Source organism: Melioribacteraceae bacterium (assembly GCA_030584085.1).
Lineage (GTDB): Bacteria > Bacteroidota > Ignavibacteria > Ignavibacteriales > Melioribacteraceae > SURF-28.
In genome coordinates this window covers 1,326,445-1,384,115 of record CP129490.1, presented here as the reverse complement: position 1 = coordinate 1,384,115, position 57,671 = coordinate 1,326,445, and the positions used below count along the sequence as shown (strand labels likewise).

Sequence of the window (57,671 nt, the reverse complement as noted above, 5' to 3'; positions counted from 1 at the left end):
AAGAATTTTTATACTTCTTAAGTTATCCTTAATATTTTTGAAGAACTGAATTCTGCCTAACCAAAATCCGAGTATTGACATTCCGATTATTGTCGATAGTCGTCCGCTCTCAAACATGAATGACCATTTTGCTAATTGAGAATTCCACAAAGTTGTTTTGAGCAAATCCGTAAAACTACCTTCCGCGTATGTTTGAAGTACGGGACCAAACAAAGCCCAGTGTACCGGAGGTTCTGAAATATTGAAAAATACTATATGAAGGATTGCCGGAATTTGAAACAGAAACACAGCAGCTAAAGTTAATAAGAAATAATTCTTTGCTTTGAAAATGGGAAGGAGTAAAAATCCGGTTAAAGCTAATAACTGTAAAATATCTCCGCCGTAAATCAATCCGTGCAGAAATCCTAAGAAGAGCAGCAAGAGTAATCTCCACGCAAATCTCTTTCGAAAATCGATTCCCCTTTCGGATTGATTATCAAGTATGATAAAAAAGCTTAATCCAAAAAGAAGCGCGAAGACGGCAAACGCTTTTCCGCCGAAGAGGAAAAACGAGATATCATTGAAAATACTTTCTTCCGGTTTGTACCAATACAACTCGAAGTACTCCACCATATGGACCATGAACAATCCCATCAAAGCAAATCCACGCAATGAATCGACTAAAATAATTCTATTTGTTGAAGTGTAAATCGAAGAGTTCATAATAATTCTATAAAAAAAGGGATTGAGGGAAAAAACCCATCAATCCCAATATCAATATTTCAGTAACACATAACGAAATCTGCTATTCGTCTTTATTATAAACACGAACGTAATCAACAACCATCTCTTTTGGGAAAAGTGTCTGAGGTGTTGGATTACCCGGCCAATCTCCACCTACCGCAACATTTAATAACAAGTGAAATCTTTTATCAAATGGCCAAGTTTTATAATCACCTTTTTTATCATTGTTGAAAGTGAAATAAACTTGTCCGTCAACCATAAAATCGATTTTATCTTCCGACCATTCAATTGCGTAGACGTGGAAATTATCATCGGCATCTGGGATAGTTATTTGTCCGGTTTTTTGAGTACCGATTCTATGGTTATAAGCTTCGGTATGAACGGAACCATGAATTTCCGAACCGGAATTAACATGTTCCATAATATCAATTTCACCGCTTGAAGGCCAACCGCCATAACTCCAATCCGTTGGAAGCATCCATATTGCAGGCCACATGCCTTGTCCGTATGGAATTTTAGCTTTTACTTCAATTCTTGCATAAGTCCAATCACCTTTGTTCATCGTTCTCATTCTAGCAGAAGTATAATAGCGAGTTCCTTCATCGCCTGTATATTCTTCTTGATGAGCTACAATGTGCAAGTAACCGTCTTGAACAAAAGAGTTTTCCGGTCTATCTGTATAATATTGCAGTTCATTATTTCCACCACCCCTAGCGTTGACTTCATGTCCCCATTTATTATTATCGATAGCTGAACCTTCAAATTCATCATTCCATACTAAAGTATAACCGGGAAGATCATTGTCGTCCTTTGGTGTTTCGGTTGGATTTGATTCATCTTTTGAACAACCCAAGGTGGTTAAGGAAATAATTAAAAGGAAAATTATATTTGTTATTTTTTTCATTCTATCACCAAAATATTGTGTAAAGAACCGCTAGAATTATAACTACTAAGTAAGCTCCAATGTTGAAAGCTTTATCTGTGGTAAACATTTTTGAAGTAAGAGTAATACCGTTTGAATCATCATCAACTTCTGAAGTTGTTAAACTGATCATTGCTGTAATTACGATACTAATTATGAATGTGTATAGCATTTGATCTAAGAATGGAAGCTGAACAAAACTTAACTTTAAGAATAATGCAACCGGTATTGATAGAATTGCTCCCCAAATAGCTCCGCGAGTTGTCGTCTTTTTCCAGAAAAGACCAAGCATTGCAACTGCAAGAATTCCGGGACTAACCAAACCGGTATATTCTTGAATATACTGAAACGCTTGAGGAACACTTTCTAATAAAGGAGCAACTAAACATGCAATCACCAATGCAACTGCTGCACTAATTCTACCAACTTTAACAAGTCGTTTTTCCGATTTATCTGTACCGATATAAGGTTTATAAATATCCATAGTGAAAATTGTCGAAGTTGAATTAAGCATTGACGCCAATGATGATACTATGGCTGCAGTTAATGCGGCAACAACAACACCTTTTAATCCGACCGGTACAAAGTGACTAATTAACCATGGGTACGCTTTATCATAGTTTATACCGCCGCCGGATTTATCGAAAGAATCTCTTACACCATCAATAATCGCTGTGCCTTCGGGTTGAGCATAAAGTACATATGCAATAATTCCAGGGATAACAACAATTAATGGAATAATTAATTTTAAGAAAGCGGCAAACACAATTCCTTTTTGAGCTTCACGTAATGATTTAGCCGCGAGAGTTCTTTGAATGATATACTGATTGAATCCCCAATAATACAGATTAGCAATCCACATACCGCCAATTAAAACAGCTATACCGGGAAGATTATCGAACTCGGGATGACCTTTTTCCAGAATCATGTGAAATTTATCACCGGCGGAATCATATAAATGCGAAAGACCAGCTAAGACACCACCTTCAGGCGTTACATAGTTTAATGCAATAACTGTTGCAATAATTCCACCAAGAACTAAAAGAATTACTTGAATAACATCTGTCCACGCAACAGCAGAGAGTCCACCGTATAATGAATACGCGGCAGCAATTGAAGCAAGCAGAATAATAAAAAATATAATCATAGAACCGTCACCGACACCCATAATTGTATCGAGTGCTTTAGCTCCAAGGAATATAACTGTTGTAAGATTTACAAAGATGAAGAGAAACATCCAGAAGATTGCGAGAATTGTTTTAAGCGTTGTATTATATCTCTGTTCTATGTATTCGGGGATTGTATATATTTTCTTTTCAATAAAGATCGGAAGAAAATATTTACCAACAATGATAAGGGTAATTGCTGCCATCCACTCATAAGAAGCAATTGCCAAACCAACGGCAAATCCTGAGCCGGACATACCGATAATTTGTTCGGCAGAAATATTAGCTGCGATCAGTGATGCACCGATTGCCCACCATGTTAAAGACTTGCCTGCTAAAAAGTAATCTTGAGAATCCTTTTCATGTCCTTTTTTATTGCGGGATACATAAAGTCCAAGACTAACAATCCCAATGATATAGACAATGAAAACAATATAATCAACAGTTGCAAAGTTCATAATAATACCTTACTAAAATGTGTAATTAATTTAGAGTAAATGATTTTATTAAATTACCGATTTTCACATTAAAGTCACCCGGTTCAACTACTTTTTTATTTTCTCTGTTATGAAACGATAAATGGTCCGAAGTAAGTGTAAAGTTTATAACTTTAGATTCACCCGGTTCAAGGTAAACTTTTTCAAAACCTTTTAATTGCTTTACCGGGCGAGTGACACTTCCGTATAAATCTGTTACATATAGTTCTACGGTTTCTTTACCGGCAACTTTTCCGGTGTTTGTCACCTTAACAGATACTTCAATACTTTCTCCAATTTTAGCACTTTCGGATACACTTAAATCAGCATACTCATATGAAGTATAGCTTAAACCAAATCCGAAAGGCCATTGTGGATCGTAATCATTCACATCAAATTTTTCTAATGGTTTATAGTCGTAAGTCGTAAATCCCATTGGTGTTTTTGGATAACTAAACGGAAGTTTACCGGATGGATTAACTTCACCATAAATAATATCTACTGTCGCATCGGCACCTTCCATTCCAGGGAGATAACCCATTAAAATTGCGTCAACTTTATCTACTATTTTATTTATGCCTCTTGGTCTTCCTTCGTAGAGAACTAACACAATTGGTTTGCCGGTTTTTGATAATTCATCAACTAATTTTAATTGTATTTCATTGAGAGTCAAATCGGTGATATTACCCGGTGTTTCACAATAAGGATCTTCACCAAGACAAGCAAAAATAACATCGACATTTTCTGCTGCTTTAACAGCTTCTTCAATGTTGATTTCCGAATTGATTGTTACTCCTTGAACAAAGCTTACATTATCATCTCCAATTTCGGCTTGAACAGCTTCAAGAAATGTATTTTTTTCTTTTGGGTAAAGTGATTCAACATTCCCTTGCCATGTAATAGTCCAACCACCGTTTAAGTTCATCATTTGATTTGATGTAGGTCCGGTAACTAAAACTTTTTTATCCTTTGAAAGAGGTAGAATTGAGTTTTCATTTTTCAATAACGTAATTGCTTCTTGAGCGGCTTTTAGATTTACTTTTCTGAATTCGTCAGATGCAAATCCGTTTATTAATTCTTTATTTGGATAAGGATTATCAAATAAACCGAGTTTATGTTTAACGTATAAAATTCTTTTCACTGCATCATCAATTCTTGACAGTGGAACTTCGCCTTCGTTTACTAATTCTATTAATAATGTTGCAAAGCTAAAATCAAATGGAACCATACTCATATCCAAACCTGCCATAACAGCCATCTTGACCGCTTCTTTTGGAGTAGCCGCAACTCTATCTCTTGTATGAAGACGTTTAATATCTTCCCAATCGGAAACGACAAATCCTTTAAACTGAAGTTCACCCTTGAGTATCTCAGTAATTAGAAATTGATCCGAATGAGCAGGGATTCCATTATTTTCGCCTGAGTTTACCATAACAGTTAAAGCACCGGCTTTAACACCAGCAGCGTAAGGAGGTAATAATATATCTCTGATAACTCTTTCGGGAATCCATGCCGGTGTTCTGTCACGACCATTATTCGGCATACTATCGCCTAAGTAATGCTTGATACATGCAGCAGCTTTAACCGGATTTGATGGATCATCGCCTTGAATACCCATAACATAATTTTCTGCTAATTGAGCTGCTAAATATGAATCTTCACCGAATGTCTCCCAAAATCGCGGCCAGTAAGGTTGACGACCCAATCCAAGAACCGGATTAAAATTCCATGGTATTCCAGAAGCTCTTATTTCGTATGAAGTAATTGCGGCTGACTCTTTCACCAAATCTAGATTGCGTGAAGCTGCCATTGTAATATTTTGAGGGAATAATGTCGATCCTAATGTATAACTTGCGCCATGGATCGCATCAATTCCATAAAGAATAGGAATCTTAAGATTAGTTTCTTTGGTCGCTACATCCTGAATTGTTGTAATAATCTCCTGCCATGCTTCAACTGTATTAGCCGCACCACCGGTATTTATTATCGATCCAATTTTATAATCAACCAGCGCATTGCGTAGTTTATCGATATCCATTGTAAGAGGTTTACTCGGATCGCGACCTTCACCTTCTTTAGTTACTACTTCTAAAGTGATTTGTGTCATTTGTCCGACTTTCTCTTCCAAGGTCATTTTGGCGAGAAGGTCCTCAATAAATTTGTCTTCTTCATTTACGTCGTTTGCTTTTGAGCTGAACGCTAAGAAGATAACGCTAATTACTATTAATACTAATGGGATAAAAAATTTCTTCATCTTCACCTCAGAGAGAATTGAATAATTTATTTCAGAAATACCATTTTTTTGACAGAAGTTATTTCACCGTCAACGGATAACCGATAAAGGTAAACTCCACTTGCTAAATTTTCCGGATTATATTGAAATTTATGAGAACCCATATCATTAAATTCATTTATTAATGTATCAACTTCGCGACCAAGCATATCATAAATTTTTAATGATACAAATGCATTCGTGGGAAGATGATATTCAATTGTTGTTGAAGGATTAAATGGGTTGGGATAATTTTGATTCAATCGTATCGACTTCTGTAATTCGTCCGAGTCACTAATACCGGTGGTTATTTGTTCAAGCTCAATTGCATTTATCAAAGCATAGTCGATTTCATTTGTGAAGTAAATATCAATGCGATCATCATCAATAAATATTTCATGCTCAATTACATATGCGGTGTTCTTCCCAGCAATTGAGAAGATATCTAAATCATCAGCTATTTTTTCATTCTCAATAGTTATATCAAAAACTCTTTTAGAACTTTCGTCAAAATAATTCTCAGCAAAATGGAGTTTAATATTATAGATACCTCTTGGTGCATCTATTCTGTAAGTAACTAGTCGATGTCTTTCTGAACGATATACTTCCGGAATGTCAGTATCAGCTATTTGCAAGTTGCCCGGATACAATGTGGGTGAACCATCCATAAAACCATAGTCTAAACTAGGCGTCCATTCTTGATCAGCCAAGAAATCATTTACAGCATTACCGCCGACATTAATTTTTACCGGAAATGTTAACGTACCTAATTGTTTAATTGTCTTTGCCGTTGCTGATAGAGTATTCGCTTCAGGTTTATCATCTTTAATGTTTTGAACGATAACGTTGTAGGTTATATCCGGATTATAATTTTGCGTGCTCAATGTTACGAAGGTTCTATCGGATGATAACTCAGCACCTGTTATAGTAACACCTGGAATAATATAATTCGTTATAGTTTCTGCAGAATTTTTATCAACCTCTTCACCAAATTGAACAATAACTTGGTTAAAAGAATTTTCTTTAGCCCACATAACAACCGGTGGTTGGTTATCAACAAGTCCGGTCTCACCTTCTCTGGTTAAACAAAGTATCATGACCCCGTTTTCGAACTGAACATTTTCAGTTACAAAATCGGATTCGTTACCAACCCAAGTATGAGTTCCTCTTCCCCATCTGCTGGAATCATAAAAATCAAAGTCATCACGCCATTGAAATGTGAAATTATTATCAGTTCCGGAACTACCTTCACCAGGTGTGTAGGAAGAATAACTTACCCAATCATAATAAGCACGAGCCGGCAAATTTTTTGAATCAATTTTACCAACCCAATCAATATAGTTTGGTGGCCAAATATTCATCATGATTTTTTGAGCGCGATTAATTTGTGCTATGTGATCTTCTGTTTGTCTGTATATTTCAATTCCGTCAACAAACCACGCTATATAATCAGGTGTCCACTCAAACGCATAAGTATGAAATTCTGCATATGGATTAAATTCAAGCGGAATACTTGCCTCGTGATTTCTTTGACCGGGTGAAATTACGTTACACTGAATTTGATTTTCGTATCGCCCGATAAACTCGAAATCAATCTCATTCCAATTATTTACATTGCTTATTTCATGATATGTAAAAAACGAAGATACAACACCTTCCCTTTTAGCGGGGATATAGCTCACTTCAAATCTACCGTAAGTAAAGGTCTCATGTGTTCTAAGTTCGGCACCTTTGTATTGTTTTGCATGAATAGTAACATTAAATAGAATGACAACGATTGCCAAGATTGTATAATTGATTTCTTTCTCTTTCATCATGAAATTAGAAATTTACTCCAATAGAAAATTTTTGAACTTCACTCAATCTTCCGAAATCAGAATACGAGTAATTAAAATTGATGTTGATATTACCGACTAAGTTCTGTCTAAAACCAGCACCGATAGTGAAGGATTCTTCGCTGTCTTGCAGTAATAGAGATTTATAACCACCTCTAATTGCAAAGATTCCGTTAAAAACATATTCACCGCCGATATTTAAACTCTCATAATCATTATTCGGGTGTGAAGCATCTATACCCAAAACTAATTTGTGATCTTCATTATCTATCGCATGGTAAGCAATACCAACCTTAAATCCCATAGGAAGATCCCAACTATCGGTTTGAAGTTCCGCTGGTATTCTGCCGTTATTACCTGTTGTCGTTTCATCAGGATCATATAATACAACTCCGGTATTTCCCATGAGATTCATTTTTGAACCAAAGTTTGTTATTGACATACCGAGTGTGATTCCCTTAAAAGGCGTGTCGTAAAGAACACCCATATCAATAGCGAATGCATAATCACTCATGTTCCAAATACTTTGGTAAACAACTTTGGGATTAAAACCGATTGAGAAGTCTTCAGTTAAATTAATTGCCCATGCTATACTAAAAGCTATATCACGAACCGAGAAGGTTTCTCCTGTTCCGTTTGGTTCTTCGATTGTTGTTACATTCATTTCGCCGTAATCAGAAGTAATGAAACTTACACCAAGTGTTCCAAAACTTCCTGCCTTAATTACACCCGCACCAAAGTTATACTTTAGATCAGCAATCCATTCCGTATGATCAAAGACAATTCCATTTTGATCTAGCCTGGCAATACCAGCGGGGTTCCAATAAACTGCTGAAGGATCATCGGCGATTGCAACGAATGCACTTCCCATCGCTGTAGCTCTTGCACCTTGACTAATTGTGAGGAAAGGTGCCGCAACGGTTCCGCGTTTCGAAACATTTGTTTCAAAATTATTTTGAGCAAAACCTATCGAGGTCAGCAATAGTAAAATTGACAATTTTATTGTTATTAGTCTTGCTTTCATAATTATTCAATTCCTATTTGATTATTGCAAATCGACCAATGTGTGTTCCAACTTCCGGTGCATCAATGTGATAAAGATAAAGTCCATAAGAAATATCCATACCATCATCAGAAACTAAATTCCAAGAAATTGTACCGTCAGTCGGAGAATTATCTTTATACAATGTTTTAACAAGCTGACCGGCAACAGTATAAATTCTTATGGTGCATGTTGATGGAAGATTAATAAAATCAATTCTTCTTTCGCCACGACCGGTTTGGTTCAGATTTCGTTTCTCCCAACTTGCAGTAGCTACATATGGATTTGGAACAACCGAGACTTTATCCAACGCAGATTTTGCTTTCTCAATATCTACACTAGAAGATTTTGTATTAAATGAAAAATAATCGCCCGAAGAAAATTGTTTGCTTGTTGAAATCTGATAAATATCACCCGGTTGAGGATATTGAGGCTGATAGCCGATTCCTGCCGGTTGACGATATGTAATTCTCCAGGTTAATCGATATTGTGTTCCCTCATATTCAATAATCACAATATCATCACCAAGCGATAAATCTTTGCTTGCATCATTATCGAAAATTTCAGCTTGAACGGTGTCGTTTGTTGTCATGTTGAAAACAAGAAAATTGACCGGAATATTAAAAAACGGCGTAGTTGCTTGCTGACTTTCGTAAAATTTAATTTGATAATCCGATGGCCATCGAATATTCCTTGCCGGGGCACTCGCATCGGGTGCCACGTTGATCGAAAGATTACTATTCCCAACAATCCAGCCAGTAGAAGAATCAACAACATTTACAGTAGTTTGATTGATAACTTCTAAAGTCATTCCATCAAATGGTGGACTGAATCTTCCGCTACCGATCGCGGTTGTATCCAACACATCAAGAGTATCAACAACGGATTCAAATGATCTTAAAATTCTGTACTTAGAAGTCGAATAGCGTGGGAAATTTCCATCTGATTCAAATACCACTTGGTAATTTGCGCCTTCTTTGATTTCAGCAGGATTCAATACCGATACATTTAGATTACCGGTACCAATTCCCGATGAAACAGAATTTAAATTCCCATCAATCTGTGGGGGTTGATAACCGGCTGCAGGCGCATTTGGAGTAACAACCGCACAATTTATATCAACAAATTTCAATACACCCGAAAAATCTTCACTTATAATTTTTGTACATTCTGAAGGAGTTAATCCGGTAGTACCGAATGAAGGATCACCTTGGTCATAAGAAACAATCGCATAATAGTATTTAACACCGTTTCTAACGTTTTCATCAACAAAGGAATGTTGTAAGCCGGTATTGTTTCCTCGCCAGAAGCTCGCACCGTTTATTCCAACCGGGTCCGGTCCGGAGATATCATTTTTTAAATCAAATTGAGCAATTGGTTTCCAATATTTCGGTTCACCTTTTGAGTCTGTTATAACTTTGATGTCATTAAACTCCGGTTCTTCACTTCTATAAATAAGATATCCTTCAAAATCCTTTTTAAATCCTTTTGTAGGATCGTTATCCTCAAAACCTAAGAACGGATCGCGAGATTCTTCGGCAATTGAATCCCAGTAAAGAAATACTTTCTTATCCCCGGGAACCGCAGTAACAGTAGGTTTAAGCGGAGGACGTGAGAAATTATAATTAGCGTTATAAATCTGCTGAACTGTTTCTTTGTTAAAAACTAAGTCATCCAAATCACTTCCAAACAATAATGCCATAGAAAATCTTTCGCGTAAGTTTTGTTTGAGCGGAAAAGTACCTGAGGCAAAGACCATACTAATATTTGAGCGTTGCAAAGAAGTATCAAAATTATTAGCCTGCATTCTCAGCCACATTTGCTCATCATCTTTAGGCCAACCACCGCCAGTTCCACCATCACCTAATCTATAAATTGATAAACTTGTTAAACCAATTTGATCTGACTCATCTTTATCTGTTCGATCAAAATTTGGTTCACCATCTGTTGGAATACCATCACCTTCACCAATATCGGGACCTGGATAATTTAGATCGAATGGACCTAGCCCATCTTGACCAACGTCATTATTCAATGGTTCATTTTCATCAGCATCCCATTCACCATTTCCGTTTAGATCGGAATAACCAACCCAATCACCATCGTTATCAATACCATCATCACGTCTTTCGTCAATCATTCCGTCATCATCGTTATCGATACCATCAAATCCATTACCGGGACTTTCTAGGTATGCATATCCATAATATCCTGTTGCCCATCCACCCGGAGCACCTTTACCATCGTCGTCATATGCATAAGCTAAATCAAGTATTTTATCATAAGAGGCATTGTCATCGGCATTATCAGCTGAACCACCAACACCGGTATCTGTGTAGAAACCGAAATAAGTTGTCGGATGATCTTGATCTGAGATGTTTACGATATCATAATGCCAGAAAATTATATCTTCGGCCAGTACATGGGACCACTGAAACCCGCGAACTTCAACACGGAGTCCAATTCCTTTTCTATTTTGATCTTCGGCTATCGGGAAGTAATTATATGGTGCTCTAGCCCACTCACCATCTTTGGAATCATCCATCACAAAGAAGGTTTCAAAATCGGAATTTGTAACACCCTTCCCAAAATATCCGAACCATAATCCATCCCAAGATGCATCAACATTAGGTAACGACTTAGGCCAAAACTCAGGCCAAGATGTCGGGTCGGTGCTAATAGCGGGTTTTTCCGAGGAAGCGTTAACATAACCCGGCACCGGTTCGAGTCCCCATATTGTACCTGTTATCGGATCTCTATCCATCCATTCACGATAAGAGGATTGTAAGGGGTGAACAATTCCACCGGCTGTTTGGACTTCAGTGGCAATTAGAACAGCAACTCCATCAAGATAGTTGTGTCCGCTGCCTTTAGGCCATTCGCCGGAAGGAGAAAAAGGCCACTGACCAACTTCGCCGTTATTATAAAATAATGTTCTGACTAAGTTGCCATCCATTGTTCCTTCTTTTCTGTATTGGATATCGCCGTAAGGTTCGGCTCTGTATGCTTGGGTTTGCGGTGTTACCTGTGCAAACGAAACAGAGATCAATATGAAAAGAAGATTTAGTATGAAAAATTTTCGAAACATTAATTTCCTCCATTAGAGAATATTACTACTTAAAATCCAAAACTCAATCCGAGTCTCACTTGTCTTGGTGCAGAATACATACTTGGGTTATTCACAAATTGATCGATAGTATTCAATCCGTTTATGTCTCCGGCATACTTTGTATTTAAGTCAGAATTCGCACGACCGGTTGTTGCATAAACGCCATATTCGTTACGTGTATCGAATAAGTTGAATACAAGTAAATAAGCATGCATCTTTACTCCGAAAATATCGAAGAATTTATCCGCTTTTAAGTCCACATTAATTGTTGCCGGTTTACGACCACCGTTTTCAAATCTAACCCCGTTGGAAATTTGTATGTCTTCGGTATAAGGCATTCCGGAACCGTATTGCACAATAAAACCGACTGTCCAATCACCGGGTTGTCCAATAGTTGCTTGAATGTTCAAAGTTGAATTTTGATCCCAATTTAGTGGTACAACTTTTTTCTCGGGTTCAACAGGCGGATCTGATTGGTTATTATTATAAACAGTAAACGGATCGGATGAGTTGCCTTCTGCTATTTGATACGTGTAGTCAATTGTTAAACTGAAGAAATCGGCAAATCTTCTATCAAGTGTTAAAATTAATCCTTTTACGTTGCCGTAATCTTTATTAATAAAACGCGCATACTTAAATCCTTCATAGGTATTAACGATTTCCATTCCCAATAAATTTCTGATATCACTATAATAAGCAGTAACATCAAGAGAAACATTCGGGAAAACAACTTGCTGCAATCCTAATTCATATTTAACTGTCTTTTGCGCGTCAAGATCAGGATTGCCGGTAATTGTGTTGAGCGATTGTCCTTGGTCAATTATATATTCGTCATTTCTGTAAAGATTTTCGAAATTTGGTATTTGGAAGAAGTGACCATATGAAAAATAAATTGCACCTTGATCAGAGATAGGAAATGAAACACCGATACGCGGGCTAACTTGATATTTTGCTTCAACTTCTCTTGTTAGTCCGGCACCCGGAAAATTCGGATTTGGATTAATTCTCGATGGATTTCTAAAATCCGCCGGCATTGTTGTATTAGGGTTGAAATAATCGAATCGAATACCGGCATTGATAATCATTATATCGTATTCCATCTTATCTTGTATAAATCCAGCTATTTGATATGGCTCTTTGTAATAAGATTGATTACCGGGTGTACCTGGATCACGATAACCCAATGTAAATATCGGATCACCGTTTTCATCAACTTGTCCTTCAGTTAAATTATAAATTGTTGACCAGTGATTGTAAATCTCATGTCTTTGTGCTTCAACACCAATTTTTACTTTATGCTCTTTAGAGACTTGAGATTCTAAATGCCATTGACCGATCATAGTTTTTGTTGATCTATTATATCTATCGGATTCTTGTCCACCGTGTCTAAAGGTATAACCTGAAGTAGGGGTACCTTGATAAGGATCAACATAGCGAGGATCATAAGGATCTTCGTAAAGATACCCGTTAAATCTATATATGTTGTTTGATAATTTTAAAGTCGAAAAAGTGCTTTGAGATGGATAGAAAGAAATTTGGAGATTATGAATTATATCTTCACCGTAATGTGTTTTAATACCATCGGGCGTCCATTTGTATTCATGAGAGTAATATTTATTTTCCGAATCATCCCAGAATAAACCATAACTAAATTTCCACTGCGGCAACGAATAAGTTAATTTACCGTTAAATGAAGTTCGGTATTCATAATTCATTTTAACGTATGAATTATCTCCGGTAGGTTGAAATGGATTTGAATCGCTAGTATTATAAACTCTTCTACCATAAAAATAACCATCATTTCTGAAGTATCTTCCAGTAACAAAAAAGGATAGATTGCTCAATGGAGTTGGGCCGCTTAGTGAAAGATTAAGATCTTTAACGCCATCGATCTTTAGATTATCCAAATTTTCATAAACGCCATCATCAGCCGCAAGATAAGTTCCTGCATAGGCAGTTACATTGCCTTCATATTTGGAACTTCCTTCTTTGGTAACAATATTTACGACACCGGAAAGTGCTTGTCCGTATTCAGCATTAAATGTTCCGCTAATTACTTCAAGTTCTCGAATGGATGAATTTTCGATCTGAACCGAATTCGATCCGCTGAATACATCAGTAATTGGAATACCGTCGACAAGGTAAGCAACCTCGTTAGATCGTCCTCCTCTAAAGTGACCGTCAACAACACCTGCTTGTAAATTGATAACTTGGCTAACATTATCAACAGGCAACAGTGCAATTTCACTTGAAGAGACAGTAGCTTTAGTAGAGGTAAGATCTTTTGTAATTAAAGGTCTTTCTGCAGTTACAATAATATCTTCACCCAATTGAATTGATTCGGGGACCAAATTGACATCAAGACTTGTGGTAAGGTCAATTCTTACAACAACTTCATTGATGATCGTTTTACCGTAACCGATTGCACTCACAATAACAGTATATTTACCGGGAGGGATATTATTGATATAATAGTAACCTTCAAAATCGGCAGCCGCACCAAAGTATGTTCCTTCTAAAACAATGTTTGCCCCAATTATCGGTTCACCTGTTTCGCTGTCTTTAACATTACCGGCCACTTTGCCAGTTTGTCCGGCATAAAATGTTGTGGCGATAAATAACAAAGCAAAAATAAATTGCACGAAAATTCTATTCTTTTGTTTCAATTTCAACCTCATTGAATTGAGTCATAATTTCATTCAAGAAAAGGCGGGGCATATTTTGGGAGGTACCAAAAGCCCCGCCGAACTGCATATCTTATTTAATTAACATCATCTTTTTAGTATTTACAAAATTACCGGATGATAATCTGTAAATATATACACCACTTGCTAATGTGCTAGCATCAAATGATACTGTGTGATGACCTGCATTTTGTACTTTGTTTACTAATGTTTTTACTTCTTGACCCAATATGTTGAACACTTTCAATGTAACTAATTCATTAGTAGGAACAGTATAGTTAATTGTAGTTGTTGGGTTAAATGGGTTTGGATAATTTTGAGATAATTCAAATGATAAAGCTAGTTCATCATCTTCAACATCGGAAATCATTGAATTACCAATCCAAGTATAAGTCCAACGGCTAACATTATTCCAAGATTGATCTTCATTGTTTGGAGATAATGTCATGATACCTTCTCGTTGGCCGGTTGCATCGGCATCATTTAACGAATAGTCAATTTTAATTCTATGACCTAAATCAGGAGTGTATAAAATATCATCCGGGTTAGCTAGTTGACTAATTTCTTCAAATGACATTCTACCTTCAATAAAGTAACCTGATGGGAATCTTTCCATAAATACATAGTCTTCACCGGGACGTTTAATCACAGCATCGCCAATGTTAGCTGCTATGATAGCATTTGATACAAATCTGAATTGATAATCAGGCTCAATACCGCGTTGATGGGCAACGTGTGAAAGTCCATGCCAATTGTATAAACCGATAAATAGATCTGCACCATCAGTCAAATAAGTTGCAATTGTTGTATCAATAGAGTTTACATCGTCGGTAATATCGAATGCAAAATAAAGGTATTCAGCGTCTGCAGCTAAATAAGCATTAACTGAAAGATCTTCATCGCCGTCAATCACTTGATTTGTTACAACTGTACCACTTCCATCCGATGGGAACATTCTGAAAGGCATGATATTAGCCCACTCACCAAGATTACCGTCAGCTACAAAATTAGCCGGGGCACCATTATTAATTACTGCAACACCTTTTGCTGTATTGGTTAGAGTAGCAGGATCGGATGCTGCAATTACGCTTTCATTTCCTGAAGCATCTACACAAGTAACGGCATAATAAAATGTTACATCTTGATCTGTAAGTGGAGCTCTCAACACGTGAGTAGCTAATTGTTCATTTTCTCCAACTCCAATAGCAACAACTTCTACATCAAGCTTTGTTAAATCTGTGATTGGATTAAAACTATAAAAGATATTGTAAGATTCATTTGATTCACCGGGAACATCTGTCCATGTAATTAAGTTAACATAATCACCGGCAGCAACGTTAACAAGACCTGGAGCATCAGGAGCAATTACGTCAAATTCTGGATCACCTGTCCAAACATCATCAAGATAAACAGTGTACCCTGCGCCAGCTGCACTAGCCATTAATAATTTAACTTGCTTAACTCTTGAAGAATCCATTTCACCAGGAGTTGTTCCGCTTCCATTCCAGCCACCGTCAAATCTGCTGAAATCTCTAAGAGGAATTGATACTACCTTCCAAGTGCCATCATAATTAAGCATTGATTCTTCGATCATATATCCAGCTTCAAACATTAAATCCGGACCGTCACCGTCTGTATCGTCATCAAGAATAACAAGTTTAAGAGGACCAATACCGGCATCAGTTTTAATTTTAAATTTCAGAGAATCGACACCCCATCTAAAAGCTAAGTTTTTAATTTTACTTAAAGTCCAGTTTACGCCATCCCAAACTGACCAATCACTTCCAAGCGTCCATTTGATTGATTTAGTACCGGGGGTATAAGCTTCTTCGCTAGTAACTTCTACTCCGTGATCACTCCAACCACCTGTTCCTAAAGTAACACCTCCAGGAACTGCTGCGCCGTTGAATAAAACTAATGGATTTGCAGAAGGGCTCTTTAATGTCATCTTATCGAAAACGATCTGTCCGTTTACAGCATCACCGTCGCCGGAACCATTAATAGAGATTTCAAAAGAGAAGCCTTTTATTTTATCTAAATCTAATGTAGCGTTACCTGCAATACCAGACCAGCCGGTCAAGTGAAATTTGTCGTCACCGGATTGATCTGTATCTTGAACACCTGCAAGTACGAATTTTAATTCGTGCCAGCCCGGTGCATCATCCAAGATGAAATTGAACGAATACCAGTATTCTACATCACCTACATCATAGGTTTTGTTACCGGTAGTTGCATCGCTGACATCGTGAAGATTTAGTCTAAAATGGACTCTACCTGACTCAGAAGCCGGTATAGTGTTATTATACCATATTGATAGAGTATCATACGCTGACCAGTCATATGTACCGTTTGAGTCAGCATAATACCAGTGTTCAAGTTTCACGAAACCGCCCCAGGTTTCGGCATTGTGAGCACTGTATGTTACTTGCATTGCAGCCGCACCATCATGAACATTATCGTTCACGAATTCAAAATTCATGTAGCTGACGTTTGAATCGGCATTATCGTTTTGATAGAATGCCCAATAATTTGAATCAGGAGCTTCATCAAAATCATTGATGATCTCCTCTTGTGCAAAGATTGCCCCAGTAAAAAGAATAAGGCAAATAAGTAAGAATCGCTTCATAAGGAATTCCTCCCTTTATTGATGTTTGTTTTGAATATGAAGTACATTAAATCATTTACTCCAGTTTAATTTTTTATTTTTGCTCTTGTCCAACTTGTTGCTAAATCATTTTTACGAAAAACAAATTCACCTGTTTTTATTCCTTCTTGAATGCTTTGTGTTTTTACCAGACTAGCTATAACAAGCACAACCGAGGTAACAACAAAAAGCATAGTTGCAAAATGAAGGTAGTTTATTTCGGAATATGCAGTCAATAAACCTAAATCCCCTATTAAGCTTGGATTTACTATACTCAATAAGATTTTAATGAATCCAAGAAATCCACCAGTTATTAAAGCAATTATTGCGGCAGATGCGGTAACCTTTCGCCAGAAAATTCCGATCAAGAATACACTTGCAATAGGCGGACTTATGTATGCCTGTAAAGTTTGAAGATAAAGATAAATGTCCGTGCTCATCATCTTAAGAAGCGGAATTAAACAGATAGTTAGAATTACTATTATCGTTGTTGCTAGCCTTCCAACCAAGACAAACTCTTCGTCTTTCATCTCAGGTTTACGTGGTTTATAAAAATCATTTGCTATCAATGTGGCTGAGCTGTTAAATGCGCTCGAAAGAGATGACATCAACGCTGCGAATAAACCTGAAATTACTATTCCTTTAATTCCAACCGGTAGAAGATTTCCGGTCAACAAATAAGTGTAGGCTTCATTACCGGAGATACCGGGAAATAAGACTACAGCTATCATACCTGGAAGAATGAAAAGAAAAATTGGGAAAATTTTTAAAAAACCTGCTAATAATGTTCCCTTACGTGCGTGTTCAATTCCTTTTGCACTTAGGATTCTTTGAACAATGTACTGGTCGGTACACCAATACCAAATAGCAAGAATCGGTGCGCCAAAAATAATACCTGTCCAAGGGAAATCCGGATCATCAATGGGTTTAAAGAGTGTAAAATAATCATTGGGGAGCTGCTCGGTCAATGCTGAAAAACCACCTATTTGAGAAATACCATAGTAAACAAGTAGAAATGCGCCGAAGATTAAAAGCCCGGCTTGGAATAACTGTGTTTTGATAACACTGTGCAAACCGCCGACAATAGTATAGAGACCAGTGAGCAGAACAATTAAAACCGTGGATGCAAACATATCCCAACCTAGCACCAATTTAAGTAAATAGCTTGCCGCGAGTAATGTAACCGCAATTTTTGTGAAGAAATAAGCAGTGACAGAAATTGCAGCTAAATATGTTCTGCTTCGCTGGTCAAATCTTTGTCCGAAAAATTCCGGAACGGTAAAAACTTTTGAACGTAAAAATATAGGGGCAAAAACATAGCCGAGAATTATTAAAATAAAAACAGCCAGCCACTCAAACTGACCGACCGAAAGTCCGCGTGTAGATCCGGTACCGGCTAAACCAATCAAATGTTCTGATGAAATGTTTGTGGCAAAGAGAGATGTCCCAACTGCTATCCACCCCATTTTCCTTCCGGCAAGAAAGTAATCTTCGGAATTTTTGATCTTAGATCGTTGATGATAGATACCGATCAGAAGAACAATTCCGAAGTAAATAATGATTACAATATTGTCTATAAAACTGATGTTTTCAATCAATTATAATACCATGGGGTTTGGTTATTAATTATAATACATAAACGGTGCCAAAGGTATTTTGATTGATTTGCTGTAATTTGGAGGATTTTAATTGAAGGAATTTAATCTGATTATCAATTTGATAAGAACGAAGTTATTATTTTAATAAGAAATTAGACCACTAATCTCTTTTTATACTAGTTACTTTTTTTCATTTTGATTAATCTATTGTGAATTTCTTCTGCACCTTTGTAATCAGGATTAAGTAATAAACATTTCTCAATAGCACTTACGGCGCTCTCCAAATCATTCATGAAAAAATATGACCTAGATAAATGAAAATAAGCTTCAGCATCTCTATTATTGAATTTTACTGCCTCATTTAACAAAGCATTTGCGAGATTATTATTACCTTCATTAAGATTTATTACACCAAGATTTTTTGATGTGAATCCATCCGGATATCGTTTGTGATTTCTTACTAAAATATGTTTTGCGTCTCTCACATAACCGGCTTTAATAATTTTGGGAATTGCATACTGCAATGCTGATTTATAAAATGGTCTATCTTCCATTAAAGAAAATATTTCTTTTATCGCCTTTTCATATTGGTCTTCTTCAAAATAAAAATCAAAAAGTTTTAGATGAGCAGCAGCCCATCCAAGTTCTCCTTGAATTGTTAACATTGCTGTTGAATCAGCAAAATTATTCAACTTGTAACTACTTAACTTATATTCAGCATTCGTAAAAGGAAAACTGTTAAGTAACAATTGAATTTTTATATCAGCAAGTGTTGAATCATATCTTGTAAATGGGAAATTATCCTCTAAATATTTATTGACAGCATCCGGATTAACTTTCAACTCTTTCCTGAATTTTTTTTTCAATTGTTCATCAACTTCTGCATAGAATATATCCGCCATTAAATTATATCCGGTTAGATTCGGATGAAGATGATCAATCATTAACTCATAACCAATAATTGAATTGCTGCTTTTCTTGTAAAATCCATTTTGCAAATTAACCACTTTAAAATTTAACTCGTCGGATAAGTCATCTATTATAAGATTAAAATCCTCGGTTGCTCTGAATTTAATCAGATCATTATCTTTTGCTTTAATAAATTCTTCTCTAGCTAGTATAGAATCACCATCTAACAAATATTTTTCAGCCGTTTCGTAATATTGATATGCCAGGCTAGATTTTCTACCTAACGGTTTTTGTTTAAGATTAGATACAAGATTTCCAATTATAACCGGCACATTATTATCAATACATTTATTCAATATCTCGGATAAATTATTTCTGTATTGCTCAATTCCCTTTTTATAAATTTCAGAATCAAGAGATACTTCTTGCTCATTTATCATTGATTCCATTAAAGTATTCCGAGAAATATTCTTTTCGGAAATAATTGATACGCTTACTGAACTGATTATATTCCTTAGTAGCTGATAAATTTTTGTTTCTCTAAAGGTGAGTGTGAGATTAATTATAAAAGTATTCCCGGAAATATATTCAGTTGAAGCCGGACCAAGTGCACCGTAAAATTCATTGTGACCAGAATAGAACAGCAGCAAATCGGGTTTATGCGATAAAACATCCGGTAAAATATCTTTTATAAAATATGTGTTGACCGCTGAGACACCAAGATTTATAACCTCAATCTTATGTGTAGGATAAAACATTTCTAACTTATTTTTTATGATCCGCGGGAATGATGCATTAGGTGAATAAGGATAACCTGCTGTTGTACTTCCTCCAAATGCAAATATCCGAATTGTGTTTTCTGCCTTTTCTTTATCAAAAGGATCAGGGATTACTGAAGGAATTGTTTCAGAATTCGTAAAATATTTTTCCGGAAATTTTGGGTTGAAAAAATATTGATTCGATGATATTTCTTCGATAACAACAAAAGTGGAATAATCTTCACCGTATTCAAAAATTCTCAAAAATAATTCAAGAAGAATAAAAAATATAATAGGTATAGCGATTAATACGAGATAGAACCATTTCTTAGTTTTAGTATTCTTCGACATATAGTTTACAATCTACTTTAGATAAACCGCTTTGCGAGTTTCATTATAACCGGCAGATGTATTTAAAGTATAAAAATATATTCCGCTCGATAAAGAATTGTGTTCCCAATTTATTTCATAATCCCCAGCAACAGAATATTGATGAACTAATGTTTTTACATGTTGTCCGGTAGAATCATAAACATTCAATTCAACATCAGTTGCTGATGGAAGTGAATATTTAATTGTGGTACCACCGTTAAATGGATTTGGATAATTTTGTTCTAAATTAAAATTAAGAAGTTTTTCTTCATCATCGCCGGTTGAGCTTACTTGCTCCAATTCAAAAAAGTTTACATTAAATCCGCCGAAATAAAATCTGACTGTGATCTTATGGACGCCTTGTGGTAACTCAACATTACCATAATTCAGAGTATTCCAGTTTTGCCAGCCGCCTGTACTCGGTACGTCAATCATCGAGGTCATTGCGTTATCATTTAGGTAAAAAAGAATTTTCCCGCCAGTGTTATTTGCAGAAATTCTCAAACTAAGTTTATATGCCCCGGAATTACTCACATTTACTGTAAAGGTTAGATATTCGCCTGAATCAATCCAACCAACATTGTAACCATTTGTAACCGCATCCGTACATTTTTCTATATCAACACCGTCATTTCTAAATTGATAACCTGAATTATAAGTTGACTGCTCTTCAGTCCCAATATTATGATAATCTTTATCAAAATATGCGACACTTAATGGTCCCATATCATATTCAGTGAAAAAGATTTTCCCCGGGATAGAATGTTCCTTAAAAGGTTTTGCAATTTCATTTTCCGGAAGTTCGATCAATGCATTAATTACATCCGGACGATAAACACAATTTTCTAATTTGAGTTTATCAAGTTGCGCGATGAGCGAATTATATGCATCTGTTGGATTTGGTTTACTTCCGCTGCCTTGCCAATAATTTAATAACTGCTGATACCCCGCAACAATCTCGGCTGAAAGCGGACCGGCAATTGCATCAATTTTTTTGAGAGGCCACCATGCCCAGCCAATATTATTTTGTTTCATCAGCTTAACACAATCCGTAAACCATACATTTGAGTTCTCCCCGGTTTCACCAAGCCAAAGTGGTTTATTTGTCTGCGATCTTAGAGTCAGGTAACTATTAATAGCTGATTGCGTGTTTTCATTCCAATATTTATGAAAACTCCACACTAAGTTTTCATCCCATGCAGGAGCTAATCCCGTAAAATTAGTTGCAAACCAATTGCCCTCGATATAGACAATATGATTAGTATCAACTTCTCGAATAGCATCGGTAATTCTAATCATCAGTTCTCGAAGCGGTGCATTATTGTTCCCGAGATCCCACTTTGTTTCATTTATTAAGTCATATCCACCGATCCATTCTTCATTTGCATAACGTTCGGCAATAACCCTCCAAAGGTCAACGGTTCTTTGCTTGTTTTCTTCACTCTCCCATAACGATGGTTTAGTTGGATCATAATCACTAATTGGTTCGTCACTTTGTCCACCGGGTGCGGCATGAAGATCTAATATCAAGTAGAGTTCATTCTTTTCACACCAATCAAGTAAATTATCGATGTATTGAAATCCTTTTTCAAGATAGACTCCCGGTTGATCTTCAGGTGTAAGTTTATTGTAATGCATGGGTAAACGAATTGAATTAAATCCCCATTCGGCAATTCTATCAATATCCGCTTCGGTTACAAAATTCTGATGTAAATAATCGAAAAATTCTTCAGCTTTTTGATCACCAACCACATCAACAATTTTGGCTTTAATCTGATGTTCGGCATTCGCAAATGCTGATGTTTTGAACATATATCCTTCCATCAACATCCAACCGCCCAAACCAATTCCTTTTAGATATACTTCACCTTCATCGTTTACAATCTTTTGTCCGTCAACTTTGAGAAAACCACCGGCGGAGATTTCAACAATTAATAAACAAAGTATAAGAAGTGCTTTAGTTTTCATTAATCTCTCAAGTTTTTTAAAAACTAATACAAAAATTAGACCACAAGATATATTGGTATTTTTTGGATTAGTGAGAATTCAATTATTAATCTTGACATACAAAGTTATCATTTTGATAAGCTATTATTTTAATCCGAGATCTTTACAGAGACGATGGAAATTTGATGGTGCAATTCCAAGTTTGTGTGCAGCTTCGGCATCTGAATCAGAATTATCGCGGACAAATTCCACAAATTCTTTTTTGAAATCTTTTTCTAATGTTTTGAGATTTGGTATTTCTTCTAGAATGCCAAAGTTGAATAATTTTTGCTGACTTGATTTTGAATTACCGGAATCAATTAGAGTATATTGATAGTCGTCGATTGTAATTTTTTCATTCGCATTAAAAATTAATCTTTGAATAACATTTCTCAATTCACGTACATTTCCCGGCCAATTATATTCTTGTAATCTTCTAACAAGTTCAGGATCAATATGAATTACCGGTTTCCCGATTTCCAGACTATAAATTTCTAAAAAATGCTGAACCAAAATCGGAATGTCTTCGGGTTTATCTTTTAATTGTGTGATGTGGAGCGGAACTACATTTAGTCTGTAGTATAAGTCTTCTCTGAACAAACCATTTTCAACAGCTAATTTGAGGTCTTTATTTGTAGCTGCAATAATTCTTACATCAACTTTAATTTTTTGTGTTCGACCAATTTTTTCAATTTCACCTTCTTGAATAACACGAAGTAATTTAACTTGTGCGTTCATGGGAAGTTCTGCAATCTCATCCAAAAATATAGTCCCACGGTCGGCTACTTCAAATAGTCCGGCTTTACTGATTGCTGCACCGGTAAATGCCCCTTTTTCATAACCAAAAAGTTCACTTTCTATCAGATCATGTGGAATACTGCCGCAGTTTATCGGGACAAAATTTTCATACTTTCTTTTACTTTTATAGTGGATATTATTTGCAACAAGTTCCTTACCGGTTCCGGAAGCTCCGGTGATTAAAATACTTACATCACTTTCTGCGAGCTTTTCAATTTTCGATTTTAATTTTATTGTTGATTCCGATTCACCAATGATTTTTTTCCGCTCAAGTATATCTTCGATATTTTTTGCAAGTTTTTTCTTTGAAGAATAAGTCTGCATTTCCAATTTTTTCTTTTCAAATGCATTAAATACCGACATTAGGAAATCTGTAGGTTGATAGATAAATTCTTCTATATCACCCGGGTATTTTGTACAGTACCAGAAAGCACCGGCATCAACTAACTTTTTAGCAAAATCAAAATCCGTTATGTTAATAGTAAGTTTTGTAATAACAATTATCTGAAGTGTTTGATTTATCTTTTTTATTTTCTTGATGAGTTCTTCACCTCTAATTGCACCGGCAATTTGGTAATCCATAATAATTACATCAAAACCATTCGGATCGCCTTCAAGAATCTTTAATGCATCCGCACCATTACTGACAATTTGTTTAATGCTTAGACTTTCATGAAATATTTGAATTGTATTCTCGACACGCCTTACATCAAATTCTTCATCTTCAATTAAAAGTAAATTTATTTTATTACTGTTTCTCATTTACTGCCCTATCATGAATTTTAATTATAAACGCTGCACCGCCATCATTTTTATTAGAAGCATCAAGTTCCCAACCACATCGTTTTACTCCTATTTGATATGCAATATAACAACCATAACCACTATTTTGGTTATCATAAATTTTTGTGGACACATTTTCCGAGAATAATAATTTTTGTCCTTCGGAATTTTTTTCAAGCAGTTTGGGATTGAATCCTTTGCCGTTATCGGATATAGTGATTATGCTTAATTTTTTATCCGCATCAAACTTTGTTGTGATGTATATTTCTATTTTTTCAACATTGGCGTGATCGATACAATTTTGAATAAGCGGCTCAAATATTTCCCAAACTACAAATTGGTTGATTTGCACATTAGGAAGTTTTTCATCCAGTTCCAATTTGAAAGTAAATGATTCAGTTTTAGAAGATATTCTTAGAAAGAGTTGATCTACTAAAAATTTTATGACTTCATTTATATTGGTATCAAACATTTGTCCGCGTACAGTGTGAACCGGAGGATCGTACCATTTCATATCATAAATAACACGAGAAATAAAATTTGAATACTTTGTAACTCTATCAATAATTTCTTGTGAATTTTCTTCGGATAGTTTTCTTAAATCCTCCTTAATAAATCCCATTACCTTTTCGGCTTTATGATGTGTATGATAAATTCGTTTTGTAAAAAGTGATTCTTTTTCATGAATAATTTGCTCTTTAAGATGTCTTTCATATTCTTCGTACAATTTCTTTTGTGCTTCGTTTCTTTCTTTTAATGTATATGAAGAGATATAATACATTGCAAGTAATCCAAATAAAATTAATGATGAATATATAATTGCTGTTTCTTCATAACTAGAAATGATTTCCCCGGTTATATTATGGAGATCGGGCTGTTTACGTACATAAAGCACACCTTGGTATTCTCCATTCGGGACAAATGGAACGAATGTATGGAAAGTTTGTTCGCCTTCAATAATACTGTAAATTCGCTCGTCTAATTTTATAGATTCTTTAATTTTTTTATATGCTGACAAAGCCGGCTGGTGTCTTGTTGCTGCAGTGATTTCTAATTTATTTGGATCATGTAAAAAATTGAATAAAGTAGTCCCGTCGTCAATTGCAACTTCTTGGTTTTCAATATTTACAATAAGACAGATATCTTCGATATTCTTTTCAAGTAATTGTTGACTAAATATTATGTTAAACGATTGAATGATCTTCCTTTGTTCATAGTCTGAATCAATATTTCTTATATCGACGTTTTCTAACAACAATTCCATTGAAGTTGTTGCAAGATGTGCAATTTTTTCAGCTGAATCTTGTTGATACCATTGCTGTGTATTTTCTAAAAAATTTTGCAGCGATTGCTTTTGGATTATTGAAAGAATTATTTGAAAAAACACCAATACAATAAAAAGCACAGTTATGTGGCGTAATTCAAAACGATATCGTTTTAAATGTTCTATAAACTTTTGTCTTGTCATCGGCTATTTAAATATTACCTCATTTGAGTTTACCATGCGTGTAGCTTCAAATAATGCTTCTTCTACACCAATCTCTTGCAAAAGTGCTTTGTGAACGTAATAAGAAATAATATCACTAATTCTCGAATAATCTTCTAATAAAGGTCTGTGAACACCAAACTCAATTTGCTTTTTGTAATAGTTAAGAACTTCCGCATCTTCAACATCGGAATTTTCATAAACAGATTTCAAAACTGGTAAAGAACCGTTTCCTTCAAATAATTCTTGTTGAGATTCTGGACTTAATAGGAAACGAATAAATTCTAAAACTTCAGGTTTATGTTCAGAAAATTTGGAGACTACCAAATTCCATCCGCCATACACCACGGCAGGTTTTGTACCTCTAAAATGTGGCGTTGGAATTCTTTTTATATCATCTCTAATAGCCGTATCGATTGTACTATAATTTTCAGAAAAAAATGTGGGCCATGATCTTACAAAATATCCATTGTTATCAATATAAAATCGATGACATGGATGTTCGGTAAAAGCAGTAACTGCTTTTGGAGTAAGATTATATTTATTAATCAGATCGGTTAGTGTTGTAAGAGCTCTTACCGACTCGGGTCTTGTTAAATCAATTTTCCCATTATCAAAAAAGTTTCGATCTTGATTTAATATCATTTCTGTAAATCCGCAGATCAAACCTTCATAATCCGAAGCAGGAAATGAAAAGAAAGGTTTTTGACTATCATTTAACTTCAGTCCGAGTTGAATAAAATCTTCCCATGTTATTGAGTTTTCAAGTTTGTGTTTAATTTCTGAATAATTAGGAAGATTTTGTAATAAATCATCTCTATAGTACATTGTTGCAATATCAATCGTAAAAGGAAATGCAAAAAGAGAATCATTGTAATAACATGTAGGCAAAATCGGTTCAATCATAGTTCCCAACATTTCTTTACTAAAATAAGATGTGAGATTTTCTGCCCACTTAGCAAACCTGTATCCCCAAACAATATCAACTGCGAATAAGTCAATTTTTTCGCTTTTACTTCTTAAAGCTCTTGCCAGAAGTTCTTTTCGTTCATTCGTACTAAATTTGTTGAACGGAAGATCGATCGGGACAACTTCAATTCTACCATTATATTTTTTATTAAACTTTTCAATCAATTGTAAATGAGTTGGTGTAATTCCATCGGCATAATGTATTTTTGTGATATGGCTGGAGGTTGAATCTAAACTTATATCTTTGTCACTGTAAATAAAAATAATTGCAAAAATTATGACTGCGATTAACCAAAACAAATTCATCGGTTTAAGTATAGTTTTCATATCAACCTAAAAAATGAAAAATAAGCAAACATTTATTCTCCATAAATTTATGAAAAATTAATCTTGTGCAGCAATTTAATATTTCGAATTTCTTATTTTGCATACAAATTATCAGAGAGTATGTTAGAAAGATGAAATATATTTTTACTGTAATATTGTTTTTTTCTCTTTTTCAAGCACAGATCAGCTCACAAGAAAATGTGATTGCCGAAATAGCAGACGAATTTTTAACTGTTGATGAATTTGTAAAAAGATTTGAACTCACACCGAGAATACACTCTTCATTCGATGTTGATTCTCAAAAAGTTCATTTTCTCCATACGCTAATTGCGGAAAAACTTTGGGCAAAAGAAGCTCACAATTTGCAACTTGATACAAACTACTCTTTCAATCAGTACGTAAAAAATTTGGAGAAACAACTTGTTCGTGATGCATTATTTAAGAGGGAGATTGAAGAAAAATCAACCATCTCTAATCAAGAATTCAATGCAGCTTTGCAGAAATGCAGATATGAATTACGATTCAATTTTTTATTCAGCAAATCCAAAACGGAAATTGATTCTCTTTATTCCTTACTTGCTTTTACCTCAATAGATTCACTGTTAATTAATCGTCCAGAAAGAGTTGAACAACCCGAACCTATTCCACTATTATTTGGTCAGATGCAAGAGTCGATTGAAGATTCACTCTTTAGATTGAATATCGGAGAATATTCAGAACCGATTTATTCCGAAATTGGTTGGGTGATTTATTATCTGAAAGATAAAATTGAGTTAACCGCTGAAAGGTTAGGTACTAAAGAGAAACTAGATTCATCGATTAATAAAATTTTGGAAGAGCGAAAAAAGAAAGAATTATTATCTAATTATCTGCGTGAATTGTTAAGTGACAAAAATGTAAATACCGATCGTGATTTGTTTGAATTATTATCGCAAAAATTGTCAGATAGATTAACCGAAAAATTCGTCGATCAAATAAATGACTTCTATATACTTTATGAATCCGATATTAACAAAATTATTAAAGATATTTCGTCTCAAGAAAAGAGTAAGGATATTATAAAGTTTACAATGAATCCAATTTCGCTAAATGAATTTCTCCACTATTTGTTATTTATAAACTTTAAGTCGAGTGGAACCGATTTGAATTCGGTAAGAGTTGCCCTTAATTCAGATTTAAGAGAATTTATTAAAAACGAATTTGTTGCGCGTGAAGCTTACAAGCTGAATATTGATGCGCTTCCGGAAATCCAAGATGAACTTAAAATGTGGAAGGACAATTATCTCGCTCAATTGTTGAGGAATACATATAATAAAAAAATTGTTATATCAGAGAGAGAAATTGAAGAGCATATGTCTTCTCTACTTGATTCAACAATTACAACAAAGTTTGTAGATTTAACTGAGATAAAATTGAGCAACTTAAATCAAGCTCAGTATGTACTAACACAATCAGAAACCGGTAAAGAATTTGAAGATATTATAAGTGAACTTAACCTACCTGAGCAAATGATTGTTAGATCCGATTCTATGCAGCCCATTAACATATTCGGCAGTTTGATCGATATCATAGACAACTTGGAAGTGGATGAAATTTACGGACCAATTGTAAAAGCCGAAGGTTATTCAATTATAAAATTAAATGCAGTTGAAGAAAAGACATTATCGAGTATTGATAAAAACAAGTTACAAGTCGATCTGCAGAGGGAATTACTTTACTACAAAAAGCTAAACAAACTGATCACCGATGAGACCGTTGAATTAGCAAAGAAATATGATTTGAAAGTAAATGAATCTACTTTAATTCCGATAAAAGTAACAGAAGTGCCGACTTTAATTTACAGATTATACGGATTTGGGGGACAAAGTACCGCAGCCCCCTTCTTAAATTTATTTTATGAATGGTATTTCCAATATAAAAATGAAATTCAAAATCCGTTATAAAATTATTTTACAATAAACTCAGCATGTAAACCTTCAGCTGAATTTGGTCCGACCCAAATATCAAATTTGCCGGGTTCAACAACTAATTTATTTTCATAATTGTAGAATGATAAATCCTCTTTATCTATAGTAAATGTAATTATTTTGGTTTCATTAGGAGAAAAAGTTTCCTTCTTAAAATCTTTTAATTCTTTGACAGGCCTTGTAATGCTACCTACTCTATCACGAATATAAAGTTGAATAATTTCATCAGCTTGAATATCGGATTTATTTGTAACCTCTAAAGAAACTAAAATATTTTCTTCGGGAGCGATTTTTGTTGAAGATAGACTTAGATCATCGTACTCGAATTCAGCATAAGAAAGACCAAACCCAAACGGATACTCCGGACTATTTGGAACGTCCAGATAATTTGAAACAAAATCTTTTGGATTAAGCGGAGTTCCGAGCGGAATATCTGCTTCGTACGTAATTGGCGCCGGTCTGCCCGTATTTCTATGATTATAGTAATAAGGTACCTGACCAACCGTTCTTGGGAATGTTACGGGTAACTTCCCGGAAGGTGAATAATCACCAAATAAAACATCAGCAATTGCCGGCCCGCCCATTGTTCCCGGATGCCATGCAAATAATATTGCATCCACCAATTCAGCCTCAGCAGAAAATGTTAAAGGTCTGCCAGCAAGAATTATCATTATTGTGGGTTTTTTAGATTGTGATACTAACTCAATTAATTCCTTTTGTTTTCCCGGGAAGTTCAGAAAAGCTCTGCTCTTGGCTTCTCCGGCAATGATCTCTTCCTCACCTACAAACAGCAAAACTACATCCGATTGTTGAACAGCTTTTAATACAGCATCATTATCTATATCAGTTGATCTGCTTGTTTTCAATCCAGCTTCATAAACTATTCTATCGTTGAATCTTTCTCTTAAGGCTGTAAGTGGAGTTACCGCATCCTCGCTTTTTCCATCAGGTGCCCATGTACCGTTTTGATCTCTCCCGGAATTAGCAAGTGGTCCAATCACTGCGATTTTATTTAAAGTATTTGAAAGCGGTAAAACATTATCATTTTTAAGCAGAACTAAACTTTCATGTGCGACTTTTTTTGCAAATTCAAGATTTTCGCTTTTTAATAATGCTGATTCACCTTCATATTCCGGGAAAGGATTATCGAATAATCCCAATCGAAATTTTACACGAAGTATATTCTTAACAGCAGTGTTCAAATATTCGATATCAACGAGTCCTTCTTCTATAAGTTTCTTTAATTCATTTGCATAAGCTTGTGATACCATTTCCATATCCACACCGGCTTCAATTGCAACTTTTGCGACATCAGTTTCAGATTCGCAGTATCCATGGTTTATCATTTCGACCATTGAACCCCAATCACTTACAACAAAACCGTCAAATCCCCATTCGTTTCTCAGAACTTGTTTTAAAGTAAATTTATTTCCCGAAGTTGGAACTCCATTTAAGTCGTTGAAAGCCGACATGTAAGTTGCAACACCGGCATCTTTAGCTGCTTTGAAAGGTCTTAAGTAAATATTTCTCAATTCATTCTCTGGAATTAAAGTTGTGTTGTAATCTCTTCCACCTTCGGCAGCTCCATAACCGACAAAATGTTTTGCACAAGCTGCAATAGAATTTTTATTTGATAAACTTTCACCTTGAAATCCTTCTACCATTGCTTTTGCCATCACACTTACCAAATACGGATCCTCACCGGGCGATTCTGCAATTCTTCCCCATCTCGGATCACGTGCAATGTCGATCATTGGTGCAAATGTCCAATGTATGCCTTGTTCCGAAGCTTCATATGCGGCAATCTCAGCAGCTTTTTTAACTAAGTCAGGATTCCAAGTGGCAGACTGTCCAAGTGGAATAGGAAATACTGTTCTATATCCATGGATCACATCACGTCCAAATATTAGTGGAATTCCCAAACGGCTTTCATTAACTGCTAATTTTTGATACTCGATTTTTGTTTCAATATCTCCGGCATTTAAGAATGAACCAAATTTTCCATTTACAATCCCATTTTTGATATTATCACTTCCATTAAATCCTTGCTGAAGCTGTCCGATCTTTTCATCAATGGTCATTTGAGATAGCAAATTTTCAATCTTTTCCTCGATATTGTTTTGTCCTTGCACAAGTAGAGTTAACAAACAAAATAAAACTAAAATTCTAGTTGGAGTTTTCATTTTCGTCTCGTTATTAATGGTAATTAATTTTATAGCTATTTGCAGATATCAACTTTCTCATATTCTGAATAGTTAGATTTAGTTATCATTTTGATAACAACAAATTATATAAATGATAAAATTACTCTATGATTACTTGATAATTAACGATCTCGGTTTTACCGGTACCTTCAATAATTTCGTTACCGAATTCAATTGAAGACACGAACTCTTCTTCTGTTATATAATTTTCAGTTAACAAATATTTTATAAAATTATGTATGTTGACTTCGGTGATATCATGACCTGATGAATTTACAAAGGCAAGGTAAGTCCAATCCCAGTCGGCTTTATAGAAATCATATTTGATTCCATCGATTTCCACTTCATTTACTTTACTTCCGCCGGCAGCTTGTCCATAGTTTTTAACCCAGATCATAATTTCTCTTGTAATGTTGCTTGCATTTGGTGTAGGTGAATTTGTAATCCAGATATCATAAGCAAGATTTCCGATACCGTTAAACGTCGAATTAACAACATCATATTTTGATATAATTTTATTATTAGATGTAACTTCTATTGGAAGAGCTTGTGTGGAACTTTCACTTCTAAATGGTTTCCAGCCATACACTATTTCAGGGTAAGCCTTAACGTTATCACCACTTTGGATCGGCCATTTCCATTCCCAACCAATTATAACATTTCTTTCATCTTCTTTTAGGAAAGAACATTGTGAATAATTTGTCAATGTACCTCTTCCCCATGTATTATTTTCGATTATAAATTCATCAAAAAATAATGAGGTTCCATCTTCACAAAAAGTTGTATCAACTCCGGAGTTATTAATCGGAGGTTCGGTAATATTCTCGCCTTTACTACTGCAATATGCGAGTTGAGAAGCAGAAAATAATAAAAGTATTATAATAATTAATTGACTTCTTCCTTTTTGCATGTCGATCTCTTCCCTACTTAATTAAAAAAATGGATTAATTCTTTGATCTCTATAACTCATCACTAAACTTTTTTGGCAATTATTCGATAATATTAGTTAGCCGAATATATATTGTAAATCAGTAGATATTGATGCTCATTTTTTTCAAAGTTTATGTTTATCTTTTATAAATAAAGTAAGATCAACCTTTTTACGAGACAATTTGTGTGCCGTAATTTTTCCATAATAATTTCGCTTGCGATAATCTTATTTTTTATCGGGTGTAAAGAAGACATAAATTCATTATCCGGTAAAAAAGCCGATAAATTTATATTTGAACAAATTGCGAAAGATTTAGGAGATTCAGCAAAAGTCACCAATTTCTTCGATGAAGTTTATAGAATAGAAAATTCAAATCGATTCGAAGAACTCCCATCATTTAAATTACTTAAAGGCAGTTACCTCTATCATCAAAAAAAAATTGATTCCTCGTTTTCGGTTTTAAGTTCGATAGTTGGCAAGAACGAAGATGAATTTAACGATGAATATTTAGCTCGTTGGTATTTTAGGATGGCAAATGTTTATCGGGAAATGCAAAACCGAGATTCTGCTATACATGCGTATAAAAAATCCGCCCAGTATTTTTCCAAAACTGAATATGATTTTGACAGAGCATTAGTGCTTAACTCCATTGGATTTATGTTTTGGGAAGTATCACGTTTTGATAGTGCACTTAGTTATTTTTATAAATCTTTACTCCTTAAAGAAAATCATGATGATATTGATAGTTATGCTACAACTCTCAATAACATTGGGACTGTTTACTATCATTATGCTCTTTATGATAAGGCACTTGAGTACTTTGTTAAGTCTATCGAAATTCAGAAAGAAGTAAAAGATAATGACGGTGCTGCGCTAATTTTGACAAATATCGGTTTGGTTTACAATGAAACCAATCAGCTTGAAAAAGCATTAGAATATTTTGATGAAAGTCTCACCTATGCAGATAAAGAACCAACCAGCACAACATACGGTTATATTTACTCAAATATTGGTTCAACATACCTTAAAATGAATTTAGATTCAGCGGACGTTTACTTTAATAAAGCAATGTATAATTATGAAAAAGGAAATTCAGTAGGTGGTATCTTAATCTCCTTAAAAGGATTGGGCGAAACTTATTATAAAAAAAATGATTTAGATAATTCACGAAATTACTTTTTACAAATGCTTGATTATTCTGAGAAGCATGATAATTTAATCCGTGCAGCAGAAGTAAAATACCACTTAGGTTTGATTTCTCTAAAAGAATCAAATTTCAAACAAGCCGAATTATTATTCCTTGAAAGTATTTCACTTTCAAAAAATATGAACAAGCTTACACTGCTAAGAGACAATTACAAATCTTTAGGAGAATTGTATGATTCACGCAACATGGTGAGAGAATCATTAAATGCATTCAAAGAATATCTGAATTACCATGAAAGAATTACGGATACGGATATGGAAAGACGTCTCTCCCGTTTGAAAGAAGAATTTGACACACAAAATATAAGAGCCGAATTAGTACTGCAAAAATTTGAAAACGACAGACAGAAATTTTTGATTTACGGGTTTTCAACTATCATTGCATTTTTAGTGAGTTTCACTTTTGTTTTATATAGAACTAACAAACGCAAAAAGGAAATCAATAAAGAATTAGAAAATCAGAATAAAGTAATTGAAGAGCAAAAAGACGAATTAGAGAAAATTAATAATGAGTTAAAAATTTCTAACAATGCTAAGGAAAAACTTTTTTCGATTATTGCACACGATCTCAAAAATCCATTCTTTACATTGATGGGTTATATCTCACTATTAAAAGATGGTCAGATTGATGAAGTTGATAGAAACCAATGCATCGAAGATCTGGATAGAACAACTCACAATACTTATTTACTTTTAGAAAACTTGTTAAATTTATCACAATCGCGTACTCAAAAAATTCAATTTGCACCATCACATTTTAACATAAAATTGCTTTTATTGAATCTAAAACATAGTTTTAGTTCACAACTTAAAAGTAAAACTCTCACCCTAAATCTTGATATAAAGGTTGAATCAATATTTGCTGATGAATCATTACTGGAAATCGTTCTTAGAAATTTGATAACCAACGCAATAAAATTTAGCAACAGTAAAGGGCAGATTATTATTTCTACTTATGATCATAACGATGAACATATTATTGTCATTAAGGACAATGGTGTTGGAATGGATGAGGAAATGCGCAATAATTTATTTACGGTCGAATTCATTAGTTCCAGAGCCGGCACTGCCGGAGAAAAAGGTACAGGTTTAGGACTTGCATTATGCAAAGAGTTTATCGATATACATGGTGGGACAATTTCCGTAAATTCCACAATTGAGAAAGGTTCAGAATTTGTTATTCAACTACCAAATAAAAAGAAATTTCAGAAAACTTCATCATTCTAATACCATAAAATTATTTTATAAAGTTTTTTACAAACCGCACATTCCCTTTATTCACAAATCGATTTTTATAATATTTTTTATTACACAAGTATTAGCATTTTCTGTTGATCTGCCGGATAGTATCAGCAATAAGGTTCAGAATCTTTCTCCAATTCAGAAGGTGAATTATTATACAGAATTATCGTGGAATCTCCGCGAAAAAGATACTGAATCCGCTATAAAATACGGTAAGATTGCAATCCACTTAGCTGACAGTTTAAAGTTAATAAAAGAATATGGACGTGCCTCGAATTTTGTCGGTGCAATAAACATTCATTACTTATATAACAATTCTGCAGCAATACCTTATTTTCATAAAGCGCTTGAAGCTGCTTTATTGACAAATGATTCGACAAGCATCGGTTATGTTTACAACAATTTGGGTGATGCTTATTATTTAACGGGTAACTCCGCACTCGCTTTAGATTATGCAAACTTATCAATGAAAATATTTCAAAGTATAAATGACTCAATCGGTATTGCGTATTGCCATATTAACTTTGGATTAGTTAACCGATTTGAAAAGCAATTTGACTTAGCTTTAGAACATTTCTACAAAGCTTTAGAAGTTCGGATTAAAGTTAATAACGCAATCGGAATTGCATCGGCTTATTATGAAATCGCATTAACTCACTTTTATAATGAAGAGTTCGAAACAGCATTAAATTTTTTCCAAAAGTCACTTAAACTCAACCAAGAACTGGATAACAAACGTTGGATGGCATTCAATTATAACGGGCTGGGAGATATCTATACTCATTACGGTGATTATAAGGAAGCTCTTCAAATGTATGATGAATCGATAAAGCTAAATCAAGAAAGAAATCATGAATATGGTATTATAAGTAATTTATTAGGAAAGGCATTAGTGCATTCGAGACTTAGACAAATCAATTTAGGGAAAAGTGAATTAAATGAAGCTTTGCAAATTGCTAGAAAGCTAAAAGTCTCGCAAAAACTTTTAGAGGTTCATGAAGCATTCATAAAATTTTACTTGAATATAAATGATGTTGATTCGGTTGAGAGTCATTTTGAAAGATATACTGCTGTTTATGATTCGATTTATTCTAAACAACAATTTGAAACACTGAGTGAGGTACAGAGTAAATTTACAATCAATCAAAATTTAGAAAAGATTAACCGAAATCTTGAATTACAACAACAAGAAGAAAGATATTTAATTACAACAATTCTGTTTTTATTAATACTTGTGTCTGCAGTACTTTTTAAGTATAGAGTAAACAAAAAACGTAATAAAGAATTGAAACAGCTTAACGCTACTAAGGATAAACTATTTTCTATAATCGCGCATGATTTGAGAAATCCGTTCTTTTCATTGATGGGACAAATAGATCTGTTGAAAGATAAGACACTTTCAACTGAAGACAGAGAACAAATAATTACTAACTTAGACCAGACCACAAAAAAAACTTATACACTGCTTGAGAATCTATTGAATTTATCGGCATCAAAAAGAGGCAAAATTGAATACTCCCCTACTCTCCTAAATTTAGAAAACATTATTGCTGAAATAATTGATTCACTTGATCCGCAGCTTAAGAATAAATCAATTATAATTGAAACTGATCTTCAACAAAAAGTAATTAAAGCCGATAAGACTATGCTGGAAATAGTTTTTCGAAATTTAATAACAAACGCCATCAAGTTTAATAAGGTGGGAGGCAAAATTATTGTTACATCCGTTATCAAGAATAATTTTGTAAATATAAAAGTAATTGATACCGGAATAGGAATTGACCCGAAGGATCAAAAAATTATTTTATCTGAAGATTTTGTTAACTCACAAGTTGGAACTGCCGGTGAAAAAGGTACTGGACTTGGACTAAGTCTCTGTAAAGAATTTATTCAAAAACATAATGGGAAGTTGAAAATTAATTCAGAACTTGGGAAAGGATCAGAATTTATTATTACACTTCCACAAAATATATAATGGCTTATTTTTATATCATCCTAAAGTAGATCAGAATTTTTGAAAATAAGAGTGACCTCAGTTCCCTTTCCTCTTATAGAATCAATTTTTAACTCAATATTATCCAACTCACAGTACTTTCTTGTTATGGCTAAGCCAAGTCCGCATCCGTCATATGGACGTGAATAACCTTGATACTCTTGAGTGAACGGATCAAAAATTTTACTTAAATATTCAGGTGAAATTCCAATTCCCGTATCGATGATTGCAAGTTCAAATTGCGATTTCACTTTGCTTAATCGAACAGTTATGCTTCCTTGCTTGGTAAATTTTACTGCGTTATCAAAAATGTTTTTAAAGATTTGTTCGGTTGAATAAAAATCAGATTGTAAAATAAAATCTTCGTCGGGCTTTTCGAATTTAAGTTTTACTTTTTTCTCAACTATCTTTTGGGCATACAAATCAATAACCGGATTTATAATGTCTGCTACTAAATCAAACTTAGATTTTATTATTTCGTAACTACCGGATTGTAATTCGGACATATTAAGAATTGATTGAATAGTGTCAATTATTCTTTTACCGGAATTGTCTATGATATTGAATACAGTCTGAGCATCAAAGCTTAGTTTATCTTTTACTTCATCTCTTACATAATCAATTGTGCTCAACATCGCATTCAAAGGAGTTCTGATTTCATGAGACATTTGTGCAAGAAATTCAGATTTGATTTTTTCCATTGCGATAGCTTTATCACGAGCAGAAGTCAACTCTTTAGTAGCCAACTTAAGTTCTGTGATATCAAGTACAACACCTTCATAAAAAATAAGTTCGTTGTTTTCATCGTGTATTGCTCTAGCTGATTCCAGCACATAAATTTCTTTGCCGTCGGTACGTTTCCACTTATCTTCATAGTCAATAATAATTCCTTTCTCATCTAGTATTGATTTATACCTAGCGCGGGATTCAATTGAAGCAAATCCTTTTCTTATAAGTGCTTTGCCTTTAATATCATTAAATGTATTTACACCTATCATTTTTAAAAAAGCCGGATTAGCTAAGATTAAATTACCACCCTTATCAATTTGGTAGATACCTATAGCGGCATTTTCATAAATCCCTTTATATCTTGATTCACTTTCTCTAAGAGCTTTCTCGGTATTATACTTAAATGTTTGATCACGAAAGACAAGAACAACACCAATAATTTCGTTATGTTCATCTATAATCGGTGCGCCACCGCTAGCAATCGGGATTTCATTTTGTGTTTTTGATTTTAGGAATGTATGATTAGAAAATTCAATTATACTTTCTTTTTGCAGTACTTTACTAACCAGGTTTTCAATTAATTCGCCGGAAGATTCATTAATTAATTGAATTACTTCGTCGAAATTTCTTCCTCTTGCCGCTTCTTCGGTCCAGCCGGTCATCCTCTCAGCAACCGGATTTAATTGTTGAACGATCCCGGCTTTATCTGTTGTAATAACAGCATCACCAATACTATAGAGTATAGTTTTAAACTGCATGAGTGATTTTGTATATTCTTTTTCCCGCATAAACAACTGACGGTAAACTTTTTCTTTATCAATAGAATAAATCCAAGCGAAGCCTACCGCGGTTAAAAATATTAGAGATAATAAAAAGATAATTAAAGTAACAGCTCTGTAATTAAGCTCAGCATAAACCTCACTTTTATCAATTTTTGAAATTAAAAACCAGCTTGTACCGGGTATTTCAGATAAATAAGAAATAACTTCAATATTTCTATAATCAACGCCTTCATAAACACCTTTTGAACCTAATACGGCTTGTACTGCTGACACATTGACATCCTTCAAACTTACTTTCAAACCAAGAGGATTATTTTGAAGATGACGCGGACTATTTAAGAATTGAACACTATCATCCATTCGTTTCACTAAAACAGTTTCCGCAGATTTACTTTGGATGGGCCATTGTTCTACAAGCGGGAAAAGATATTCTTTCGGATCCAACCGAAAAATAAACAATGCTACAATTTTATTTTGCTTATTAAAAATAGGTGCAATGTAATCCATTTGAATATCATTCTCTATCGAGCAGAAGAAGATATCCGAGACAATTATTTTTTGGAGATCTATGGATTGTTTTATTAATTCACTGTCTGAGAACGATTCAAACTCATGCTCTTTATCAAGCGATAGTAATACTTTCCCTTCAATTGATACAATGAAAATGTTCTTGTAATCTTTAGATTTTTGTATAATTTCTATTCTGTCTCGAATTGAATTTCTTATCAGAGTATCATTTCTATTTTCGAACCATTCTTCTAATTTTTGAACTAATATCATAGATTGTGACACGATTTTTAAATCATCTATTCTCTCTTGATGCCAGCTTTCAATTTGATTGACCTTGAGTTTACAAATTGTTTCCATCTCTCTATATGCATCAATTTCTATATCCTTCTTAAGATTTGAGTAGTAAAATGCAGCACCAATAATCAGTATAGATATTACTACCGAGGCCCAAACAGATAATGCTTTTTTCTTAACTAATTTTTGTACTATTAATTCTTTTATTTTCATCTGAATTCTAATTATGGTTTGACTCGATATCTGGGGAATTCAATTCACATATAATACTTGCTAAATTTTCGAGTTCTTCATTTTTACTTATGAAATATTCAGCCCCGAGTTCAGAAGCTCTGTTTTGATATTGCGGGTAAGGATAATTAGTCATAATAATAACCTTTGTATCAGGATGACGTTCTTTAATAAATTGTAATAATTCCAACCCACCTCCGCCGGGCATTCGGATATCGGAAATAACAATATCATAAATGGAACCAATTAGTTTTTCTTTCGCCTCCAAAGTATTGTAGGCTTGATCAACTTCTTGAACAAAATCACATTCATTAATGATGCTGAGAATTCTTTCTTGTAAAATCTTTGAGTCATCTACTAATAAAATCCTCATTGAAACCCCTCTAGGCTTTTTGTTTTGTTGTTTAAGAATAATCAAAAAGGATTATTAAATATGTAGGACTTTTCTGAATCTTTTGTAGGAATATTCTTACAAGCTACTTGATCAACTTATGATCTATAGCGTATTTTGTAATCTCGGCAACTGAGGATAAATTCATTTTATCTAATAGGCGTGTTTTATATGTGCTGACAGTTTTAATACTCAAAAATAATTCTTGGGCTATCTCATTTAATTTTTTACCGGTAGCTAGTTTTATAAAGACATCAAATTCTCTTTCGGAAAGTTTTTCGTGTAAAGGTATTTCAAACTTTTCTTCATTTATATGGAGTAAGATTTCGGACATATTTTGAGAAACATATTTTTTGCCCTCAAGCACAATATCAATTGCGTTGTGTAAATCATCCGCGAGTGAGTCCTTTGTTAAATATCCGCTAGCTCCATTTTTAAGAACTCTTAACGCATATTCCTTTTCCGCATGCATACTGAGGATTAAAAAATTAATTTCGGGTTTGTTTTCCAACCCTCTTTTGAGAACTTCCAATCCACTAATGACCGGCATTGAGATATCTAAGATTACTAAATCAAGTTCATTTTCCTCAATAATTTTCAATGCTTCCTGACCGTCGCTCGCTTCAAATATAGTAGTAATTACAGGGTGTCTTTCAAGGATATGTTTTACACCCATTCGAACTATTGAGTGATCATCGGCAACCAAAGCTTTCATAAAACATATCCTGTCTAAATTTATTTTTATTAAATATATGTTTGCTTACAGTGGCACAGTTAAGGTTACTGTTGTACCTTTATTTAATTTACTTTCAATTTCCAATTCGGCATTGATTGAACTTGCTCTCTCCCGCATTCCGATTAACCCGAATGATTTCATACTTTTCTTCTCTGATTCCGGAATTCCTTTTCCATTATCGGCTATAGCTAGAACAAGATTATTATCAACTTTTTTAAGAGTTATGTTTACTTTTTTTGCTTCGGCGTGTCTTATTACATTTGTTAATGATTCTTGAAGAATTCGATAAATCGTTATTTTCTGTTCTTCTTTAATGCTTTCTTCAGTAATCTGTATTGTTAAATTTGTTTCTATTTTACTTCTATCAGAAAATTCGTTTGCGTACCATTCTATTGTGGGTAATAATCCAAGATCATCAATTAGTCCGGGTCTTAGTTCACTTGTAATTTGTTGCACAGTTTTAATTGAATGGTTTACAAGCATAATAGCGGACTCGACTCTTTTTCGTATTTCTGCATCGAGATTATCGTTATAATTTTTAACCAGCGAGAGATCCAGCTTAATAGCTGTCAAAGCTTGACCAAGATCGTCATGAATTTCTCTGGCTAATTTGGATCTTTCCGACTCTCTTAAATCTTGAATATGTTTTGTTAATTCGGACAATTCTTTATTGGTTGATTCAAGATTCTGCTGGAGTCTAATGGACTCAGTAATATCTTCACCCGAGCTTAATACGCCAATTATATTCCCGTCTTCATTACGTAATATATTATTATGCCAGCCGATGGTTTTAATCTTTTTATGTCGGCATAATACTTCATTTACGACATATTCATTTAATGTTAGTTCTCCAGCAAGTGCTTTTAAAAGAATATCACTAACGCGTTCTCTATTTGTTTGAGGTACAAAATTTTCCACCCAGTTTTTGCCAATTATATATTTTTTTGAATACCCTAATAATTCCGATCCTTCACGATTTATCATAGTTACTTCGCCCTTATTGTTAAGAGCGATCATCATAACCGCTGCAGTTTCAAGATACATTTCAGCTAAATTTCGTTCAGCTAAAATTTGCTGCTCCATTTCTTTTCTCTCGGTTATATCACGTCCAACACCGATAATTGATTCAACTTCACCATTATCATTTACAATTGCTTTATCCGACCAACCAAGCCATCTCCAGCCAATTGTTGTCTTAGCTCTTTGTTCTATGTAACATCTATGAGGAGGTTCGTATAATTTCTTCATTTCATTCAATGTATGCTCAACATCATCTTCATGCACCAAAGGTATAAACTGTTTACCAATAAGTTCTTCCTCAGTCTTACCAAACAATTCACAGTATGATTTGCTAGTAAATTCAAATTCGCCATTAGCATTAACCTTTACTACAAGGTCGGTTTGATTGTTTACTAATAATCTATACTTCTCTTCACTTTCTTTAAGAGCAATTTCAGCTCTCTTTCTCTCGCTTATATCGCGTACAATTACCTGAATCGATTTTTTGTTATTGAAAATAATCGGGACAGCAGTAACTTCAGCATTAATAATGTTACCTTTTAAGGTAACATATCTTTCCTCAATGAAATACATTGGTTTATCATTTTTTAAAAGATCTTCAACACGCTTCTTCACATCAGCGGCATCTTCATGGTAAATAATTTTTGATAAATCAAGACCGATTATTTCATCCTGACTATCGGCTTCAAGTAGTTCTTTGGAGGCTGGATTGGCAAAGACAATTTTACCATCTGTATGGATTGCTATTGCATCCGGAGCATTTTCAACTAATACTCTGTATCTTTCTTCACTTTCCTTCAAGAGATTTTCAATTTGTTTTTCCGCAGTAACATCAATCACTGTTGAAACCATAATGTTCTGTTCCGGTAAAGGAATATTCTGTGCATTTATTATGTGCTTACTACCATCCTTATGAGTAACAATACAATTATCCCACTTCATTCTCTGCGGGTCTCCTGATTGCATATCAGAAATTACTCTATCCATAATTTCTTTTCGATATTTGGGATCCGGGTAAACTAATTCAAAAAATTTCTCAACATTTCTAATATCATCGGAAGGCCAGCCATATATCTCATTAAACTTTTGATTTTCATAAAATGCGCTTCCTTCCTTAATTTTATTTAAGGCGACACCTATAGGAAGATTATCCATAACAGTTTGAATAAATTTATTTCTTCTTTCCAGTTCTAGTTGATTCTCTTTCATCTTTTGTATGTCTAGGATAAACGCAATTAATTCTTCTTCTGCCGATCCGATTAAAACAAACCCGATGATTACCCAAATTCTTGTTCCATCCTTTCGAATATATTGTTTCTCATAAGGTTTACATGAGCCATGCTTCTTGGCTTCCATAATTTTTGCGGTTTCAAGCTCACTAAATTCTTCCGGTGTTATTTTATTCCATCGTACCTTTCCACTTCTTACTTCTTCTTCAGAATAACCAATTATCTCTAAATATTTTTTATTGGTATTATGAATACCACCATATATATCGGCAGATACAGTGCCAACAACATCCGATTCAAAAAATGCTCTTAGCTTTTCTTCACTACTTCTTAAAGCAAGTTCGGTTTTTTTCTTCTCTGTGATATCTAAAAAACTAGTTGCAAAAAATCCTTTTTGAGGTGAGTACGCATTAACTAAGTAGTATCGATTATGAACTGAAGAAAAATGCTCAAAAACTTTTGGTACACCTGTTAGTGCTATTTCTCCATAAGTCTCGATCCAATATTTTTCTGTTCTAGGCCATAATTCTAGAACTCGCTTACCAATAATATCATTTTTACTTTTAAGACCTGTTTGCTCAATAAATTTATTATTCACATCAATAAATCTGTAATCAATAGGTACATCATTTTCTAAAAGAATTTCATGATAAGCAAAAGACTCTAATTGATTCTCAAATAAATTTCTATACTTTAGTTCGCTTTCCTCTAATCTTTTTGCTGCTGCTTTACGTTCATTTATGTCACGCACGATTGCTAAAATTCTATCTTTGCCGCCGATCTCAGTTTTTTTAAGATTAACTTCAACCCAAAAATTTTCATCAGTTTTCTTTTTTGCAAGCCACTCAAAATTACAACTTCCGGTTTCCCTTGCCATATTAATATAATTTTGAGCAGCAATCTCATCATAAGGTGATACATTTGCGCTAAGATTTGCTACTGTCCTAGCAATAATCTCCTCTTTAGAAGAATAACCATACATTTCAACTGTTCTATCATTGCAATCCATAATTAATCCAGTGGAGATGTCTTGTATAAATAAGGCATCTACGCTCGAATTAAATATTTCGCGAAATTCTTGTTCCTTTTGTTTGAGTGTAGCCAGATAATTTTTTTTATCAGTAATATCTTCTATGGTTCCGTCAAAATAGACTTCGCCATCTGGACCAAGTTGAGCTGTAGCATTAATAGAAACCCATTTCTGATAATTATCTTTATGATTAGCTAGTAATTCATAATTGTGTATATAACCATTCTTAGATAATTGAGAAGCGAGTTCTGATCTATCCTCAGTATTAGCATACATTTGAAGAACATTCTTTACTTCTTGCAGCATCTCTGTTGATGAATTATAACCATATATTTTTGCTAGCGAATCATTAATCTCGATTATTCTTCCATCAGAAGTTGTTCTGAAAATACCGAGTACCGAATTTTCAAAAATACTTCTATACTTCTCCTCACTCTCTTCAAGCCTTGCCATTGCATGATGATATTCGGTTTCATCGAGAGAAACTCCGCCAATTAATTTTTCTCCCTTTTCATTCTCAATTAGAAATAATTGAGTGTTGAAAATTCTCTCATTACCTTCATTATCGAAAACTCTTGTTGATGAGATGTATTTACCTTCTTCGATTACTCTTTTTTGTTCATAATCGAAAGTACTTATGACTGAATCCCCAAAAAATTCTTCTGACTTTTTGCCATCCCAATCATGCATACCAAAGGTTTCTTCATTAAACCGGTTAATAAATCTGTAACGTCCATCAAAATCTTTAATAAATATTCCGGCAGGGATGTGATTCATAAATGAACTAAACTTCTCTTCACTCCTTCTTAAAGACAATTCATTTTTTTTCGATTCCGTAATGTTTTGCGTTATAACTATAATCTGTGTTACCGTATTAGTTAAATCCATTATCGGCGCTGCTGCACTTAAATAGAATTCATCTCGATACTCAAATTCAAATTCTACTTTGTTACCTCTCCAAACACCTTCATAAAAACTCATTAATTTATTTGCTACAGTTGCCGGGAAAACATCTGAAATTGTTTTGCCAATCATTTTTTCTTTTTCGAGATTCAATTTCGGAAGTTCATTCCCATCAACAAAAAAGAATCTATATTTACGATCGTAAACCGAAATAAATCCATTTGGAATATTCTGTAGTAAATTGTTAAATCTTTCTTCTGCTTGTTTGAGTTGTTTATGAAGTTTAGCAAATTCTAAATTCTTTTCTTTGAGTTGTTTAGTGCAGTTATATATAATTTTTAAATGAGATGAGAATTTTTCTACGTCAATGGGTAATGACAAGTAATCAATTACATCGAATTCTTTATAATTATTCTTGTGTTCTTCCGTAAAAGTATTTGTAGATACAAGTATTAAGGATTTCTGTTTATTAATTAATTCTGCAATATTTGCTCTTGAGACTTCAACTGAGTTTACCTCTTTATTTCTGACTTCGAGAATAATTAGATCTATTTCCTCGTTTGAAGGAATAAGCTTTGCATCACTTACACGATCTTTAAAGAGGACCGAAAATTTACTTTCGTCAATCAGATCAAGAATGTTCTTCTTTATTTCAGCAGACTCTACAATAAAAAGAATATTTATTTTTTCGTTCATAATGATATTATTTTTTTAGTGAGTATAACAAAAACGTAAGCTAAAATTTATACTCGAAAAAATTAGTTCTTTGTGATGTGTGTACTATGAAAAAGAGATAGATATATGATTAATCTCTCCTCCGACAATAAAAAGAGTTTGATGTAAGATTTAGACCAAGATGTCTATAATTTATCTAAGATTCAAGTAAATACCAGCAATGCTGAACTAGATAATTTGGTAAACTTTCAAAACAAATTACTTAATTATTTTAGATAAACCTTTTTCATACTTTCAAAGATTGTATTCAGATCTGAATATTTTGCTTCCCAATTTAAGATTTCTTTTGCTCGTTGATAAGATGCAACAAGATTGGCCGGATCACCTGCTCTTCTTCCAACAACTTTGTAATTAATTGTTTTATCTATTGCTTTCTCGGCAGCTTTAATTACTTCTAAAACACTACTCCCCTTATTTGTGCCAAGATTAACCACTAAATTTTTATTTTCATTGGATAAATAATCCATTGCTCTTAAATGCGCATCTGATAAATCATTTACATGAATATAATCACGAATACATGTCCCATCTTCAGTATCATAATCATCTCCGAACACTTGTAATTCTTTTCTAGTTCCGGCTGCAACTTCCATCACTAGTGGAGAAAGATTTGTTGTGTCTTTTTCTTGACCATAAACTCTGCCACGGACATCATAACCGGTTGCATTAAAATAGCGAAGAGCTGCGTAGTTTATTTTATGCAGCCTGCTAAACCATTCTAAGTTTTCTTCTATGGCAAGTTTTGTATAGCCATAGTAGTTTGTTGGATCTTTTGGATGATCTTCATCAATCGGAAGGTATTGTGGATTTCCATAAACAGCAGCAGACGATGAAAATATTATATGCTTAACATCATGTTGAACCATCTTCATCAAAAGATTTAAACTTCCGGTAATGTTGCCTTTTGCAAACTTAGATGGATGAATCATCGAATCGCCCGCAGCTTTTAAGGCAGCAAAATGAAAAATAACATCATATTTTTCTTCGAAAATTTTGTTGAGATCATTCTCATTTAGGATATCACCTTCAATAAATTTTGATGATGGGTGAAGATTCTGCTCTAATCCTGTAGATAAATTATCAAAAACAAATGTATCATGACCTTGTTCAATTAAATCATGTACAACGTGACTTCCAATATATCCTGCGCCGCCGGTTATTAAGATTTTCATATTTAAAAATGTCCTCTAATAATAATATTGTTTTGCTTAGCTAAAATTAATACCTACCCAAATGGGTGATTGTTTCTCAATCTACAAATTATACTTTATATAAAAACAAATTCAAAAAATCTCTTAATTACTATTTAATAAAAAATTTGCGCCGGAGCATAAGCTAGATCACAGTCCAATGGAATCTTGCAAAGGGGGATATCTAAAGCAGATAGGGTATCCCCGCCGGCGTGATAAATTACAAACATTATTTTTCAATCGGTTCGAATAAGGCACAATAAGCACCAGCGGGATCTTTGATTACACAATATTTTCCATAACCACCCATAATTTTTGGTTCAAACAATAATTCGCCGCCAAGTTCAATAACTCTTTTACAACTCTGCTCGATATCCGATACATTAAAATAAACCAACCAATACGGTGGTAATCCTTTATTCGTTCCCTTGTTATTACAAACACCGGCATAAGGAATATCATCATCTCGTGAGATCATAGTAAAATCATTATATTCTCCCATCGAAACAGGAGCAGATTTGAAACCTACAACATCTTCATAAAATATCTTTAGTTTGTCTGCATCGTTAACTGTAAGATCGACCCAACCAACTGAGCCGGCAGCAAATTTCTTTTTTTCTGTCATAGTTTATCTCCAAAAATTAATTATGATTTTGGAAGAGTAAAGAAGAAAGTTGTTCCCTTTCCTATTTCACTTTCAACCCAAATTTCTCCACCATGTTTTAGAATAAATTCATTTGAGAGTACCAATCCAAGTCCGGACCCTTTCTCACCGTCTGTGCCAACGGTTGATGATGTTTGATCAATTCTAAAAATGCTTTCAACTCTTTCCGGACTTATACCAACTCCGGTATCCTTTATATAAAACTCAATCATACCATCTCTGTTTGTTGAACCAACTATGATGGAACCGCCTGAAGGAGTAAATTTGATAGCATTGGTCAGTAAATTTCTTGAAACCGTAGTAACCATATCATAATCTGCCATAATAAATTCAGCGGTAGATAATTTGGATTCCAATTTAATGTTTTTCATTTCTGCTGATTTTTCGAGTAATGAAAAATTTTCTTTAAGTATATCTACAAAATTTAATTCCTGGGGCGTAAATTTTATCGTACCCGTTTGTGATCTTGACCATTGAAGTAGATTTTCTAATAGTTGATAGGATGACTTCGCAGTCTTTTCCATTTCTTTTAAATAATTTATCTTTTCTTCATCGGTAAACTCATTATAATCTTCGATCAGCATTTCAGAAAAACCTAACAGCGTTATAAACGGATTTCTTAAATCATGTGCAATGATCGAGAAGAATCGATCTTTACTTTTATTTGTTTCGGCAAGTTCTTTGTTTATTTTTTTAATTTGAGTTTCATATTCCTTGCGTTCACTTATATCTACAAAGCTTTCGATTCCGCCAATAATAATTCCATTGGCATCTTTTATCTCATCCACATTTTTTGAGACTGTAATTGTTTTACCGCTTTTATGTTTCAACATACATTCAACATCGGTAATTGGTTTAGGAATATCAGAATTGAATAAGCCACAAGCCTGTCCGCATGGACTTATTGCCCAATCAGTACATTTTTTACCTATCATTTCTGATGCTGAAAAACCTGTTAATTTTTCAGCCATAAAATTCCAGCTTGTAACTCTTTGTTCTGTATCAATAGTAAATACTGCACTAGGCACTAATCTCAGTAACTGCTCGAACTTTTCTTTCTCTGCGATTAAATTTTCTTGTGCATTTTTAAGCTCCGAAATATCACGAGTAATGCCAAAAGTACCTACAATTTTTCCGTTCTTATCATAAAGTGGGAGCTTTGTGGTCGAAACCCATCCAATTTTACCGTCTTTCCAAGATTCTTTTTCAATTTTATTAATTATCGGGATTCCGGTATTGATTATTTTTTGTTCGTCCTTATACGCGGGTAGAGCATGTTCTTCATCAAAAATATCAAAATCACTTTTGCCTATTAATTCATCGGCGGATTCTACATTGAACTTACTGTATGTACTTCTATTTACTCTTATAAATTTGCTTTCAAGATCTTTAAAATAAATGGAGTCTGGAATATTTTGCATCATTGTAGATAAAAGCCATTCTTCCCTTTCAATAATTTCTTTCTGTTTTTTAATCTCCGTTAAGTCCCTAATCGCGGCTACTCTTACTTGTTCGCCATCAAGAATCACTTCACGTGATTCAATCTCTACCGGAAATATTTCTTGATTTTTTCTTTTTCCTCTTACTTCATATGGTTTGATGTCCTTATTTTTGACTTTCTCTACTACTGTTTTGATGTTGTCTTTATGAATGCATTTCTCAACAATATTTGTATTAATCAGCTCTTCTCTTTCATAACCAATTATTTTGAGAAACGAATCATTGCAGTCGATAAAAAATCCGTTTCTATGGATTACAATACCTTCAAAGGTGAGGTTGGTTAATTTTTTAAATCGTTCCTCACTTCTTTTTAATTCGAGGTTTTCATTTTTTGCTGTCACTTTCAGTTTTTTATTTATTATCAATAAATAAATTACAAGGGAAGCAAGCAATAACATTATTATGAATAATGCATAATTGTAGGTACTGGAGACTAACAACAGTGGCAGTTTTTCAAAAATATAAAAGGTGAGTACATTTAGAGTTCTCGACAATAAAGCCGCACTAATGGAAATCAATACAAGAATGATCATTGGAAATCCGACTTATATTCGAATATAGAACAATTACTCATTATTTGATTAGGTCTGTCATTAAATATACTACAATAAATCATTTCTATCATTTTTGGTCAGTTCATCCACAACATTTTTTACTGCCTGAGCTTTTGCACGATCACAAACAAGAAGTGAATCACCAAGATTTATCACGACCAAATCATGTACTCCAACTAAAGCCGTAAAGTTATTTTCAGAATAGACGTAACTATTTTTTGTATCAATAGTAAAAACATCGCCAATTAATGCATTGCCATTTTCATCTTTTTTACTAAGTTCATAAACACTTTCCCAACTACCAACATCGCTCCAACCTATTTCACCTTCCATCACATACACCATCTCGGATTTTTCCATAATCCCGTAGTCAATAGACACACTTTTGAACTTTGGATAGATTTCTTCAATTATATTATCGTAATCAGTATCATTAATTTTAGCGACAAGTGAGTAAACTTCAGGCAAGTATTTTTTAATTTCATCCAAAATAACATCGCTTCGCCAAATAAACATTCCCGAATTCCAAAGATAATCTCCAGCTATAAGATATTTTTTTGCAGTTTCTAAATTTGGTTTTTCAACAAACTCTTTTACTTTGAAAATATTTTCAGAGCTATTTTTATTGAAGTGAATATATCCATAGCCGGTTTCGGGTCGTGTTGGAGTTATGCCAAATGTAACAAGTCCTTTCGATTGATAAGCAAACTTAGCAGCTTCTAATAATTTCTTTTCGAACTCTTTCTCATTCTCAATTAAGTGATCAGCCGGAAGTGTAATGATAACTGATTCTTCTGAACGATTTAATATGGTTTTAGCAGAAACTGCAACACATGGAGCAGTATTTTTGCCAACAGGTTCAGCAATAATATTTCTTTTTGGAAGTTCGGGCAATTCCGCAGTTATTAACTGTGCTTGAACTTTATTTGTTATAACGTAAACATTCCCCGGTGGAACTAGGTTGCTCACCCTTCTATAAGTTTCTCTGATCATGCTATTTTGACCGAAGATATTCAAGAGTTGTTTTGGTTTTGATTTTCTGCTTCTTGGCCAGAATCTAGAGCCAACACCGCCTGCCATAATAAGAACAAATAATTCCATTTTTTCCTCAAAAATTTGTTTTTAAAGATAGTCAAATTGATATAATTTTACTTCCATTTCATTATTTATACATATCAATATTATACTGCCTTAATGTCGCTCCTATTTGCTTTTATGTCATAAGTATGTCTATATAACATTTTATAAGTCATAATAACAATTCTGAATGAATTGATGAATCCGTCTATAAGTCTTTATTTTATAATTACTTATGCGTTTTTCACATTAATGGCACAAAAGTTATTTAATAATTAGCAAACAAAAGGAGAAAAAAATGACACTTATTAGATTCGAACCGTTGAGAGATTTTGACAGACTTTCTAACCAGATTGAGAAGTATTTCAATGATACAGTTTCGAGCCTCAATCAGAACACAGGTTTACCAAAAGTTGATATTTACGAAACGGAAGAATTACTGAATGTTGAAGTCGAACTACCCGGAGTTGAGAAGGAAAATATAAAATTAACTCTTGAAGACAATATTTTAACATTGCAAGGTTCTAAAAAATCTAGAGAGATTAAAGATCTTGTAAAATCATTTAGACAAGAAAGAAGTTTTGGAACCTTTAAAAGAAGTTTCACATTACCGGTAGATGTTGATCCGGATAAAGTCAATGCAAAGTTTGAGAATGGAGTTCTGCAAATTTCTCTACAAAAATTTGATGTAAAAAATATCAATGAAAAAACAATTGAACTAAAATAAATAGGAGAAACTAAAATGACAGATACAAAAGAATTGGTAAAAGTCGATAATAATTCATCTTGGGATGAAGCATTAGAAAGAGAATCTTGGATTGCGCCAATGATTAATATTTATGAAACCGAAGATGAATTTCATCTAACCGCTTTTATGCCGGATGTTCAAAGAGAAAACATAAAAATTAAACTTGAAGACGGTAGCTTAGTTATAATGGGCAGAATAAATTATAATGAAGTTGTAAATCGTAAATATATTTTGAATGAATACGCGGTTGGTAATTATTACAGAAAATTCAAAATATCTGATTCAATAGATAATCATAAAATAGAAGCAAAATTTGAAAATGGTGTGCTTGCGGTAAAGCTACCTAAGCACGATAGAATTAAACCAAGAACTATAGAAATTAACTAATTCTTCTTTTTTGAATTATTAAAAAGGAGGTGTATTATGGCACTAGTAAGATGGAACCCAACAAGAGAATTAATGAATCTCGAAAGAGAATTCAGCAAATTGTTTAACTCATTCGGTGGTAGATTCGGTTTGCGTGAAAACGGTGATGATTTTGAAAATGCTGTCTGGTCACCGCTAACTGATATTTCCGAAGACAATGATAAGTATGTTGTAAGTATGGATATTCCCGGAGTAGAAAAGAAAGATGTAAAGATTTCATACAAGAATGGAAGTCTAATTGTTAGCGGTGAAAGGAAGCAAGAAAGTGAAGATAAATCATCTAAGTTTCACAGAATTGAGAGAGCTTACGGCAGATACTACCGTGAATTTATGCTTCCGGAAAAAATAGTTGAAGATAAGATCGAAGCTAAATTCAAAGACGGTACTTTATCTGTCACAATTCCAAAAGCCGAAGAAGCAAAACCGAGAGAGATTGATATCAAAGTAAATTAATCATAATATTGTTTCTTTTACCTAAGAAGCCGCAAACGCGGCTTCTTACTTTATTAGGTGATGAGTATGGACTTCAAAGATTATTATAAAATACTAGGTGTTGATAAAAATGCTTCTCAAGATGATATAAAAAAAGCTTATCGTAAGCTGGCGTTAAAATATCACCCGGATAGAAATCCGGATAATAAAGTTGCCGAAGAAAAATTTAAAGAAGTCACAGAAGCACATGAAGTCCTTAGCGATCCCGAAAAAAGAAAAAAATATGACACACTTGGTTCTAATTGGAAACAATACGAAAGAGCAGGTTTTAATCAAGGAAATCCTTTCGCGGGATTTGGCAATCAAGGTGGAAGGTCTTATCAATTTCATGGTGATTTTGAAGATGTATTTAAAAATCTGGGTGGATTTTCGGATTTCTTTACAAATTTTTTTGGCGGTAGTTTCGATTCATCATTCGATCAGAGATCAAGACAAAGAACTTCTTCTCATAAAGGTGCAGATGTAACAGCTGAACTTCCCATTTCATTATACGATGCGTTCAACGGATCAGAAAAACAAATTATTGTCAACGGCAAAAAAATTAAAATCAAAATTCCCAAAGGAACTCATGACGGTAAAAAATTGCGTTTACGCGGACAAGGTCAAAATGGTAATTTTGGTTCACAGTCCGGAGATCTATACATCACACTAAAAATTCAGGAGGATGAAATTTATGAAAGAGACGGCGATGATCTTTATCAAAATATAAATGTTGATATAAAAACTGCTATCTTAGGCGGGGAAAAAACTATTACTACAATCGATGGTAAGAAAATAAACATAAAAATTAAAGAAGGAAGTGATAGCGGAAAATTACTTAGGGTCCCGGGTCATGGAATGATAAACTCTTCAGGCGACAGAGGTGATTTATATATTCGTTTAAACATAAGTGTTCCAAAAAATTTATCTAAATCAGAAAAAGAGAAAATAAACAAGTTTGATTTTCTAAGCAGAACATAAAAACTTTGCACTATATTTTTCATTTATGGAGGAAAGATGAGCAGTACACAAACCGAAACAAAGACATTTGAATTTAAGGCCGAAGTAAAACAATTGTTGAATATTTTAGTTCATTCTCTTTATACATCTCGTGAAATTTTCTTACGCGAACTTATCTCAAACGCTTCTGATGCTTTGGATAAGCTAAGATTCAAATCTACAAAAGGTGATGAAATTCTCGATAACGATTTACCCCTTGAGATAAAAATTGATTTCGATGAAAAGAAGAACACATTAACTATTTCCGATACGGGAATTGGAATGACACAAGATGAAATAGTTGAAAACATCGGGACGATAGCAAAATCCGGATCTGCTGAATTTATTAAGACACTAATGGAAAGTAAAGATCAAGCAAATAATATAATCGGAAAGTTTGGTGTCGGTTTTTATTCTGTATTTATGGTTGCTGAAGAAGTTGAAATCAAATCTCGTTCATATCGGAAGGATGCAAAACCGATTTATTGGAAATCCGACGGCTTAGGAAGTTACACGGTTCAAGAACTTGACGGTAACTTAAAGCGTGGCACCGAGATCAAAATTAAGTTAAGAGAAGATGCAAAAGAATTTACAGAAAAATATAGATTAGAAAGCACAATAAAACGTCATTCTAACTTTATTACTTTCCCAATCTTTATCGGTAAAGATAAAGTAAATACAATTTCTGCAATTTGGCGTGAACCGAAAAGTTCGGTAAAGAAGGAACAATACGATGAATTTTATAAATTCTTGACCTATGATTCTGAACCGCCGATGGACATTATACATAAATCGGTCGATGCACCGATTCAATTTAATGCCTTGTTGTTTATTCCTTCTAAGCACAATGAATTCTTTTGGATGCATAAAGATGATTATGGATTAGATCTTTATGTTAAACGAGTTTTAATTCAACATAAGAATAAAGATCTATTACCTGAATATTTGGGATTTGTAAAAGGTGTCGTTGATTCGGAAGATCTGCCGTTAAATATCTCGCGCGAAACTTTGCAAGAAAATATTGTCTTTAGTAAAATTTCAAGCAGCGTTACTTTACAAGTATTAAATTACTTAGCCGACAAAGCAAAAAATAATCCTGATGAATATGCGAAATTCTGGAAAGAACACGGAAGAATTTTCAAACTTGGTTATTCAGATTATTCAAATCAAGAAAAGTATATGGATTTACTAAGATTCAATTCTTCAAGTATCGAAAACAAAGATGGATTAACATCTTTCGCTGAATACAGTTCAAGAATGAAAGAAGATCAGAAAACAATTTACTATGCAGCCGGTTCTTCACGAGATTCAATCGAACTCGATCCACACCTAGAAATTTTCCGATCAAAAGGAATTGAAGTCCTTTACCTACTCGATCCGGTAGATGAGTTTGTAATTAACTCGCTGCATAAATACAAAGATTTTGAAATTGAATCCGTTGAAAATGCGGATCTCAAGAAGATTGAAAAACTCGAGAGTGTTGAAGAAAAGAAAACTGATTTTGAAAAACTTGAAAAAGATGATGAAAAACATTTCAGCAGTCTTCTTTCAAAAATGAAGGAAGTCCTTGGTGATCGAGTTGTTGATGTAAGAGAATCGAAGAGATTAAGTGGAAGCGCAAGTTGTTTAGCTAGCGAAGGTGATGCAATGACTGCTTCTATGCAGAAAATTTTGAAAATGACAAACCCCGGTATGGCAGACCAAAAGAAAATCCTCGAGATTAATCGCGATAATAAACTAATTCGTAATCTCTTGGAAGTATTCAAAAAAGATTCAAACGATTCCTTAATAACAAATGCGACTGAACAATTATTTGAATCCGCTTTATTGTTAGAAGGTAATCTAAATGATCCGCATAAATTAGTAAAAAGAATAAACGAGCTCTTAGAAAAATCTAGTGATTGGTATTTGGGGAAAAAATAAAAATACCCGACTGAAAATTTGCCAGTCGGGTATAATAATAATTATTTAAAAAATGCCCATTTACAGATGGGCATTTTTTTATTTCATTAACATAAACTTCTTAACATCTCTAAATTCATTATCACCTTCAATAGAATTTGCTTTTATTGTGTAAAAATAAATACCGGAAGCAAGATTTTTAGCATTAAATTCTAATTTATGGTAACCCGCATTCTCATTACCATCCAGTAATGTTGCGACTTTCTGTCCTAATAAATTATAAACTTCAAGACGTACAGAACTAGCAAATGGTAAAGCAAATCTGATAGTTGTAGACGGATTAAATGGATTTGGATAATTTTGATAAAGTGTATATTCTGTTGGTAAGCCTTCTTCCTTTAGCCCTGTTATTGTAGAAGCTGAGGATATGTTGCTTTCATCGGATTCAACATCATCAGTCAGTGCTGTAATTTTGTATGTATAGGGAGTATTTTCCATTACTTCTGAATCTGTATAAATTGTCTGATTTGCCCCAACTGTATCAATGGCAGAGAATAGCTGATCATTGCTTACATCAAATCCAACTGCTCTATAAATTATAAATCCATTTTCTCCATTCGAGTTATCAACCCAACTTAAATCGACTGCCACATCACTTTGTGATGAGGAGGCCACAAGATCAGAAGGGAATGGGAGATATGTTGTAAAGTTCCAAGTTAAACTATAAGGACCGGTTGCACCAGCATCGGTACCAGCTCTTACTTTCCAATACATTTTTTTCCCATCAGGCGTGTTTGTTTTAAGAATCAAATAGCTACCTTCCCTAATATTCAGATTATTATATAAAACAGTATTAAAGTTAGCATCATCTGCAATAATCAACTGGTACAGATCGGAATTATTTATAGTACTCCATTGTAAAGGATGCGGCAATATGATATCAACAGAATTATTCTCAGGACTTATTAATAGTGGTGCTGCCAGAGCTCCGGACTGAACGGTTGTGAATGAAAACCAAGATGAAAATGCTCCCCAACCAAAATGATTTTTACCAGCAACTCTCCAAAAATAAGTTTGTTGAGATGTAAGACCATTTACGGAATAAGAACTGTCAACAAGTGTAGAATCTTGAACCAAACCATCCATAGTACCAGTATCAGTTACTAATTGAAACCAATATTTACTAACAGCCTGAACTCTATTCTGCCCTTTTCCACCCGGATCGGTTGCCAATAATACTTCATCCCCACTCCAAGTAAAATCTATATCCGTTGAAACGTTAGAAGCATTGTTTGGAGGAGAGATAAGTGCGACCGATGGGAATACTCTTCCAACTCGAACCTGAATTGCCTTTGTGGATTTACTAGATTGAATAGTTACAGTCCCTTTTAACAATCCTACAGAAGAAAGATCTAAGCTTGTAGAATCGGGAATCGTAAGACTTACTGAAACAGTATCGGATGTTCCTTGGTCAATTTTTGCTATTGATGTCGGTGTAATGCTGTAATTAGCTTTAGGGATAATATTTCCGTATTCATCAACAAGATCAGACGCAAACACCGTGATACTATTTAGTGCAGCAGAATCCCCGACTTCAGCAATTCCCAAATCAAGCGTATACGTTGAATCATTTTCAGCTGGATCCACATACCAGAGTGTTTGTGATAACTGCATAACTGGTAACGCAGTCGGAGTTGTAGAAAAAATACTCAATCCACCAATTGCATTTATATTAGCCGTTGAGCCAACACTTTCGTTAGGAGCAATCGATCCGGCATAATCTTTTTCACTAGAAGGAGTTGTACTCCCACCCTGATAAGCGGCATAATGCAGATCAAAATCAATAGACTCATCACCGGTATTTGCAACTTCTATATTAAATGTGGCAGCAGAAGTGAGATTGACTTCAAATTCAATCGGACTTGTTGTACTTGTCCAACTTGAATTTGGTATAGTAGTAATCCAATCACCGTTTTCATCTTGACCGGCAAAATTTCCAAGAGCATCATAAATTGAAATTTGGTATTCGAAATCTGCTGTAACACTGTTATACTGTTTTACTCCTGACGTATCAGCATCAGTTGGTCTAATAAATGCTCCTACAGTAAATTTAGTCCCAGGCGGAACTGTACCTGATTGAAGAGACAGAACAGCTAAAGCTGTCTCCATTGGCCGACCTTGCCCACCTGAACCATCCCAATAAAGCTGGCCGGGTGTAGGTTCAATTGCTCTTGAAGAAAGTTCTGTTTCAAGTTCGGTATACCAATCCGAACCAAGAAACTGAATTCTTCCGCCTAGAGCCATAGCCTTAGCAAATTCGTATAAATAATAATGATAACCACCACCAGAATAAACATGATTTCCAATAGAAGCAGGATCGATAATTTCTGAAAGAGAATTCAATTCCAGCCAGTTATAAAATTTATTAACTAAAACTCCTGCGTCTGTTATTCCGAATCCATCTGCAAGAATTAACCCCCAGATCGCAGCCATTGAATTACCTCGACTCCATGTACCAGGAGAGTAAGGTGTATAACCTAAATAAGCAGTAGTTTCTGTTTGAACAGAGAAATCATTTATATAATTATAAATTTTCTGCCAAATATCTTTACCTTCGTAATCGGTATCAAACAATGCAAGATATACCCATTGATTCGCAGACATATCTCCTGAAGTTTGTCCAAAATAGGACCTGTTATAACGCCAACTGACATAGTCCCAGCCGGAACTATCAATATCTTGTGTGTAATAGATCAGTGCTAAATCCAGCGCATTTAAGATTTCTGTTCTCAGCGAGTCGTTAGTTACACCCAATTTGAGAACTGAAGAAAGAGCACCCATGCAAATTGCTGTTTCATAACCTACTTCAAAACCATGCCCGATGGCTCCCATCTCATAGTTACCTACAGTTCTATTCTGTGCAGAAAGAATGTAATCAACTGCATTCCTAACGACTGTTCCATAAGTAGGGTCATCAAGACCATGACCATGGGCTAAAAAAGCTTGCAATGCCAAACCCGTAATGCCAGTGTTTGTCCAGTAACCCCCACCAGCAAGCATTATCGAATTGGATTTAGGTCCACTTTTAAGCTGGCTTCCCATTTCGCTAAACGATGCTATTCCGGGTGATTTAAGCACCGTTTGCGAA

At 34.2% G+C, this 57,671-nt stretch carries 34 protein-coding genes (2 of these 34 only partly in view); 8 read left to right on the top strand and 26 right to left on the bottom strand.

Going from position 1 to position 57,671, the window contains the following annotated elements; all coding sequences use genetic code 11:
• The 15 genes from QY331_06240 to QY331_06170 all read right to left on the bottom strand — a co-directional run.
• Positions 1 to 702, bottom strand: partial view of a DUF418 domain-containing protein gene (locus QY331_06240; GenBank protein WKZ70847.1) — the 5' portion only. Its footprint begins 453 nt before the window's first position; the window shows 702 of its 1,155 coding nt (coding positions 1-702); the start codon lies at positions 700 to 702; the stop codon falls past the left edge of the window.
• A gap of 82 nt (positions 703 to 784) precedes the next feature.
• Positions 785 to 1,627 (bottom strand): glycoside hydrolase family 16 protein, encoded by an 843-nt coding sequence (locus QY331_06235; protein WKZ70846.1) that lies wholly within the window; start codon positions 1,625 to 1,627, stop codon positions 785 to 787.
• Positions 1,628 to 1,631: 4 nt separating this feature from the next.
• A complete protein-coding gene (locus QY331_06230; GenBank protein WKZ70845.1) occupies positions 1,632 to 3,269 on the bottom strand; it encodes a sodium/sugar symporter in 1,638 nt (545 codons plus the stop codon).
• Positions 3,270 to 3,294: 25 nt separating this feature from the next.
• A complete protein-coding gene (locus tag QY331_06225; protein ID WKZ70844.1) occupies positions 3,295 to 5,541 on the bottom strand; it encodes a glycoside hydrolase family 3 N-terminal domain-containing protein in 2,247 nt (748 codons plus the stop codon).
• A 26-nt stretch (positions 5,542 to 5,567) separates the two neighbouring features.
• Positions 5,568 to 7,376 carry a family 16 glycosylhydrolase gene (locus QY331_06220; protein ID WKZ70843.1) on the bottom strand — a complete coding sequence of 603 codons (1,809 nt, stop codon included), beginning with the start codon at positions 7,374 to 7,376 and terminating at the stop codon, positions 5,568 to 5,570.
• Between the two features lie 4 nt (positions 7,377 to 7,380).
• Positions 7,381 to 8,418, bottom strand: coding sequence for a PorV/PorQ family protein (locus QY331_06215; GenBank protein ID WKZ70842.1), 1,038 nt, complete (start codon positions 8,416 to 8,418; stop codon positions 7,381 to 7,383).
• A gap of 13 nt (positions 8,419 to 8,431) precedes the next feature.
• Positions 8,432 to 11,524, bottom strand: a complete 3,093-nt coding sequence (locus QY331_06210; GenBank protein WKZ70841.1) for a hypothetical protein — start codon at positions 11,522 to 11,524, stop codon at positions 8,432 to 8,434.
• A 29-nt stretch (positions 11,525 to 11,553) separates the two neighbouring features.
• Complete coding sequence (locus QY331_06205; protein WKZ70840.1) at positions 11,554 to 14,211, bottom strand: TonB-dependent receptor; 2,658 nt, start codon at positions 14,209 to 14,211, stop codon at positions 11,554 to 11,556.
• 91 nt (positions 14,212 to 14,302) lie between these two features.
• On the bottom strand, positions 14,303 to 16,855 hold the full coding sequence (locus tag QY331_06200; GenBank protein ID WKZ70839.1) for a T9SS type A sorting domain-containing protein: 2,553 nt from the start codon (positions 16,853 to 16,855) through the stop codon (positions 14,303 to 14,305).
• A 65-nt stretch (positions 16,856 to 16,920) separates the two neighbouring features.
• Positions 16,921 to 18,471: a sodium/solute symporter gene (locus tag QY331_06195; protein ID WKZ70838.1), complete on the bottom strand. Its 1,551-nt coding sequence runs from the start codon at positions 18,469 to 18,471 to the stop codon at positions 16,921 to 16,923.
• A 176-nt stretch (positions 18,472 to 18,647) separates the two neighbouring features.
• Positions 18,648 to 20,489: a hypothetical protein gene (locus tag QY331_06190; GenBank protein WKZ70837.1), complete on the bottom strand. Its 1,842-nt coding sequence runs from the start codon at positions 20,487 to 20,489 to the stop codon at positions 18,648 to 18,650.
• A gap of 12 nt (positions 20,490 to 20,501) precedes the next feature.
• Entirely contained in the window at positions 20,502 to 22,478 is a 1,977-nt protein-coding gene (locus tag QY331_06185; protein ID WKZ70836.1) for a cellulase family glycosylhydrolase, read from the bottom strand.
• 123 nt (positions 22,479 to 22,601) lie between these two features.
• Entirely contained in the window at positions 22,602 to 24,056 is a 1,455-nt protein-coding gene (locus tag QY331_06180) for a sigma-54 dependent transcriptional regulator (GenBank protein ID WKZ70835.1), read from the bottom strand.
• Positions 24,043 to 25,545, bottom strand: coding sequence for an ATP-binding protein (locus QY331_06175; GenBank protein WKZ70834.1), 1,503 nt, complete (start codon positions 25,543 to 25,545; stop codon positions 24,043 to 24,045). The genes QY331_06180 and QY331_06175 overlap by 14 nt, the downstream gene beginning before the upstream one ends.
• Before the next feature lie 3 nt (positions 25,546 to 25,548).
• The gene (locus tag QY331_06170; GenBank protein WKZ70833.1) at positions 25,549 to 26,859 is read right to left on the bottom strand and encodes an extracellular solute-binding protein; all 1,311 of its coding nucleotides are present in this window, start codon (positions 26,857 to 26,859) and stop codon (positions 25,549 to 25,551) included.
• A 131-nt stretch (positions 26,860 to 26,990) separates the two neighbouring features.
• On the opposite strand from QY331_06170, the gene QY331_06165 reads away from it, so the two are divergent.
• Complete coding sequence (locus QY331_06165; protein WKZ70832.1) at positions 26,991 to 28,802, top strand: hypothetical protein; 1,812 nt, start codon at positions 26,991 to 26,993, stop codon at positions 28,800 to 28,802.
• A gap of 2 nt (positions 28,803 to 28,804) precedes the next feature.
• On the opposite strand, the gene QY331_06160 is transcribed toward QY331_06165, so the two are convergent.
• Positions 28,805 to 31,009 (bottom strand): glycoside hydrolase family 3 N-terminal domain-containing protein, encoded by a 2,205-nt coding sequence (locus QY331_06160; GenBank protein WKZ70831.1) that lies wholly within the window; start codon positions 31,007 to 31,009, stop codon positions 28,805 to 28,807.
• A gap of 121 nt (positions 31,010 to 31,130) precedes the next feature.
• Positions 31,131 to 31,940, bottom strand: coding sequence for a hypothetical protein (locus QY331_06155; protein WKZ70830.1), 810 nt, complete (start codon positions 31,938 to 31,940; stop codon positions 31,131 to 31,133).
• Between the two features lie 204 nt (positions 31,941 to 32,144).
• Between QY331_06155 and QY331_06150 the strand changes: the two genes are divergently transcribed.
• Positions 32,145 to 34,394: a tetratricopeptide repeat-containing sensor histidine kinase gene (locus tag QY331_06150; protein WKZ70829.1), complete on the top strand. Its 2,250-nt coding sequence runs from the start codon at positions 32,145 to 32,147 to the stop codon at positions 34,392 to 34,394.
• A 160-nt stretch (positions 34,395 to 34,554) separates the two neighbouring features.
• Positions 34,555 to 36,384, top strand: a complete 1,830-nt coding sequence (locus QY331_06145) for a tetratricopeptide repeat-containing sensor histidine kinase (protein ID WKZ70828.1) — start codon at positions 34,555 to 34,557, stop codon at positions 36,382 to 36,384.
• Between the two features lie 20 nt (positions 36,385 to 36,404).
• Here QY331_06145 and QY331_06140 read toward each other — a convergent pair whose 3' ends face one another.
• From QY331_06140 to QY331_06105, 8 genes are all read right to left on the bottom strand, one after another.
• Entirely contained in the window at positions 36,405 to 38,930 is a 2,526-nt protein-coding gene (locus QY331_06140; GenBank protein WKZ70827.1) for a PAS domain S-box protein, read from the bottom strand.
• Between the two features lie 7 nt (positions 38,931 to 38,937).
• Positions 38,938 to 39,321, bottom strand: coding sequence for a response regulator (locus tag QY331_06135; protein WKZ70826.1), 384 nt, complete (start codon positions 39,319 to 39,321; stop codon positions 38,938 to 38,940).
• A 103-nt stretch (positions 39,322 to 39,424) separates the two neighbouring features.
• Positions 39,425 to 40,054, bottom strand: a complete 630-nt coding sequence (locus QY331_06130; GenBank protein WKZ70825.1) for a response regulator transcription factor — start codon at positions 40,052 to 40,054, stop codon at positions 39,425 to 39,427.
• Positions 40,055 to 40,099: 45 nt separating this feature from the next.
• Positions 40,100 to 44,953, bottom strand: a complete 4,854-nt coding sequence (locus tag QY331_06125; GenBank protein WKZ70824.1) for a PAS domain S-box protein — start codon at positions 44,951 to 44,953, stop codon at positions 40,100 to 40,102.
• Positions 44,954 to 45,198: 245 nt separating this feature from the next.
• A complete protein-coding gene (galE, locus tag QY331_06120) occupies positions 45,199 to 46,164 on the bottom strand; it encodes a UDP-glucose 4-epimerase GalE (GenBank protein ID WKZ70823.1) in 966 nt (321 codons plus the stop codon).
• Positions 46,165 to 46,411: 247 nt separating this feature from the next.
• Positions 46,412 to 46,807 (bottom strand): VOC family protein, encoded by a 396-nt coding sequence (locus QY331_06115; GenBank protein ID WKZ70822.1) that lies wholly within the window; start codon positions 46,805 to 46,807, stop codon positions 46,412 to 46,414.
• A 20-nt stretch (positions 46,808 to 46,827) separates the two neighbouring features.
• The gene (locus QY331_06110; protein WKZ70821.1) at positions 46,828 to 48,879 is read right to left on the bottom strand and encodes a PAS domain S-box protein; all 2,052 of its coding nucleotides are present in this window, start codon (positions 48,877 to 48,879) and stop codon (positions 46,828 to 46,830) included.
• Between the two features lie 69 nt (positions 48,880 to 48,948).
• A complete protein-coding gene (locus QY331_06105) occupies positions 48,949 to 50,001 on the bottom strand; it encodes a mannose-1-phosphate guanylyltransferase (GenBank protein WKZ70820.1) in 1,053 nt (350 codons plus the stop codon).
• Between the two features lie 274 nt (positions 50,002 to 50,275).
• Here QY331_06105 and QY331_06100 point away from each other — a divergent pair, with 274 nt between their 5' ends.
• The 5 genes from QY331_06100 to htpG all read left to right on the top strand — a co-directional run bounded on the left by QY331_06100 (position 50,276) and on the right by htpG (position 54,544).
• Positions 50,276 to 50,704, top strand: a complete 429-nt coding sequence (locus QY331_06100; GenBank protein WKZ70819.1) for an Hsp20/alpha crystallin family protein — start codon at positions 50,276 to 50,278, stop codon at positions 50,702 to 50,704.
• A gap of 15 nt (positions 50,705 to 50,719) precedes the next feature.
• A complete protein-coding gene (locus QY331_06095; GenBank protein ID WKZ70818.1) occupies positions 50,720 to 51,112 on the top strand; it encodes an Hsp20/alpha crystallin family protein in 393 nt (130 codons plus the stop codon).
• A 36-nt stretch (positions 51,113 to 51,148) separates the two neighbouring features.
• A complete protein-coding gene (locus QY331_06090; protein WKZ70817.1) occupies positions 51,149 to 51,604 on the top strand; it encodes an Hsp20/alpha crystallin family protein in 456 nt (151 codons plus the stop codon).
• Between the two features lie 66 nt (positions 51,605 to 51,670).
• The gene (locus QY331_06085) at positions 51,671 to 52,603 is read left to right on the top strand and encodes a DnaJ C-terminal domain-containing protein (protein WKZ70816.1); all 933 of its coding nucleotides are present in this window, start codon (positions 51,671 to 51,673) and stop codon (positions 52,601 to 52,603) included.
• 36 nt (positions 52,604 to 52,639) lie between these two features.
• The gene (gene htpG, locus QY331_06080) at positions 52,640 to 54,544 is read left to right on the top strand and encodes a molecular chaperone HtpG (GenBank protein WKZ70815.1); all 1,905 of its coding nucleotides are present in this window, start codon (positions 52,640 to 52,642) and stop codon (positions 54,542 to 54,544) included.
• A gap of 78 nt (positions 54,545 to 54,622) precedes the next feature.
• Here htpG and QY331_06075 read toward each other — a convergent pair whose 3' ends face one another.
• A protein-coding gene (locus tag QY331_06075) for a T9SS type A sorting domain-containing protein (GenBank protein ID WKZ70814.1) crosses the window boundary here: on the bottom strand, positions 54,623 to 57,671 show its 3' portion. It continues 113 nt past the right edge of the window; only the last 3,049 of its 3,162 coding nucleotides appear in the window; its start codon lies beyond the right edge, outside the window; its stop codon occupies positions 54,623 to 54,625.

What these genes read in the sequence shown, in the direction of transcription:
- QY331_06235 (WKZ70846.1), bottom strand. Translation starts at nt 1,627, where the DNA reads ATGAAAAAAATAACAAATATAATTTTCCTTTTAATTATTTCCTTAACC.
- QY331_06230 (WKZ70845.1), bottom strand. Translation starts at nt 3,269, where the DNA reads ATGAACTTTGCAACTGTTGATTATATTGTTTTCATTGTCTATATCATT.
- QY331_06225 (WKZ70844.1), bottom strand. Translation starts at nt 5,541, where the DNA reads ATGAAGAAATTTTTTATCCCATTAGTATTAATAGTAATTAGCGTTATC.
- QY331_06220 (WKZ70843.1), bottom strand. Translation starts at nt 7,376, where the DNA reads ATGATGAAAGAGAAAGAAATCAATTATACAATCTTGGCAATCGTTGTC.
- QY331_06215 (WKZ70842.1), bottom strand. Translation starts at nt 8,418, where the DNA reads ATGAAAGCAAGACTAATAACAATAAAATTGTCAATTTTACTATTGCTG.
- QY331_06210 (WKZ70841.1), bottom strand. Translation starts at nt 11,524, where the DNA reads ATGTTTCGAAAATTTTTCATACTAAATCTTCTTTTCATATTGATCTCT.
- QY331_06200 (WKZ70839.1), bottom strand. Translation starts at nt 16,855, where the DNA reads ATGAAGCGATTCTTACTTATTTGCCTTATTCTTTTTACTGGGGCAATC.
- QY331_06190 (WKZ70837.1), bottom strand. Translation starts at nt 20,489, where the DNA reads ATGTCGAAGAATACTAAAACTAAGAAATGGTTCTATCTCGTATTAATC.
- QY331_06185 (WKZ70836.1), bottom strand. Translation starts at nt 22,478, where the DNA reads ATGAAAACTAAAGCACTTCTTATACTTTGTTTATTAATTGTTGAAATC.
- QY331_06180 (WKZ70835.1), bottom strand. Translation starts at nt 24,056, where the DNA reads ATGAGAAACAGTAATAAAATAAATTTACTTTTAATTGAAGATGAAGAA.
- QY331_06175 (WKZ70834.1), bottom strand. Translation starts at nt 25,545, where the DNA reads ATGACAAGACAAAAGTTTATAGAACATTTAAAACGATATCGTTTTGAA.
- QY331_06170 (WKZ70833.1), bottom strand. Translation starts at nt 26,859, where the DNA reads ATGAAAACTATACTTAAACCGATGAATTTGTTTTGGTTAATCGCAGTC.
- QY331_06165 (WKZ70832.1), top strand. Translation starts at nt 26,991, where the DNA reads ATGAAATATATTTTTACTGTAATATTGTTTTTTTCTCTTTTTCAAGCA.
- QY331_06160 (WKZ70831.1), bottom strand. Translation starts at nt 31,009, where the DNA reads ATGAAAACTCCAACTAGAATTTTAGTTTTATTTTGTTTGTTAACTCTA.
- QY331_06155 (WKZ70830.1), bottom strand. Translation starts at nt 31,940, where the DNA reads ATGCAAAAAGGAAGAAGTCAATTAATTATTATAATACTTTTATTATTT.
- QY331_06140 (WKZ70827.1), bottom strand. Translation starts at nt 38,930, where the DNA reads ATGAAAATAAAAGAATTAATAGTACAAAAATTAGTTAAGAAAAAAGCA.
- QY331_06135 (WKZ70826.1), bottom strand. Translation starts at nt 39,321, where the DNA reads ATGAGGATTTTATTAGTAGATGACTCAAAGATTTTACAAGAAAGAATT.
- QY331_06130 (WKZ70825.1), bottom strand. Translation starts at nt 40,054, where the DNA reads ATGAAAGCTTTGGTTGCCGATGATCACTCAATAGTTCGAATGGGTGTA.
- QY331_06125 (WKZ70824.1), bottom strand. Translation starts at nt 44,953, where the DNA reads ATGAACGAAAAAATAAATATTCTTTTTATTGTAGAGTCTGCTGAAATA.
- galE (WKZ70823.1), bottom strand. Translation starts at nt 46,164, where the DNA reads ATGAAAATCTTAATAACCGGCGGCGCAGGATATATTGGAAGTCACGTT.
- QY331_06115 (WKZ70822.1), bottom strand. Translation starts at nt 46,807, where the DNA reads ATGACAGAAAAAAAGAAATTTGCTGCCGGCTCAGTTGGTTGGGTCGAT.
- QY331_06110 (WKZ70821.1), bottom strand. Translation starts at nt 48,879, where the DNA reads ATGATCATTCTTGTATTGATTTCCATTAGTGCGGCTTTATTGTCGAGA.
- QY331_06105 (WKZ70820.1), bottom strand. Translation starts at nt 50,001, where the DNA reads ATGGAATTATTTGTTCTTATTATGGCAGGCGGTGTTGGCTCTAGATTC.
- QY331_06100 (WKZ70819.1), top strand. Translation starts at nt 50,276, where the DNA reads ATGACACTTATTAGATTCGAACCGTTGAGAGATTTTGACAGACTTTCT.
- QY331_06095 (WKZ70818.1), top strand. Translation starts at nt 50,720, where the DNA reads ATGACAGATACAAAAGAATTGGTAAAAGTCGATAATAATTCATCTTGG.
- QY331_06090 (WKZ70817.1), top strand. Translation starts at nt 51,149, where the DNA reads ATGGCACTAGTAAGATGGAACCCAACAAGAGAATTAATGAATCTCGAA.
- QY331_06085 (WKZ70816.1), top strand. Translation starts at nt 51,671, where the DNA reads ATGGACTTCAAAGATTATTATAAAATACTAGGTGTTGATAAAAATGCT.
- htpG (WKZ70815.1), top strand. Translation starts at nt 52,640, where the DNA reads ATGAGCAGTACACAAACCGAAACAAAGACATTTGAATTTAAGGCCGAA.